Source organism: Glycomyces tenuis DSM 44171 (assembly GCF_000427885.1).
Lineage (GTDB): Bacteria > Actinomycetota > Actinomycetes > Mycobacteriales > Micromonosporaceae > Glycomyces > Glycomyces tenuis.
Genome location: NZ_ATYW01000023.1, coordinates 1 through 55,341, shown reverse-complemented (window position 1 = coordinate 55,341; position 55,341 = coordinate 1). Strand labels below are relative to the sequence as shown.

General features: G+C 71.2%; 55 protein-coding genes (1 of these 55 only partly in view). 26 read left to right on the top strand and 29 right to left on the bottom strand.

Translation table 11 applies throughout. The features are described 5' to 3' along the window. On the bottom strand, window positions 1-539 hold the 5' portion of the coding sequence (locus tag YWW_RS32190; RefSeq protein WP_035698918.1) for a LysR family transcriptional regulator. It extends 391 nt beyond the left edge of the window; the window shows 539 of its 930 coding nt (coding positions 1-539); its start codon is at window positions 537-539; its stop codon lies off the left edge, out of view. A gap of 138 nt (window positions 540-677) precedes the next feature. Between YWW_RS32190 and YWW_RS0121700 the strand changes: the two genes are divergently transcribed. Then, the gene (locus YWW_RS0121700) at window positions 678-1,451 is read left to right on the top strand and encodes an SDR family NAD(P)-dependent oxidoreductase (RefSeq protein ID WP_026931756.1); all 774 of its coding nucleotides are present in this window, start codon (window positions 678-680) and stop codon (window positions 1,449-1,451) included. 171 nt (window positions 1,452-1,622) lie between these two features. Here YWW_RS0121700 and YWW_RS0121695 read toward each other — a convergent pair whose 3' ends face one another. The 5 genes from YWW_RS0121695 to YWW_RS0121675 form a co-directional block, all read right to left on the bottom strand. Next, window positions 1,623-2,522, bottom strand: a complete 900-nt coding sequence (locus YWW_RS0121695) for an RNA polymerase sigma-70 factor (protein WP_026931755.1) — start codon at window positions 2,520-2,522, stop codon at window positions 1,623-1,625. A gap of 81 nt (window positions 2,523-2,603) precedes the next feature. Further along, window positions 2,604-3,788, bottom strand: coding sequence for an NAD(P)/FAD-dependent oxidoreductase (locus YWW_RS0121690; RefSeq protein ID WP_026931754.1), 1,185 nt, complete (start codon window positions 3,786-3,788; stop codon window positions 2,604-2,606). A 169-nt stretch (window positions 3,789-3,957) separates the two neighbouring features. Further along, window positions 3,958-5,145, bottom strand: coding sequence for an RtcB family protein (locus YWW_RS0121685; RefSeq protein ID WP_026931753.1), 1,188 nt, complete (start codon window positions 5,143-5,145; stop codon window positions 3,958-3,960). 216 nt (window positions 5,146-5,361) lie between these two features. After that, entirely contained in the window at window positions 5,362-5,775 is a 414-nt protein-coding gene (locus YWW_RS0121680; RefSeq protein WP_026931752.1) for a VOC family protein, read from the bottom strand. A gap of 55 nt (window positions 5,776-5,830) precedes the next feature. After that, a complete protein-coding gene (locus YWW_RS0121675) occupies window positions 5,831-7,042 on the bottom strand; it encodes a zinc-dependent alcohol dehydrogenase (RefSeq protein WP_026931751.1) in 1,212 nt (403 codons plus the stop codon). A 138-nt stretch (window positions 7,043-7,180) separates the two neighbouring features. Here YWW_RS0121675 and YWW_RS0121670 point away from each other — a divergent pair, with 138 nt between their 5' ends. After that, entirely contained in the window at window positions 7,181-8,296 is a 1,116-nt protein-coding gene (locus YWW_RS0121670) for a sensor histidine kinase (RefSeq protein WP_026931750.1), read from the top strand. Further along, window positions 8,284-8,937, top strand: coding sequence for a response regulator (locus YWW_RS0121665; RefSeq protein WP_026931749.1), 654 nt, complete (start codon window positions 8,284-8,286; stop codon window positions 8,935-8,937). Before YWW_RS0121670 ends, YWW_RS0121665 begins: the two co-directional genes overlap by 13 nt. 23 nt (window positions 8,938-8,960) lie before the next feature. Here the strand turns inward: YWW_RS0121665 and YWW_RS0121660 are convergent, their stop codons facing one another. Both YWW_RS0121660 and YWW_RS0121655 read right to left on the bottom strand, forming a co-directional pair. Continuing rightward, window positions 8,961-9,812, bottom strand: a complete 852-nt coding sequence (locus YWW_RS0121660; RefSeq protein ID WP_026931748.1) for an ABC-2 transporter permease — start codon at window positions 9,810-9,812, stop codon at window positions 8,961-8,963. Beyond that, window positions 9,809-10,717, bottom strand: a complete 909-nt coding sequence (locus YWW_RS0121655) for an ABC transporter ATP-binding protein (protein ID WP_026931747.1) — start codon at window positions 10,715-10,717, stop codon at window positions 9,809-9,811. The genes YWW_RS0121660 and YWW_RS0121655 overlap by 4 nt, the downstream gene beginning before the upstream one ends. 148 nt (window positions 10,718-10,865) lie before the next feature. On the opposite strand from YWW_RS0121655, the gene YWW_RS0121650 reads away from it, so the two are divergent. Genes YWW_RS0121650 through YWW_RS0121640 form a run of 3 tightly spaced genes read left to right on the top strand, consistent with a single transcriptional unit; the run spans window position 10,866 to window position 13,562 of the window. Next, window positions 10,866-12,128, top strand: a complete 1,263-nt coding sequence (locus YWW_RS0121650) for a sensor histidine kinase (RefSeq protein ID WP_026931746.1) — start codon at window positions 10,866-10,868, stop codon at window positions 12,126-12,128. After that, complete coding sequence (locus YWW_RS0121645; protein ID WP_026931745.1) at window positions 12,113-12,766, top strand: response regulator transcription factor; 654 nt, start codon at window positions 12,113-12,115, stop codon at window positions 12,764-12,766. The genes YWW_RS0121650 and YWW_RS0121645 overlap by 16 nt, the downstream gene beginning before the upstream one ends. 4 nt (window positions 12,767-12,770) lie before the next feature. After that, on the top strand, window positions 12,771-13,562 hold the full coding sequence (locus tag YWW_RS0121640; RefSeq protein ID WP_026931744.1) for a DUF4097 family beta strand repeat-containing protein: 792 nt from the start codon (window positions 12,771-12,773) through the stop codon (window positions 13,560-13,562). Window positions 13,563-13,596: 34 nt separating this feature from the next. Here YWW_RS0121640 and YWW_RS32185 read toward each other — a convergent pair whose 3' ends face one another. Next, the gene (locus YWW_RS32185; RefSeq protein ID WP_051326165.1) at window positions 13,597-14,544 is read right to left on the bottom strand and encodes a cation diffusion facilitator family transporter; all 948 of its coding nucleotides are present in this window, start codon (window positions 14,542-14,544) and stop codon (window positions 13,597-13,599) included. Between the two features lie 143 nt (window positions 14,545-14,687). Here YWW_RS32185 and YWW_RS0121630 point away from each other — a divergent pair, with 143 nt between their 5' ends. Continuing rightward, window positions 14,688-15,728, top strand: coding sequence for an NAD(P)-dependent alcohol dehydrogenase (locus YWW_RS0121630; protein ID WP_026931743.1), 1,041 nt, complete (start codon window positions 14,688-14,690; stop codon window positions 15,726-15,728). An 11-nt stretch (window positions 15,729-15,739) separates the two neighbouring features. On the opposite strand, the gene YWW_RS0121625 is transcribed toward YWW_RS0121630, so the two are convergent. The 4 genes from YWW_RS0121625 to YWW_RS0121610 form a co-directional block, all read right to left on the bottom strand. After that, window positions 15,740-16,798, bottom strand: coding sequence for an LCP family protein (locus YWW_RS0121625; protein WP_026931742.1), 1,059 nt, complete (start codon window positions 16,796-16,798; stop codon window positions 15,740-15,742). Between the two features lie 78 nt (window positions 16,799-16,876). Further along, window positions 16,877-18,028: an LCP family protein gene (locus YWW_RS0121620; protein WP_026931741.1), complete on the bottom strand. Its 1,152-nt coding sequence runs from the start codon at window positions 18,026-18,028 to the stop codon at window positions 16,877-16,879. Between the two features lie 148 nt (window positions 18,029-18,176). Then, a complete protein-coding gene (locus YWW_RS32180) occupies window positions 18,177-19,088 on the bottom strand; it encodes a hypothetical protein (RefSeq protein WP_051326164.1) in 912 nt (303 codons plus the stop codon). Between the two features lie 8 nt (window positions 19,089-19,096). After that, on the bottom strand, window positions 19,097-20,050 hold the full coding sequence (locus YWW_RS0121610) for an SPFH domain-containing protein (protein ID WP_155830320.1): 954 nt from the start codon (window positions 20,048-20,050) through the stop codon (window positions 19,097-19,099). Window positions 20,051-20,352: 302 nt separating this feature from the next. Here YWW_RS0121610 and YWW_RS0121605 point away from each other — a divergent pair, with 302 nt between their 5' ends. Further along, window positions 20,353-21,780, top strand: coding sequence for a GGDEF domain-containing protein (locus YWW_RS0121605; RefSeq protein WP_155830319.1), 1,428 nt, complete (start codon window positions 20,353-20,355; stop codon window positions 21,778-21,780). Here the strand turns inward: YWW_RS0121605 and putP are convergent. Beyond that, the gene (gene putP / locus YWW_RS0121600) at window positions 21,774-23,282 is read right to left on the bottom strand and encodes a sodium/proline symporter PutP (protein WP_026931738.1); all 1,509 of its coding nucleotides are present in this window, start codon (window positions 23,280-23,282) and stop codon (window positions 21,774-21,776) included. The genes YWW_RS0121605 and putP overlap by 7 nt on opposite strands. A gap of 164 nt (window positions 23,283-23,446) precedes the next feature. Further along, the gene (locus YWW_RS0121595; protein WP_026931737.1) at window positions 23,447-24,277 is read right to left on the bottom strand and encodes a P1 family peptidase; all 831 of its coding nucleotides are present in this window, start codon (window positions 24,275-24,277) and stop codon (window positions 23,447-23,449) included. Between the two features lie 315 nt (window positions 24,278-24,592). Here YWW_RS0121595 and YWW_RS0121590 point away from each other — a divergent pair, with 315 nt between their 5' ends. Together YWW_RS0121590 and YWW_RS0121585 are read left to right on the top strand one after the other, a co-directional pair. Beyond that, on the top strand, window positions 24,593-24,808 hold the full coding sequence (locus YWW_RS0121590) for a hypothetical protein (protein ID WP_026931736.1): 216 nt from the start codon (window positions 24,593-24,595) through the stop codon (window positions 24,806-24,808). Window positions 24,809-24,953: 145 nt separating this feature from the next. Beyond that, window positions 24,954-25,916, top strand: coding sequence for a nucleoside hydrolase (locus YWW_RS0121585; RefSeq protein WP_026931735.1), 963 nt, complete (start codon window positions 24,954-24,956; stop codon window positions 25,914-25,916). Between the two features lie 80 nt (window positions 25,917-25,996). On the opposite strand, the gene YWW_RS0121580 is transcribed toward YWW_RS0121585, so the two are convergent. Next, a complete protein-coding gene (locus tag YWW_RS0121580; protein WP_026931734.1) occupies window positions 25,997-27,271 on the bottom strand; it encodes a serine hydroxymethyltransferase in 1,275 nt (424 codons plus the stop codon). A gap of 180 nt (window positions 27,272-27,451) precedes the next feature. Here YWW_RS0121580 and YWW_RS0121575 point away from each other — a divergent pair, with 180 nt between their 5' ends. Continuing rightward, window positions 27,452-28,672, top strand: a complete 1,221-nt coding sequence (locus tag YWW_RS0121575; protein ID WP_026931733.1) for a hypothetical protein — start codon at window positions 27,452-27,454, stop codon at window positions 28,670-28,672. Here YWW_RS0121575 and YWW_RS0121570 read toward each other — a convergent pair. Continuing rightward, window positions 28,669-30,162: a glutamate-cysteine ligase family protein gene (locus YWW_RS0121570; RefSeq protein ID WP_026931732.1), complete on the bottom strand. Its 1,494-nt coding sequence runs from the start codon at window positions 30,160-30,162 to the stop codon at window positions 28,669-28,671. The two genes, YWW_RS0121575 and YWW_RS0121570, sit on opposite strands and share 4 nt — an antisense overlap. Window positions 30,163-30,366: 204 nt before the next feature. On the opposite strand from YWW_RS0121570, the gene YWW_RS0121565 reads away from it, so the two are divergent. Further along, window positions 30,367-31,071, top strand: coding sequence for a CDP-alcohol phosphatidyltransferase family protein (locus YWW_RS0121565; RefSeq protein ID WP_026931731.1), 705 nt, complete (start codon window positions 30,367-30,369; stop codon window positions 31,069-31,071). Window positions 31,072-31,145: 74 nt separating this feature from the next. Here YWW_RS0121565 and YWW_RS0121560 read toward each other — a convergent pair whose 3' ends face one another. Then, window positions 31,146-32,300 carry a glycosyltransferase family 4 protein gene (locus tag YWW_RS0121560; protein WP_026931730.1) on the bottom strand — a complete coding sequence of 385 codons (1,155 nt, stop codon included), beginning with the start codon at window positions 32,298-32,300 and terminating at the stop codon, window positions 31,146-31,148. Window positions 32,301-32,538: 238 nt separating this feature from the next. On the opposite strand from YWW_RS0121560, the gene YWW_RS0121555 reads away from it, so the two are divergent. From YWW_RS0121555 to YWW_RS0121540, 4 genes are all read left to right on the top strand, one after another. Continuing rightward, entirely contained in the window at window positions 32,539-34,029 is a 1,491-nt protein-coding gene (locus YWW_RS0121555) for a sugar transferase (RefSeq protein ID WP_026931729.1), read from the top strand. 51 nt (window positions 34,030-34,080) lie between these two features. Continuing rightward, the gene (locus YWW_RS32175; protein ID WP_051326163.1) at window positions 34,081-35,061 is read left to right on the top strand and encodes an NAD-dependent epimerase/dehydratase family protein; all 981 of its coding nucleotides are present in this window, start codon (window positions 34,081-34,083) and stop codon (window positions 35,059-35,061) included. A gap of 109 nt (window positions 35,062-35,170) precedes the next feature. Continuing rightward, a complete protein-coding gene (locus tag YWW_RS32170) occupies window positions 35,171-36,289 on the top strand; it encodes an LCP family protein (protein ID WP_051326162.1) in 1,119 nt (372 codons plus the stop codon). A gap of 202 nt (window positions 36,290-36,491) precedes the next feature. Next, window positions 36,492-37,334, top strand: a complete 843-nt coding sequence (locus YWW_RS0121540; RefSeq protein WP_026931728.1) for an SAM-dependent methyltransferase — start codon at window positions 36,492-36,494, stop codon at window positions 37,332-37,334. A 99-nt stretch (window positions 37,335-37,433) separates the two neighbouring features. Here YWW_RS0121540 and YWW_RS0121535 read toward each other — a convergent pair whose 3' ends face one another. Both YWW_RS0121535 and YWW_RS0121530 read right to left on the bottom strand, forming a co-directional pair. Beyond that, on the bottom strand, window positions 37,434-38,315 hold the full coding sequence (locus YWW_RS0121535; RefSeq protein WP_051326161.1) for a helix-turn-helix domain-containing protein: 882 nt from the start codon (window positions 38,313-38,315) through the stop codon (window positions 37,434-37,436). Between the two features lie 131 nt (window positions 38,316-38,446). Further along, on the bottom strand, window positions 38,447-38,692 hold the full coding sequence (locus tag YWW_RS0121530; protein ID WP_026931726.1) for a DUF397 domain-containing protein: 246 nt from the start codon (window positions 38,690-38,692) through the stop codon (window positions 38,447-38,449). Window positions 38,693-39,175: 483 nt separating this feature from the next. Between YWW_RS0121530 and YWW_RS0121525 the strand changes: the two genes are divergently transcribed. Next, on the top strand, window positions 39,176-39,490 hold the full coding sequence (locus YWW_RS0121525; RefSeq protein ID WP_026931725.1) for a hypothetical protein: 315 nt from the start codon (window positions 39,176-39,178) through the stop codon (window positions 39,488-39,490). A 327-nt stretch (window positions 39,491-39,817) separates the two neighbouring features. Here YWW_RS0121525 and YWW_RS0121520 read toward each other — a convergent pair whose 3' ends face one another. From YWW_RS0121520 to YWW_RS0121505, 4 genes are read right to left on the bottom strand one after another with little or no spacing between them, the layout of a single operon-like run. After that, the gene (locus YWW_RS0121520) at window positions 39,818-40,432 is read right to left on the bottom strand and encodes a response regulator (RefSeq protein ID WP_026931724.1); all 615 of its coding nucleotides are present in this window, start codon (window positions 40,430-40,432) and stop codon (window positions 39,818-39,820) included. Next, window positions 40,429-41,583, bottom strand: coding sequence for a sensor histidine kinase (locus YWW_RS0121515; RefSeq protein ID WP_026931723.1), 1,155 nt, complete (start codon window positions 41,581-41,583; stop codon window positions 40,429-40,431). Before YWW_RS0121515 ends, YWW_RS0121520 begins: the two co-directional genes overlap by 4 nt. Continuing rightward, on the bottom strand, window positions 41,580-42,383 hold the full coding sequence (locus YWW_RS0121510; protein ID WP_051326160.1) for an ABC transporter permease: 804 nt from the start codon (window positions 42,381-42,383) through the stop codon (window positions 41,580-41,582). Before YWW_RS0121510 ends, YWW_RS0121515 begins: the two co-directional genes overlap by 4 nt. Beyond that, window positions 42,380-43,213 carry an ABC transporter ATP-binding protein gene (locus YWW_RS0121505; RefSeq protein ID WP_026931721.1) on the bottom strand — a complete coding sequence of 278 codons (834 nt, stop codon included), beginning with the start codon at window positions 43,211-43,213 and terminating at the stop codon, window positions 42,380-42,382. The genes YWW_RS0121510 and YWW_RS0121505 overlap by 4 nt, the downstream gene beginning before the upstream one ends. 132 nt (window positions 43,214-43,345) lie before the next feature. Here YWW_RS0121505 and YWW_RS0121500 point away from each other — a divergent pair, with 132 nt between their 5' ends. Further along, entirely contained in the window at window positions 43,346-46,468 is a 3,123-nt protein-coding gene (locus YWW_RS0121500) for an AfsR/SARP family transcriptional regulator (protein ID WP_026931720.1), read from the top strand. On the opposite strand, the gene YWW_RS32165 is transcribed toward YWW_RS0121500, so the two are convergent. The 4 genes from YWW_RS32165 to YWW_RS0121480 all read right to left on the bottom strand — a co-directional run bounded on the left by YWW_RS32165 (window position 46,452) and on the right by YWW_RS0121480 (window position 50,202). Beyond that, the gene (locus YWW_RS32165; RefSeq protein ID WP_051326159.1) at window positions 46,452-46,994 is read right to left on the bottom strand and encodes a DUF4097 family beta strand repeat-containing protein; all 543 of its coding nucleotides are present in this window, start codon (window positions 46,992-46,994) and stop codon (window positions 46,452-46,454) included. The two genes, YWW_RS0121500 and YWW_RS32165, sit on opposite strands and share 17 nt — an antisense overlap. A gap of 39 nt (window positions 46,995-47,033) precedes the next feature. Further along, window positions 47,034-47,813 carry an alpha/beta fold hydrolase gene (locus YWW_RS0121490; protein WP_026931719.1) on the bottom strand — a complete coding sequence of 260 codons (780 nt, stop codon included), beginning with the start codon at window positions 47,811-47,813 and terminating at the stop codon, window positions 47,034-47,036. Window positions 47,814-48,489: 676 nt separating this feature from the next. After that, entirely contained in the window at window positions 48,490-48,759 is a 270-nt protein-coding gene (locus YWW_RS0121485) for a GntR family transcriptional regulator (RefSeq protein ID WP_026931718.1), read from the bottom strand. Window positions 48,760-49,362: 603 nt separating this feature from the next. Beyond that, window positions 49,363-50,202 carry a GntR family transcriptional regulator gene (locus YWW_RS0121480; protein ID WP_026931717.1) on the bottom strand — a complete coding sequence of 280 codons (840 nt, stop codon included), beginning with the start codon at window positions 50,200-50,202 and terminating at the stop codon, window positions 49,363-49,365. A gap of 233 nt (window positions 50,203-50,435) precedes the next feature. Here YWW_RS0121480 and YWW_RS37875 point away from each other — a divergent pair, with 233 nt between their 5' ends. The 8 genes from YWW_RS37875 to YWW_RS0121440 all read left to right on the top strand — a co-directional run bounded on the left by YWW_RS37875 (window position 50,436) and on the right by YWW_RS0121440 (window position 55,128). Next, window positions 50,436-51,062, top strand: coding sequence for an NUDIX domain-containing protein (locus tag YWW_RS37875; RefSeq protein WP_051326158.1), 627 nt, complete (start codon window positions 50,436-50,438; stop codon window positions 51,060-51,062). A gap of 100 nt (window positions 51,063-51,162) precedes the next feature. Next, window positions 51,163-51,369 (top strand): hypothetical protein, encoded by a 207-nt coding sequence (locus tag YWW_RS0121470; RefSeq protein ID WP_026931716.1) that lies wholly within the window; start codon window positions 51,163-51,165, stop codon window positions 51,367-51,369. An 88-nt stretch (window positions 51,370-51,457) separates the two neighbouring features. Then, on the top strand, window positions 51,458-51,919 hold the full coding sequence (locus YWW_RS0121465; protein ID WP_211228651.1) for a DUF3307 domain-containing protein: 462 nt from the start codon (window positions 51,458-51,460) through the stop codon (window positions 51,917-51,919). 101 nt (window positions 51,920-52,020) lie between these two features. Further along, window positions 52,021-52,209, top strand: a complete 189-nt coding sequence (locus tag YWW_RS32155; protein ID WP_035698901.1) for a DUF6284 family protein — start codon at window positions 52,021-52,023, stop codon at window positions 52,207-52,209. A gap of 9 nt (window positions 52,210-52,218) precedes the next feature. Continuing rightward, on the top strand, window positions 52,219-52,698 hold the full coding sequence (locus YWW_RS0121455; protein WP_026931714.1) for a hypothetical protein: 480 nt from the start codon (window positions 52,219-52,221) through the stop codon (window positions 52,696-52,698). Then, on the top strand, window positions 52,695-53,156 hold the full coding sequence (locus YWW_RS0121450) for an ASCH domain-containing protein (protein ID WP_026931713.1): 462 nt from the start codon (window positions 52,695-52,697) through the stop codon (window positions 53,154-53,156). Before YWW_RS0121455 ends, YWW_RS0121450 begins: the two co-directional genes overlap by 4 nt. Beyond that, window positions 53,153-54,373, top strand: a complete 1,221-nt coding sequence (locus tag YWW_RS32150) for a DUF2637 domain-containing protein (RefSeq protein WP_081687657.1) — start codon at window positions 53,153-53,155, stop codon at window positions 54,371-54,373. The genes YWW_RS0121450 and YWW_RS32150 overlap by 4 nt, the downstream gene beginning before the upstream one ends. 83 nt (window positions 54,374-54,456) lie before the next feature. Beyond that, window positions 54,457-55,128, top strand: coding sequence for a hypothetical protein (locus YWW_RS0121440; RefSeq protein ID WP_026931712.1), 672 nt, complete (start codon window positions 54,457-54,459; stop codon window positions 55,126-55,128). Here YWW_RS0121440 and YWW_RS35310 read toward each other — a convergent pair. Next, window positions 55,078-55,341, bottom strand: a 264-nt coding sequence (locus YWW_RS35310; RefSeq protein ID WP_035705106.1) for an integrase core domain-containing protein, incomplete at its 5' end; no start/stop codon positions are given. The genes YWW_RS0121440 and YWW_RS35310 overlap by 51 nt on opposite strands.

Sequence of the window (55,341 nt, the reverse complement as noted above, 5' to 3'; positions counted from 1 at the left end):
AACTCCTCGGCCGCAAGCGGTCCGGCCGCGGGCACCGCCAGGACCCGCGGCTCGGTCATCAGGACCGGGCCCAGCACCACCCCGGGGAACGGGCGAGCGGCCACGAGGACGTCGACCTCGCCCTCCCGCATCAACGTCCCGACGTCGGCGTTGCCGACCTCGACAAGCTGCGGAGCGCACTCGGGGTGGCGGGGGCCGAACACGTTGAGGGCCTTGCTGACCAGCTGCCCGGCGGCGGCGCCCATGAAGCCGACGCGCAGCACGCCCTCCACGCCGCGTCCGGCGGTGACGGCCCGCCGGAGCGCTTTCTCCATGTCGGACACGATGGGGCCCAAGTCGGCCGCCAGCTGCCGCCCGATGGGGGTCAGGTTCACGGTGCGGCTGGTGCGCTCGAACAGCGCCGCGCCGATGCGGCGCTCGATCTTCTTGACCGTCTGGCTCACTCGTCCGGTGGTCACTCGCAGCCTGGTCGCGGTGCGCCCGAAGTGCAGCTCCTCCGCCAGGATCAGAAAGGTCTCGATCTCGTGGCGCTCCAGCATGTGACCCCCATCGTTGAGAACGGCATTGTTGAGTCCGGCTAAACGACCGTAGCGCGATCGGTGCTTGATGCCAATTCGGTTCGGGCGCAAGGTTGGAGCACGCCAAGTAGTCACATTCACGCAGTAGAGGAAACACGCATGAGCACGCAGATCGACGACCGCTTCAACGGCAAAGTGGCCCTCGTGACCGGCGGCGGGGCAGGCATCGGACGCGCCGTCGCGCTCGCCTTCGCCAGGGCCGGGGCCGTCGTCGCAGTGGCGGGCCGCACTTTGGCGAGCCTGGAGGAGACCGTGAAGCTGATCGAGGCCGAGGGCGGCCGGGCCTCGGCGACCACGGCCGACGTCGCCGACCCGGCCCAGGTCGAGGCCCTGGTCGCGACCGTGGTCGAGCGCCACGGCGGCCTGCACATCGCCTTCAACAACGCGGGCGTCGTGGGCACCGTCGGCCCCTCCGCCGAGCAGACCTTTGAGGACTTCTCGCAGGTGCTGGACGTCAACGCCAAGGGGACCTGGCTGGCGATGAAGCACGAGATCGCGCACATGCGCGCCAACGGCGGCGGCGCCATCGTCAACAACGCCTCGGTGTTCGGCGTCCATGCCCGCCCGGTCGGATACGCCCCCTACACCGCGTCCAATGGCGCGATCAGCCTGCTGACCCGCACCGCGGGACGCGAATACATCCGCGAGGGCGTGCGCGTCAACGCCGTCAGCCCCGGCCCGATCGACACCCGCCTGTCGTTCGGCCCGGGTGAGACCAGCGCCGACCGCGACGCCCGCATGACCGAGACGATCCCGATCGGCCGCGTCGGCCGCACCGAGGAGGTCGCGGACGCGGTGCTGTGGCTGGCCAGTGACCAGTCCAGCTACGTGGTCGGCCACGATCTGGTCATCGACGGCGGCGCCTCGGCCTGATGGTCGTTCGCAAGGCGCGGGTCCTTCACGGAAGGTCCCGCGCCTTGCGATCTTGAAGGCGTCCCCTGACTGCCGATGCGTCCTCTCCGATTCCTGCCGCGCTCGCGAGCCCGGGCCCACTCGATCCATGTAGGGCATCGACTGAGCCGCGGTTCGAGGCAGGGCACAGACTCAGCGCAGGGTCAGCACCGTCTCGGCGCCGAGGCGAGCGAGCTTCTCGGGGTTGCGGACGTAGTAGAGGCCGGTGACGCGGGCGTCGTCGACGCGGAGCGCCAGGACGCCGTCGATCTCCCCGTTGAGGCGCAGGAGAATCCCCGGGCTGCCGTTGACCACGGTGGCCTCCACGGTGACGGCGGAGGACAGCTTGGCGAGGCGGCCCGCGGCCATCCGGGTCACCCGCTCGGCGCCGGTGATCGGCCGCAGCGTGGCCTGCTTGATGCCGCCGCCGTCGGTGATGAGGACGACCTCGGGGGCGAGCACTTCGAGGAGCCGGTGCGGCTCCCCTTCGTGGAGCGCGCGGACGATGAAGTCCACCGTCGCGCGGGTCTCGCTCGTGGGGGAGACCGCCTTGCGGGGGCGGCGCTCCTCGACGTGGGCGCGGGCGCGGTGGGCGATCTGCCGGACGGCCTCCGGTGTCTTGCCGAGGGTGGCCGCGATCTCGTCGTAGCCGACGTCGAAGGCCTCCCGCAGCACGAAGACGGCGCGCTCGGTCGGTGAGAGCGCTTCGAGGACGACCATGAGCGCCATCGACACGTTCTCGGCGAGCTCTACGTCCTCGGCCACGTCCGGCGAGGTGAGCAGCGGCTCGGGCAGCCACGGCCCGATGTAGGCCTCCTTGCGGCGCTGCATGGCGCGCAGCCGGTTCAGCGACTGCCGGGTGGTGATGCGGACCAGGTAGGCGCGCTGGTCGCGCACCTCCGCCAGGTCCACATTGACCCATCGCAGCCACGTCTCCTGGAGGACGTCCTCGGCGTCGGCGGCCGAGCCGAGGATCTCGTAGGCGACGGTGAACAGCAGATTGCGGTAGGCGACGAACGCCTCCGTCGCCGGATCGGTGGACTGGTCGCTCATGTCTCGGTTCCCTTCTTCGCCGTCGCCTCAATGATCGCCGTCGGCGGGGCCTCAGCCGCGCCGACGGCGCGCCCGCCCTCGTCAGGCGGCCTGTTTCCCCGCGTGCGAGGCGTCCCGCAGCCGCTGCTGGCGCTCGTCGTCCCTGCGCCAGGTCATCGAGCCGGGTTTGCGCCCCTCCTGCGCCATGTGCTCGACGGACTTCTGGCAGGTGGTCTCCTTGACCTTCGCCGCGAAGGAGCCGCGCAGGTGCCACCTGATCGCGTTGTCGTCCTTGGAGGCGAACTGGAAGACGCCGTCGCGCCGGCCCAGGCTGAGGCACTGGCCGAAGAAGCCGACGTCGAGCGGGCCGGGCCGCGCGCCGGCGAGCCGGTTGAGCACCGTGTCGGCGGCGTGCGCGCCGACCCTGGCCGCGGCCTGGCAGCTCATGCGCAGCGGCATGCCCGAAGGCGCGGCCGAGTCCCCGGCGGCGAGAATGCGGTCGTCGTCGACACTGGTCAGCGTCTCGTCAGTGAGCAGGCGCCCCAGGGCGTCGGTGCGCAGCCCGCTCTCCATGGCCAGCTTCGGCACGCCGAAGCCGGTGGTCCAGATGGTCAGCGCGCTCGGCAGCTCCCGGCCGCCCGCGAGCCGCACCGCGTCGCTCATGACCTCCGTGACCCTCGTGTCCCCGCCTTCGCGCACGGTCACGCCGAGCGCGGCGAGCTTCTTGGCGACGGTGCGGCGGCCCTGCGGGTGCAGGTACGGCCCGAGCACGCCGCCGCAAACCATGGTCACGGCGCGGCCCTGCTCGGCCAGTTCGGAGGCGACTTCGATGCCGGTCGGGCCGCCGCCGACCACGACCACGGCCGCGGCCCGGGGCAGCTCGTCCATGGCCGAGCGCAGCAGCTGCGCCTCCTCCAGGGAGGCGATCGGGTAGGAGAACTCGGCCGCCCCCGGCACGCTCGGGTCGGCGCTGCCGCTGCCCACCGCGTAGATCAGATAGTCGTAGCCGAGCGCGCCGCCCTCTTTCAGAGCGACCCGGCGTCCGGCGGCGTCGATCCGCTCCACGGTGTCGACCACCAGACGGACCTTCGGCGACAGGATCTCCTGGAAGTCGACGACCGCCTTGTGCGACCCGCCCACCAGCTGGTGCAGCCGGAGCCGCTCGACGAAGTGCGGGCGCGGGTTGACCAGCGTCACCGCGACGTCGTCGCGCTGGGTCAGGCGGTTGGCGGCCATGGCTCCGGCGTATCCGCCGCCGACCACCACCACCTTGCATGTCTCGCTCATCGTGTCTCCTTCGGTTTCTCGGGTTCGTCTCAAGACACCGCCCCGCCGATCCCCGTGACATGCTGTGTCGCAGGTCACGAGACCGTCGGGGTTCCGAGTGGGAGAGCGATGAAGCGGCCGGAGACGCGACCGCCCGCGGCCCGTGCGGGCCGCGGGCGGTGCACGCGGTTCAGCCCTTGACGCAGACGACCTGGCGGAGCCGGGCCACGACCTCGACCAGGTCGGCCTGGGCGGCCATGACCTCCTCGATGTCCTTGTAGGCGGCCGGGATCTCGTCGACGACCCCGGCGTCCTTGCGGCATTCGACGCCCTCGGTCTGGGCGGCGAGGTCCGCGGCGGTGAACCGTCGCTTGGCGGCGTTGCGGCTCATCTTCCGGCCGGCCCCGTGCGAGGCCGACTCGAAGGCCGCCCCGTTCCCCAGGCCGCGCACGATGAAGCTGGAGGCGCCCATCGAGCCGGGGATGATCCCCATGTCGCCCTTCCCGGCGCGGATCGCGCCCTTCCGGGTGACCAGCAGGTCCTGGCCGTCGTGGGTCTCCTCGGCCACGTAGTTGTGGTGCGCGGAGATCTCGGTGTCGAAGCGCGCCTTGGCGAACCGCTTCTTCACGACCTTGCGCAGCAGCGCCATCATGACCGCCCGGTTGCGGCGGGCGTAGTCCTGCGCCCAGTACAGGTCGCGCCGGTAGGCCTCCATCTGCGGCGTGTCGGCCACGAAGACCGCCAGGTCCGGGTCCGGCAGGTCCGCGTTGTGCGGCAGGGACTTGGCGCGTTCGATGTGGTGCTGCGCCAAGGCGTTGCCGACGAACCGCGAACCGGAGTGCAGCATGAGCCAGACCTGGTCGTCGTCGGACAGGCACACCTCGATGAAGTGGTTGCCGCCGCCGAGCGTGCCCAGCTGCTTCATGGCCTTGCCCTGGACGCGCCGGGCCACCGGCCCGGCGAGCTCGTCGAGGCCCGACCAGAACTCGTGCCAGCCGTGCAGGCCGGTCCCCAGGCTCTTGGTGTCGACCGAGTTCTTGTGCATCGACTGTCCGACCGGGACGGCCGCCTCGATGTCCGAGCGCAGACGGCCCAGGTCGTCGGGCAGGTCCGAGGCGGTCAGGGAGGTGCGCTGCGCGGTCATGCCGCAGCCGATGTCGACGCCGACGGCGGCGGGCGAGACCGCGCCGCGCATGGCGATGACCGAGCCGACGGTGGCGCCGATGCCGTAGTGGACGTCGGGCATGACCGCGACGCCGTGGACCCACGGCAGCTTCGCGATGTTGTACAGCTGCCCGCGCGCCTGCGGCTCGACCGCGTCGACATCGCCCCACAGGCGGATCGGAGCCGCCTTGGTCTCGAGGGTGGTGAATGGCACGGCAAGACTCCTCTCGCTTGAGTGACTGGGGGACAACGGGCCTCGTCGCGAGACACATCCTCCGGGATCGCGGGGCGAGAATCAACGCATTTAACGTCAGGAGGCGGCAGTATGCGGCAGGGAGACGGTGTCGGATCCGGGCGCCCCGGCAACGCGGCGAGCGGGCGCGGACGGGCCGGACGGCGCCCGGTCGGATCTGTCGACCAGGCCCCGGGCTCAGGCGACGCAGAACTCGTTGCCCTCCGGGTCGGCCATGACCACGTGATGGCCCGCCTCCTCCCACAGCACGCCCGCCCCGGCCGCCCGCAGCCGCTCGACCTCGGCGGTGATCCGCTCCCACCGGTCGTCGCCGCTGCCGCCGACGCGGACGTCGATGTGGAGCCGGTTCTTCGCCGTCTTCGGCTCGGGGACGCGCAGGATCGACAGCCGCGGGCCGAGCCCGTCAGGGTCGCAGAGCCAGGCGCCCTCGCGCGGGTCGACCTCGGTCACCCCGTGGTGCCGCAGCCACTCCTCGCGGGTGGCGAACGGCGCCGGAGGCGGCTCGTCCACATACCCCAGCGCCAGCTTCCAGAACTCGCCCAGCAGCACCGCGTCCGCGCAGTCGAGCGTCAGATCGATCCTCGTCGCCATGCGGGCCTCCTCTCGTAGGAGACCGGACACTACCGGCCGCCTGCGACACCGGCGCTCAGGCGACGTCCAGAACGGTCTTGAGCCAGCCGTCCTCGCGCCGGTCGAAGGTCTCGTAGGCCTCGACGGCGTTCGTGGGCCGCTCGTGCCGCGTGATGAACGCGGTCGGGTCGACCGTGCCGGAGACCACGAGGTCGAGCAGCGCGGGCAGATAGCGGCGGTGGTTGCAGTTGCCCATCTGGACGGTGAGGTTCTTGTTCATCGCCGTGCCGATGGGGAAGCTGTTGAAGCCGGGCGGGTAGACGCCGATGACGCCGATGCTGCCCGCCTTGGCCACGGCCTCCACGGCCCATTCGAAGGCGAGGCTCGGCGCGTCGCCCGGCACCCACTGGTCGCCGCTCGGGTTCGCCTCGGGGGCGGCCTGCCGCCGCTCGGCCTCGAAGCGCTCGGCCATCCTCCCGGCCCGCTCGGCGGCGGGCCCGGACTTCGGGCGCTGGGCGTCCACGCCCACGGCCTCGATGACGCGGTCGACGCCGATGCCGCCGGTGAGCTCCTTGACCGCGTCGACCGGGTCCTCGCGGTTGAAGTCGATCGGCTCGGCGTTCTGCTCGCGAGCCTTGTCCAACCGGGAGGCGATGCCGTCGACGACGAGCACCCGCCCGGCGCCCTGCCGCTTGGCCGAGGCGATCGCGAACTGGCCCACCACGCCCGCGCCCAGCACCAGCACGGTGTCCCCCCTGCCGACCTCGGCGAGCTTCGCGCCGAACCACGAGGTGGGGAAGATGTCCGAGAGCAGGATCGCCTGGTCGTCGCTCACCGAGTCCGGGACGCGCACCAGGCCCGTCATCGCGTACGGCACGCGCGCGTACTCGGCCTGGAGGCCGTCGACCGGCCCGGTCGACTTCGGCCCGCCGAAGAAGCACGTGCCCGCCGAGGGCCCGTTCGGATTGGCGGTGTCGCACTGCGCGTAGTAGCCGGCCCGGCAGTACGAGCACGTGCCGCACCCCACCGTGGAGGGCACCACCACCCGGTCGCCGGGGACGAAGCCGCGCACCGCCGGCCCGACCTCCTCGACCACGCCCACGGCCTCGTGGCCCAGGATCGTGCCCTCGACCATGCCCGGCAGCGTGCCGCGCACCATGTGCAGGTCCGTGCCGCAGATCGCGCTGCGCGTGATGCGCACGATCGCGTCGGTCGCCTCCTCGATCTTCGGATCGGGCACCTCGTCCAAGCGGATGTCCCCGGTCCCGTGCCACACCACGGCCTTCATCGCGTTCCCCCTCCTGCGGACGTCGCCGCCGGGTTCCCCGGACGCGGCCCGCGAAACGCCGCCGCTCCTCCTCGGGTGGCGGGCGCCCCCTACTTCCGTAGGTGTCCGGCCCTCCGCGCCCGGCGCTAGCCTGGCCCGATGCTGATGCGACTGAAGCCCGTGCTCGCGGCCGCGACCGTCATGTTCGTGGGCGTCGGAGGGCTGACCGCGCTCGCGCTGTGGGCGCGCGACCCCGTCACCGCCTGGGACGTCGCCGCCGCCGTCGCGAGCGTGGCCGCCGCGCTCGCGCAGCTGTGGCGGCCGATCGGCGGCACAATCGCCGCCACGGTCCTCGCCGCGTTCACGCCGATCGCGACCCCGGCCGCGACGGCCGGGGTGGTCCAGGTGGCGCAGCACCGGAGACTGCCGCCCGCGGCGGCCGTCGCGGCGCTCGGGGTCGCCGCGCACGCCGTGCAGGGACTGGTGGACCCGAACCCGGCCATCTCCTACGAATGGTGGCTGCTGCTGGACGTCGCCGTGTACGGCGCGCTGCTCGGCTGGGGAGCGCTGACCCGCTCCCGCCGCGAACTGCTCGCCTCGCTGCGCGAGCGCGCCCACCGCGCCGAGGCCGAGCAGGGCCGCCGCGTCGCCGAGGCCCGCGCCGCCGAGCGGCGCGAGCTCGCCCGGGAGATGCACGACGTGCTGGCCCACCGCCTGTCGCTGGTGTCGACCTACGCCGGGGCGCTGGAGTACCGCCCCGACGCCCCGCCCGAGCAGCTCGCCACCGCCGCGGGCATCGTCCGCCAGGGCATCCACGAGGCGCTCGACGAACTGCGGCAGGTCATCGGCCTGCTGCGGGAGAACGACACGGCCGACGACGACGGCTTCGTGCCGACCCTCGCCGACCTGCCGCGGCTGCTGGAGGAGGCCCGCCGCGTCGGCCAGTCGATCCGCCTCGTCGACGAGCGCGCCGAGGCCGCGCCCCCGGTCTCGATCGGCCGCACGGCCTTCCGCGTGCTCCAGGAGGGCCTGACCAACGCCCGCAAGCACGCCCCCGGCCTCCCGGTCGAGGCGGTGCTCCGCGGCGAGCCCGGCGGCCGCCTGCTCATCGAGCTGCGCAACCCGCTGCCGCCCGTCCCCGCCGGGAACGGCAGCGGCTCCGGCCTCGGCCTGGTCGGGCTCGCCGAGCGGGTCAAGCTCGCCGGAGGGGAACTGGACCACGGCGTCGCCGAGCGGCGCTTCCGCCTGCGGGCCCGGCTACCATGGCCCGCGTGATCCGCGTGCTCCTGGTCGACGACGACGCCCTCGTCCGCGCCGGACTGTCCATGATGCTCGATGGTGCCGCGGGGATCAGCGTGGTCGCCGAGGCGGCCGACGGCCGCGAGGCCCTCACCGCCGCCGACGCCCACTCGCCCGACGTGGTCCTCATGGACCTGCGCATGCCGCGAGTGGACGGCATCGACGCCACCCGGCGGCTGCGCGCCCTCGCCCGCCCGCCCGAGGTGATCGTGCTGACCACCTTCGACTCCGACGAGAACGTCCTGCGGGCGCTGCGCGTCGGCGCGAGCGGCTTCCTGCTCAAGGACACCCCGCCCGAGCAGATCGTCGCCGCGGTCACCCGCGTCGCCGCCGGGGAGCCGATCCTCTCCCCGAGCGTCACCCGGCGGCTGATGGAGCGCACCGTCGCCCAGTCCGGCGCCTACGACCGGGCGCGGGCCGCGCTCGACGCGCTCACCCCGCGCGAGCGGGAGGTGGCGCTCGCGATCGCGCGCGGCCGCTCCAACGCCGAGCTCGCCTCCGAGCTCGCCATGAGCGTCACCACCGCGAAGGCCCACGTCTCCAGCATCCTGGCCAAGCTCGGCCTCGACAACCGCACGCAGATCGCGCTCCTGGCGCACGACGCGGGGGCGGTCTGACCGACCGCCCCCGCGCCGCGTCCTCAGGCCACGTCCCGCCGTTCGACCAGGGCGAAGGCGAGCACCAGGAAGACCACCACGTAGCCGCCCAGCATGCCCGCCGCGACCGGGCCGGACAGGGCGTCGAGCACGCCCGGCGTGCCCTCCGCGTCGCCCGACGCCGAGCTGAGCGCCCCGGCCAGGGAGCCCGCGCTGGAGCCGGGCAGCCGGTCGACCACGGCCGGGAGGCCGTCGATCAGCTGCGCCACGCCCCGCAGCAGGTTCTCCACCACCAGCGTCCACAGCAGGCCCAGGCCGACGCTCAGCGCCGGGCCCCGCGTCAGCGCCCCGAGGAACGCGCCGCCGGACGCCCACATGCCGAGCACCAGCGCCGTCCCGCCCATCGAGGCCGCCGTCTCGCCCCAGTCGGGCCACACCAGGTCCTGCGACTCGACCGCGGCGACCAGGCTCGACATGCCGAGGACGAACACGGTGCTGAAGAGCACGAGCCCGAGCACGCACGCCCCGATCGCCGCGAGCGTGCCGCCGGTGGCGGCGAGGCGGCCGGGCCCCTGCGTCAGGACCGTCTTCCACGTCCCCCAGCCGTAGGCGTTGCCCACGACGAGCGCCGCGAAGATCATGGCCACGGCGCCGCCGAACATCGGCGTGCCCTGGATCAGCGACGCCGGGGCCGCCTGCGGCAGCATCGAGGCCAGGAGCTCGGACGTCGGCCCGCCCTGGAAGGCGTCCTGGTCGCCCGAGCGGTAGGCGATGTAGGGGAAGGCGAACACGAAGGCGAACAGGAGCGTGATCCAGATGCCTCCGAGCACCCACGTGGCCGGCCAGAGCATCAGCCTGCGCAGCTCGGCCCGGGTGCTGTCGATCCATGCGTTCATCGCTGCGCCTCCGTCATCGTCAGGAACACGTCTTCGAGCGAGCGTTCGCGCACCGCCACCGAGTGGACGTCCACGCCGTCGGCCACGAGCTCGCGGACCATGGCCGGGACGTCGACGCCCGAAGCCTCGGTGGTGAGGACCGTGCGCCCGTCCTCGTCGCGGGCCTGTTCGACCTCGGCCCTCGCCGCTCCCTTCACGATCGGCGCCGCCCGCTCGGCGGGCTCGGCGCCGACCTGGAGCACCCGGGCGCCGCGCAGGTCGGCCACGGTGCCCTCGAAGGACATTCGGCCGTCGACGATGACGCCGACGCGGTGGCAGCACTGCTGCACCTCCGCGAGCAGGTGGCTGGAGAGCAGGACGGTCTGCCCGTCGCCGCTCAGGTCCTGGATCAGGCGCCGCATCGAGGCCATGCCCGCCGGGTCGAGGCCGTTGGTGGGCTCGTCGAGCACGAGCAGGTCGGGGCGGCCCATGAGGGCCGCGGCGACGCCGAGCCGCTGCTTCATCCCCAGCGAGTAGGTCCGGAAGCGGTCCTTCCCGCGCTCGGCGAGGTCGACCCGCTCGAGGGCCTCCTCGGCCTCGCGCCGGCCCAGCCCGCGGTAGCGGGCGACGACCCGGAGGTTCTCCAGGCCGGACAGGTAGGGGTAGAAGCCGGGCCCCTCGATGAGGGAGCCGGTGCGGCGCAGCGCCCCGGGGCTGCCCGGAGGCAGGCCGTGCACGAGCGCCGAGCCGCCGCTGGGCTCGACCAGCCCCAGCAGCATCCGCAGGGTCGTGGTCTTGCCCGCCCCGTTGGGGCCGAGGAAGCCGTAGACCTCGCCGCGGCGAACGGTCAGGCTGACCCGGTCGGCGGCCGCGCGGTCGCCGTAGCGTTTCGTCAACCGGTCGGTCGACACGATGTCGTCGTCCATGACCCCATCGTCGGCGCGGCGGGCCGAAGGGGCATCAGCGCGCGAACGTATCCCGGCCTCAACGCCCGGGGGTACGGGAGAAAACTCCACCGCGAAGCCGGAGGCCAGCGGCAATGCGCCCCACGTCCTGCGAAAATAGGGTTCAGGCATGGACACCACCACCGACTCGGCCGCTCCGCGGCCGCCCGGAGCACTCGGCCTGATCGGGGCGCTGTGGGCGGCGCGGACGTGGCGCTCGCTCACCCACCTCGTCACCGGCCTGTTCATCGGCCTCTTCGGCGGCCTCGCGCTCCTGTGCCTGATGATCGTCGCGATCGCCGGCGCGCCCACGATCATCCTCGCGCTCGCGGCCTGCGGCGCGATCGTCGCCCTGAACCGGGGCCTGACCGCCCTCCAGCGCTCCCGCCACGCCGCCTACCTCGGTCTGAGCCTCCCCGGCGAACGGCCCGAGCGGGGCTTCACGCTCCGCCCCCGCGTCCTGCTCGACCTCCTGAGCACCGGCAAGGTCTGGGGACGCCTGGCCTACCACCTCCTGGCGTTCGTCTACGGGCCCCTCGCCGCGACGATCGCCATCGCGACCTGGTGCGTCGGCGCGGCGCTGCTGCCCGCCCCGCTCTACTGGGGCGGCCCCGACCCGGGGGCCGAGCCGTTCCTGTTCGCCCTCCTCGGCCTCGCCCTGCTGCTGGCGGCCCCCTGGCTCACCCGCGGGCTCGCGGCCCTCGACGCGCAGATGGCGCGCCTGATGCTCGGCGTCACCCGCAGCGAGGAGCTCGAACAGCGCATCGGCGACCTGGCCGCCAGCCGCGACTCCACCGTCGACGCGGCCGACGCCGAGCGCAGGCGCATCGAACGCGACCTCCACGACGGCGCCCAGCAGCGCATCACCTCCCTGGCGATGAACCTCGGCATCGCCCGCGCCACCCTCACCGACCTGCCCGAACCCGGCGCCCGCGCCCTGGAGCAGGCGCACGAGGAGGCCAAGCAGGCCCTCACCGAACTGCGCGACCTCGTCCGCGGCCTGCACCCGGCGGTGCTGGAGGACCGCGGGCTCGACGCGGCCCTCTCGGCCGTCGCCGCCCGCTCCCCGGTGCCGGTGCGCGTCCACGTCGACATGGACCGCCGCGCGGGCCGCGACGTCGAGGCGGTGGCCTACTTCGTGGTCTCCGAGGCGCTCGCCAACGTCGCCAGGCACTCCGGCGCCTCCCGCGCCGCCGTCGACGTCGCACTGCGGGACGACCGCCTCCGCCTCGTCGTCACCGACGACGGGACCGGCGGCGCCGACCCGGCGGACGGCACCGGCCTGCGCGGCCTGGCCGACCGGGTGCGCTCGGTCGACGGGACCTTCACCCTCGCCAGTCCCGCAGGGGGACCGACCGCCATCGAAGTGGAGCTGCCATGCGCGTCGTCATAGCCGAGGACTCGGTCCTGCTGCGGGAAGGGCTCGCCCGTCTCATGGAACTCGGCGGCATCGAGGTCCTCGACACCGTCGGGGACGCCGAGCAGCTGCTCCGCTCCGTCGAGGCCGACTGCCCCGACCTGGTCGTGGTCGACGTGCGGATGCCGCCCGACCAGAGCGACGAGGGCCTGAGGGCCGCGCTGGTGCTGCGCCGCCGCTACCCCGGGCTCGCCGTCCTCATGCTCTCCCAGTACGTCGAGGAGCGCTACGCCGTCGAGCTCCTCACCGGACGGACCCGCGGCGTCGGCTACCTCCTCAAGGACCGGGTCGCCGACGTCCCGGAGTTCCTCGACTCCGTCAAGCGGGTCGCCGAGGGCGGGACCGCGCTCGACCCCGAGGTCGTCTCCCAGCTCCTCGTCCGCCGCGAAGGCAGCGAGGTCGAGCGACTGACGCCCCGCGAACGGGAGGTCCTGTCCCACATGGCCGAGGGCCGCTCCAACGGCGGCATCGCCGAGGCCCTGTACCTGAGCGACGGCGCCGTCTCGAAGCACATCCACAGCATCTTCACCAAACTCGGGCTCCCGCCCACCGACAGCCACAACCGCAGGGTGCTCGCCATCTTGAAGTACCTGCGCGAGAACGAGAAGGACTGAACGAATGACCACCATCGAGAACGATGCCCCGACCGAGGCGCCCGCGAAGCAGCCCCGCCGCAAGGCCTGGCTGGTCGTCGGCGGCGCCCTCACCGCGGTGATCCTGCTGTTCGTCGTCGCCGTGGCCGGCGTGCTGATCTGGAGCGCCTCTTCGCCGCGCGAGACCGACTCCCGCGCCCAGACCTACGAGTCCGTCGCCGGCGTGGACCTGGACGTGGCGGTGGGGAGCGTGAGCCTGACCGGCGGCGACGGCGCGGAGCTGAGCGTCGAGAGCGACATGCACTGGAAGGGCCCCGAGCCGCAGGTCGAAGAGGAGCTGACCGCCGACGGCGTCTTCGAGGCCCGCGCCCAGTGCGGGGAGGACTACCTGTTCTGGCTGCTCGGCGCCCAGTGCGAGGTCGACTACTCGGCCGCCGTGCCCTCCGGCACCCCTGCGCTGGTGCGGACGAGCGTCGCCGACATCGACGTCGACGGCCTCGACGGCGAGCTCGACATCGAGACCACCACCGGCGAGGTCGACGCCCGGAACCTCCGCACGAGCGACACCTCGATCACCTCGACCACCGCCGACGTGACCGTCTCCTTCGCCGAGCTGACCGGCGGCGTCGACATCTCCACGACCACCGGCAACGTGACCGTCCTCGTGCCCGACGACGGCACCGCCTACGAGGTGCGGTACGACTCCACCACCGGTGCGGAGGAGATCGGCATCGCCACCGACCCCTCCGAAACGAACGGACAGGTCATCGACGTGACCACCACCACCGGCAACCTGGAGGTCCGCTACGTCTCCTGACGGCGCGCGGCCGGGATCGCCTCCCGGCCGCGCCTCAGCCGTCCCGGTCCCCGTCGGACGGCCCGTACGGGCTGAGGAAGACGTACCGGATCGAAGGGAAGCGCTCGCGCAGCCGCGCCTCAGCCGAGCGGCCCGTCCGCTCGATCGCCGCGCCGCCGGCGGCGTCGCGGAAGTCGACCCGGGCGGCCACGAGCACCTCGGTCGGTCCGAGGTAGAGGGTGAGCAGCTCCCCGACGCCCGTGATGTCGTCGTGCGCCTCCAGCTCGGCGCGGATCACCTCCCGCAGCCTCGGCGGCACCGAGCGCCCGACCAGCAGCGAGATGTTCGCCCGCCCCAGGCTCACCGCCACGATCAGCAGCAGGACGCCGATGAGGACCGACGCGGCCCCGTCGAAGAACGCGTTCCCGGTGATCTCGGTCAGCGCCAGGCCGAGCGCGGCCAGCAGCAGCCCGATCAGCGCCGCCGAGTCCTCCAGGAAGACCGCCTTGAGCGTCGTGTCGGGCGTGACGCGCAGCAGCCTGAGCGGCCGCGTGGACCACCGGCTCGACTCCGAGCGGAGCTGGCGGATCGTGCGCAGGAAGGAGACGCCTTCGAGCACGAAGGCGATCGCGAGCACGATGTACGAGACCAGGAAGCCGGTCTCGGCCTCCTCGCTCATCGAGTGCACGCCGTGGGTGATGGAGAACAGCCCGCCCGCCACGAAGGTGCACGCCGCCGCCAGCACCGCCCACAGGTACGCGGTGCGCCCGTACCCGAACGGATGCACCTCATCGGCCGGTCGGGCGCTGTTGCGCAGCGCCGCGTACAGCATGATCTGGGTGACGGTGTCGGCCGCCGAGTGCGCGGCCTCGGAGACCATCGCGGCCGAGCCGCTGAGCAGGCCCGCGACGAGCTTGGCGACGGCGATGGCGAGGTTCATCAGCGCGGCCACCACGACGGTGATCACGCTCTCCGACTTCACCGCCCCCGTCTCGTCGCCCACGCCTCCGAGCTTAAAGTCCGCCGCCGGGTCCGAACGCCGCTTTCAGGCAGGACGGTGCACCCCGACTTCGCGAACTTCCCTCATCAGGGCCACGCCCGTTGCTACCGTGACCGGATCGGAGACGCCACGAGGAGGCACCCGTCATGAAGGCGCTGCAATACCGCGAGATCGGCTCCGCCCCGGTCGTCGTCGACGTCCCCACGCCCGGCCCCGGGGCCGGCGAAGTGCTGCTCAAGGTCACCGCCGCGGGCGTGTGCCACTCCGACATCGCCGTCATGTCCTGGCCCGCCGAGCAGATGCCGTACGAGCTGCCGCTCACCCTCGGCCACGAGGGCGCCGGCACGGTCGCCGCGGTCGGCGCCGGCGTCAAGGGCGTGGAGGTCGGCGACTCGGTCGCCGTCTACGGCCCGTGGGGCTGCGGGCGCTGCATCAAATGCGCCGCGGGGGAGGAGAACTACTGCCTGCGCGCCGCCGAACTCGGCATCTGGCCGCCCGGCCTGGGCTCGCCCGGGGCGATCGCCGAGTACATGATCGTCGACGACGCCCGGCACCTGGTGCAGCTGATGGACCTCGACCCGGTGAGCACCGTCTCGCTCACCGACGCGGGCCTGACGCCCTACCACGCCGTCAAGGGCTCGCTGCCGAAGCTGACGCCCGGCAGCACCGCCGTGGTCATCGGCACCGGCGGCCTCGGGCACGTGGCCGTCCAGCTGCTGCGGGCGCTGACGGCCGCGCGCGTGATCGCCCTGGACGTGAACGAGGACAAGCTCGACCTCGCGCGGAAGGTCGGCGCGCACGACGCGGTCATGTCCGACGAGCACGCCGCCCAGCGCGTCAAGGAGCTGACCGGCGGGGTCGGCGCGCAGGCGGTGTTCGACTTCGTCGGCGCCGAGCCGACCGTCGCCATCGCGGGCGCCTGCGCCGGCGTGGAGTCCGACGTGGTGATCGTCGGCATCGGCGGCGGCATGCTGCCGGTCGGCTTCGGCGAGCTCCCCTACGAGGCGACGGTCAGAGCCCCCTACTGGGGCAGCCGGGACGAGCTCATCGAGGTCTTCGAGCTGGCCCGGAGCGGACTGGTCGACGTGCACGTGGAGACGTACTCACTGGACGAGGCGCCGCGCGCCTACGAGCGGCTGCACCACGGGCAGATCAACGGGCGGGCGGTCATCCTCCCGAACGGCTGACCGGACGGGCCTCATGAGCCGCCCTTGACCCACTCGGGATACTGGGCCATCCACTGGTCGATCGTGTCGTTGTCGACCGCCTCCCACAGCGCGTCGGCGGCGACCTGCTGCTCGCCCTCGTGGGTCCGCACGATCGACAGCGGCTCCCCGTTGTGGTCGATGGTCTCGGCGCTCGACGGCACCTGGATCGTGTTGATGGCGTTCGGGTCGATGTCGCGCAGGTTCACCACCAGGTCCGTCACCGTCACGTCCTGCGGCAGGTGGAGCGTGAGCGAGTCGCCGAAGCCGTCGAGCAGCTCGGTCAGGGCCGCCGGGTCCGTGTGGAGGCCCTGGGCCTTCGCCTCGACCAGGAGCGACTTGATGGCCTGCTGCTGCATCTCCTGGCGGCCGAAGTCGCCGCCGCGGCCCTCGTCCCAGTCCGATTCCCAGCTCCAGCCCTTGCGCTGCCGCACCAGGTCCAGCGCCTCCTCCTTGTCGTAGTAGGCGCAGCCTTCGGGAAAGACCGTGTCGGTGTGGATCGAGGTGATCTCGTGCCAGGGGCACAGCTCGATCTCGCCGACCAGGTCCACCATCTCGAGGAAGCCGTTGAAGTTGGCCGTCGCGGCCATGTGGAACTCGACGCCGGTGAGGTCGTCGATCGTCTCCACGACGTTCGCGCGGGTCACCTCCCAGTCGTCGCTGATGGAGGCGGCGTGGTTGAGCTTGAACTCGCAGGGGTTGTTGCCCCAGCCGGGCCCGCAGTCGGGGATCTCCACCCACAGGTCCCGCGGCAGCGAGATCATGGTGGCCTCGGTCAGCTCCCGGTTGACGTGCACCATGATCATGGTGTCCGATCTGGTCGAACCGCCCTGCTCGTCGACGCCGAGCACCAGGATGTCAAGCGGCCCTTCCATGTTGTCCGCGTCGATCTCGGCCTGGTTGTCGCCGAGGATGTTCTCCTGCTCGACCGCCGTGTTCGCCGTGTGCACCCCGTACTGGGTCACCGCCGCCGCGCCGCCGGCGACGACCATGGTCAGGCCGCCCCCGTACAGCATCACATGCGCCCACCAGGGTGCCCGCTTGATCGCCATCTGCCCTCCATCGGTCGACAGGCGCCGTCCGGTATGTATAACGCCCTGACGGCCGACTGGAGTTGCAGACGCGGCCGATCAATTCCCGGCGTCCTCGGCGGCGTCCTCCTCCGCGCCCGCCGATTCGGTGGCCCCGCCGCTCGGCGCGTCCGTGCCGCCGCAGTCGGGCTTCGTGTCGCCGCTGGTCCACTCGGGGTACTGGCAGATCCACTCGGCGATCGTGTCGTCGCGGACCGCCTGGTACAGCGCCTCGGCCGCGATCTGCTCCTCGCCCTCGTGTGTGACCACATAGGAGGTGCCGTTGATCTCCTCGGCCGTGGACGGCACGCCGATCGAGATCATCGAGTTCGGGTCGACGTCGGCCATCTGCGTGATCATGTCGGTGAGCTTGTAGCCGCCCAGGTCGATCGTGAGGGACTCGCCGAAGCTGTTGAGCAGGTCGACGGCCTTGGTGGGGTTCGTGTGGTAGCCCTGCGCCTTGGCCTCGACCAGGAGCTGCTTGATGGCGTGCTGCTGCATCTTCTGGCGGCCGAAGTCGCCCCAGGTGCCGTTCTCGTAGTCCTCGGGCCAGTCCCAGACGTAGCGCTGGCGGACGATGTCGAGCGCGGCGTCCTTGTCGTAGCGGTTGCAGCCCTCGTCGTAGGTGATGTCGGTGTGGATCGAGGTGATCTCGTGCCACAGGCACAGCTCGATCGTGCCCAGTTCGTCGACCAGGTCCAGGAAGCCCTCGAAGTTCGCGATCGCGCCGCCGTCGAATTGGATGTCGGTGAGGTGCGTGATCGTCTCGGCGGTGTTCTGGAACGACTCGCCCCAGTCCTCGGAGTAGGCGAACGCCTCAGTGAGCTTCGTCTCATCGGCGGGGACGCCGCTGGGGATCTCCACCAGCAGGTCGCGCGGCAGCGAGATGAGGCTGACCTCGGTGAGGTCCTCGTTGATGTGGACGATGATGTCGGCGTCGGTGCGGGCCACGCCCTCGTCGCCCACCCGCGCGTCCGTGCCCAGCACCAGGAAGTTGAGCGGCCCTTCGATGTCCGCGCCCTCCTCGCTGTCGACGCGCTGGTCGCCGAGGAGATCCTGGGTCTCCACGGAGTTGTTCACGAGGTTCAGGCTGATCTGCGTGGCGAGCGCGCCGCCGCCGGAGATGACCATCACTATCGCACCGGCGATCACCATCGCCTTCGCCCACCAGGGGGACGACGCCCGGGCCGCATGCTTGATCGGCTCGCTCACTACTACTCCCAGGGGTATCCGGTATCTGTGCGGGGTACACGCGCAGACCAATGGTGGGGTTGCATTGGTCCAGCACCTTAGAGCAAGTCGCCGCGCCGGGGGAGGCCGGCTCCGCTCGCGGTGGGGACCGATCGAGACTAATCCGAGACTAATCCGCAATCGCAAGGATAACCGACGCGACGGCCGTCACAATGAACGGCAGGGCGAGGACGAAGCCGAGCTTCCACGCGCTCCACGATCGCACCCCGCTCACCGCGCCCGTCCGGCCGTCCACCAGCACCTGCCGCGGCCGACCGCCCGCCGTGTACTCCACCGACCACACCGGCAGCAGCAGCAGACGGCAGTTGAGGTCCGCGTACTCCGTGTCGACGGCGCGGACCCGCTGCGCGTCCCCGCCGATGTCGCGCCGCACCTCGCGCCGCACCAGCTCGTCCATCTTCAGCTTCGCCTCCGCCAGGCCCGTCGCCGGGTCCACGTCGCAGTCCGCCACGCGGTGCCCGGCCAAGAGCTCCGGCCGCGACGGCACCGCGGGCCCGGCCGCCAGACCCCACAGCAGCCGCCCCGGCACGCTCCTCGTCGCAGGCACCGCCACCTCGGCGAACGAGCGCGACACCGTCCCCCGCACCGGATCCCAGCTCGTGCGCCGGAAGCGGTTCCCCCGGCCGTCCACCGACCAGTGGTGCCGCCCGCGGCCGCCGGTGTAGTGCGAACACGTCCGCGCCCCCCACATCCAATGCGGCAGATAGACGCTCGTGAGCGTCTCGGCCCGGTCGAGCCGCCGGAGCCGCCGCGGCGCGAAGCGCCGCCCCCGCGCCCACGCCCGCAGCGCCAGCCGCGCGCCCTCCCGGTCGACTGCGAACGGCACCACCAGCTCCTGCGGCCGCCGCGCCTCGGCCTCCAGCGCCGCCCAGTCGCGGTCGACGAGGCGCCGCCCCCGCCGCATGTGCTGCTCGGTGCCGCAATACGGGCAGGCGAGCAGCGTCTCTGCGGCCCTCGCCGCCAGCGCCGCGCTGCACGTGGTGCACCGGCAGGCGCCCGGCGCGGCGATCCGCTCGACCACGGCCCCTCCTACCGCGGCGCCGAGTCGACGACGTCGGCCAGCTCCGGGAGCTCGCCCGCCGCCGACCACTCCTCCCGCCCCGAGCGCCGCACCAGGGTCTGCGGCGTCAGCTCTCCCGAGGCGGCCCGCTCCCGCAGCTCCTCCTCGCCGAAGGGGCCCACCTGGTGCCCGTCCAGCCCGAGGTACCACTCGGCCGACGGCCGTCCGGCGCGGTGCCCGCCCGCCTCCCTGGACCCGGTCTCGGTGTACGCGTCGCCGATCGAGCCCTTGGCGGCGCGCTCCTCGAGCGCCGCCTCCACCTCGGGCGGCAGCGTCAGCTCCGCGACCGTGAACGAGACGACGTCGAGCCCGGCCGAGGCCAACTGCCTCGCCACCGTCCCGCGCAGCAGCTCCCCGAGCGCGCCGCACCCGGCCGCCATGTCCCGCGCCGACACGTCCGCCGACGCCGCCGCCGCGGCGAACGCCGCCCCGATCCGCCCGCGCAGCCACGCCCCGAGCGCCTCGGCCGGGTCGGCCTCCTCGGCGGCGGCGCTCTCGCGCAGCAGCCGCGCCGCGTTCGCCACCCGCGCCTCGCAGACCCCCGCCGCGTGCACGCCGAGCCGCCCGAACTCGGGGTCGTGCACCCGCACCGGCTCCGGCGCGGCCCACTCGAGGTCGGCGAAGGGCCCCGAGGCCACGAAGTACACCTCAGCCCGGAACGGCGCATTGCGGCCGCGCGGCCAGTCCTGGAGCGAGGAGAGCCGCGGCAGGCGATCGGGCTCGAGCGTGTGGGCGCCGGGGCCGAAGACGTCCGCGACCCGCCCCTCGGCCACGAGCACGGCCGCCTCGCATTCGCGCACGATCAGCCGCGCGCCCGTCTTGATCTCGTTGTCGTACCTGGGGAACCGCCAGACGCGGGCGCCGAGCGCCTCCTCGGGCCGCTCGACGATGTCCACGAAGTCGCCGCGGAGCCTCGAGAACAAGGCCCACACCTCCCCTCGCCACAGGTGCGTTCCGCCTCACTCTAACGCCGAAACGGTCCTCACATGGCCGGTCTGAGACGTGAAGGCCCAGCGCACGGCGCCCCGGTCGCACCCCGGCCGCGCGCGGATCGATTCGTGCCCATGCGCATCGGGCCGCGCCCTCCGCGAAAGCGAGCAGTGCACTAGCTATATCCGCCTCAGGGTGGCAGGATAGGGCTGTGACGCCATGGAGGGAGACCACACCTGCGCGTGATTATGTCGAGGAATACCGTCGCCTGCGCACGCTGATGGGATCGGGGCGGGTGTCCGAGGCCGTCGACAGCGCCACCACCATCGCCTACAACGCATCGACCGCGCAGCGCCGGGCCCAGGCCTGGCTGTTCATCCTCCAAGGCCAGATCGACCAGCGCGCCATCGCCAAGATCCCCACGACCCTCGACCAGTCGAACTCCGCCGTCCGCCGCTGCCGCGACTACCGGCTGACCGGCAAGTTCCACGCCCTCGCCGCCTGGTACCACCACCACCACGTCAAGTCGCTCCATTTCACCGCCCAGCACCTCGTGCTCGCCCGCCGCGCCCTGCGCTCGATGAACGAGGCCAGCCAGGCCGCCGTCGACGCCTGGTACGACCTCGCCGTCGTCATGAGCAACTGCGGCTACCAGCAGCAGTCCACCGAGGCCCTCGACCAGTGCCACATGCTCGCCGAGCGCATCGGCATCCCGCGCTCCTCGGTCGAGGGCGTCGAGATCCGCGTCCGCGAAGCCCTGCTGTGCTACTACAGCGGCGACCCGCACGCCTGCATCGGCCTGCTCGGCAAGGAGCTGCGCCGCGTCAAGCCCCACCTGCACGAGCTCGACAAGCGCGAACTCGAGTGGATCCACTACGCGCTCGCCCGCCTCAGCCTGCTCGGCTTCTCCGAGCGGTGGACCGTCGAGCAGATGCTGTCCCCCACGACCTCCTCGGCCGAGGCGCTCGACCTGCGCGCGCTGGCGCGGGCCTCGCGGCTCATCGCCCAGGGCCGCGGGCCCGAGGCCCTGTCGACGCTCGAGGAGCGCGAGATCGGCGACGAGACGGTCGGCGTCATGGAGCCCGAGCACCTGCGCTCCCTCGCGCTGGTCGCCAAGGGCGACCACGCCGAGTCGATCCTGGCCGCCCACGCCACCACGTACGCGCTGTACAAGCAGATCAACGAGTTCCACACCATCTACCTGGACTCGGCCGCGGCGCTGGTGGACCACGACCAGCTGCGCCAGGCCGCCGCCGGCTGGGCCGACCGGGCCAACACCGACGACCTGACCGGGCTGCCGAACCGGCGCCGGCTCGACTCCTTCCTCGCCGACGTCGAAGGCGACGGCATGATCGCGGTGCTGGACCTGGACGGCTTCAAGGCCGTCAACGACACGCACGGCCACCAGGCGGGCGACGCGATCCTCCAGCGGGTGGCGGCGCTGCTGTCGAGCGTCGTGCGCTCAGGAGACCTGTTGGCGCGCACCGGAGGCGACGAGTTCATCCTGGTGCTGCCCGGCGCGAACGAGGTCGACGCCGACGCGGTCTCGGAGCGCATCCGCGTGGCGGTGGCCGCCGAGAACTGGGAGTACTCGGTCCCCGGCACGCCGGTCGACGTCTCGATCGGCTGGGCCCGGCTGGTGCCCGGCGGCAACCCCGCGCAGACGCTGTGGGCCGCCGACCAGGCGATGTACCAGATGAAACGGGCCCGCAAGTCCTACTGAGCGGCCGTCTCGGCCTCGTCCTCCTCGTGGTAGGCGCCGATCCATTCGCGTTCGGGGCGGCGGCCCGCCATGCCGAACCCCCAGGCGGCGAGGAGACCGGCGGCGAAGCCCGGCAGCAGCGAGTACACCCCGCCCGGCGACGCGAGCGCCTCCCACACGATCACGGTCCCCGCGCCGGCGATCATCCCGGCGAGGGCGCCGAGCCAGGTCATGCGCGACCAGTACAGCGACAGCAGGATGATCGGCCCGAAGGCCGCGCCGAATCCGGCCCAGGCGTAGGCCACGATGTCGAGCACGGTGCCGCCCTGGAGCGCCAGCGCGTAGGCGATCACGGCCACCACGACGACGGCGCCGCGCCCGATCCACACCAGTTCCGCGTCGCGGGCCTCGCGCCGGAGGTACCGGCGGTAGAAGTCCTCGGTGACGGCGGTCGAGGCCACCAGCAACTGGGAGTCCGCGGTGGACATGATCGCGGCCAGCACGGCCGAGAGCAGGATGCCCGCGATCCACGGGTTGAACAGCTCCTGCGTGAGCGAGAGGAACACCGTCTCGGGGTTGTCGAGCGGCTCCTCGAAGTAGGCGATGCCCGCCAGGCCGATGACGACGGTCGCGGAGAGGGTGATCAGCACCCAGGTCGTGGCGATGCGGCGGGCGACGGGCACGTCCCGCGCCGAGCGGATGCCCATGAACCGCGCGAGGATGTGCGGCTGGCCGAAGTAGCCCAGGCCCCACGCGAGCAGCCCGGCGATGTAGACGAACGACAGCGCCGAGCCGTCGCCCCAGGCCCCGTTCTCGAACGTGGGCTCGGCGAACCAGTTGAGCAGGTCCGGATGGGTCTCCTCGACGCCGCCGAAGAGCGCGTCGAAGCCGCCGAGCGTCCCGATGACCATGAGCGGGACGACGACCAGGGCCAGGAATATGAGCAGGCCCTGGATGAAGTCGGTGAAGGACACGGCCAGGAAGCCGCCGAGGAAGGTGTAGGCGACGATGACGACGACGGCCACGGTGATGGCCAGCGTCGGGTCGACGCCGAAGATCTCTTCGAACAGCAGGCCGCCCGCCACGAGGCCGGAGGCGACGTAGATCGTGAAGAACACGCCGATGATGAGCGCCGAGACGACGCGCAGCAGGTGGGTGCGGTCCTCGAAGCGCGATTCGAGGTAGGCGGAGAGGCTGATGGCGTTGTGCGCGCGTTCGGTGTAGGTGCGCAGGCGCGGGGCGACGAACAGCCAGTTGAGGTAGGTGCCGACGGCGAGGCTGACGGCGATCCAGGCCTCGCCGAGGCCGAAGGCGTAGATGGCGCCGGGCAGGCCCATGAGCAGCCAGCCGGACATGTCGGAGGCCTGCGCGGAGAGCGCGGCGGTGGGCGCGTTGAGGCGGCGGCCGCCGAGGGCGAAGTCGGCGAGGGTCTTGGTGCGGTTGTAGACCCAGACGCCGATCAGGACCATGAGCAGCAGGTAGGCGACGAAGGTCGTGACGATCGGACCGGAGAGCTCGATCATGTGAGCACCTCACAATCGAAGGCGTTTCGGGCAGTGACCCCGATCATATTGCGGTTCGCACTGCGATGGAACCGTTGTTCGCCATCGTTCTCCGAGCGGCCCTCGCTACGGGCGGCCGCAGGTGGTCCGATCGCGTCGAGCTCGACCGAGGCGACGTGGCCGGTTCACGACCGCGAGGCCGGCCCCATCGTGCCGATCGCCTCGGCGACCGCCTCCACCACCAGCGCCCGGACGACGTCGGGCGAGGCCTCCACCTTCCCCGTCGCGGCCGCGACGAAGGCGTCGCCGTCCATCCGGGTGTGGACCGGGCTGATCGCCCTGGCCAGGCCGTCGTGCGCGCCCTGCGCGAGCAGGTGGCACTCGACCTTGCCCAGCCGCGCGTTCGTGGCGACGAGCCCGATCGTGGTGTTGCGGCCGAAACCGACGGGGAAGCCCTCGGGTTCGAGCAGCCCGCGGTCGAGCGGGCCCGGCTCGCCGAAGGCGTTGACCGCCGCCACGGCGCTCACGACCAGCTCCCCGAGCCGCAGCGTGGCCGACGCCAGGCCGGAAGGCAGCGCCGCCCCGCGCCACTGCCCGACCGTCGCCCCGCGCCCGGCGCCCACCGGCCCGGTGAGCGCCGCCTCGCCGTCCGCGGCCTCGCACGCGGCATAGCCTTGGGCCGCTTGCGGAACGACACCGGAGCCGTCGAGGTCGTACAGGCCCAGGGTCGGCACGATCGGCACCACCCCGCCGGGCGTGGCGACCCCGTGGCCGCGCTCGGCGAGCCACCGCACCACCCCGTCGGCGGCGGCGAGCCCGAACGCCGAACCGCCGGTGAGCAGGACCGCGTCGATCCCGGCGTTCGAGCGGACCGGGTCGAGCAGCTCGATCTCGCGGGAGGCCGGGGCCCCGCCCCGCACCTCGCCCGAGGCCAGGGTCGGCTCGGCGAACAGCAGCACCGTGCAACCGGTGCGCTCGCCCGTCCAATGGCCCACTCGGACGCCCAAGTCCCGCATGGCGCCAGATTACCGCCACCCGCGCGTGACGAGCCCGTCGAATTCGATAACCGAACGGTAACTCAGATCTTTGTAGACAGTGGTGCGCGATACATGTGACCCACGCGAAATCCCTGGATTTCTCGGTAAAGCACCTCATATGATGGGTATCGAAGCCGGGAGGCACAGCGAAGACGCGGCAATCCCGATCTGGCCTCAAGCCCCCCGGTCCCGATGCCGAAGCATCGGCCCGCCGCCGTCGACAATGGCGTCATCGACGAGCGGTCATCCCCCCAGAAATCACTATCCGGCACACCCTGCCGGGAAGGAAGAGCAATGAACGAGCTCGTAGGTGCTTACCTCGCAGTCGACGCCTCCAACACCGAAGCGCTCTCGGCGCTGCCGAACGCTCCGGTCGTCGACGACGGTCGCGCGAACAAGCCTTACGTCCCCGGCGTCACCGCCCAGGACAAGGTCCGCGTCTCCACCGCCGCCGCCCTCCGCCGGATGGCCAACCGCGTCGAGCGCGGTTCGCTGACCCGCGCCGCCTAGCGAGGCGAAGGCACGAGCGCACCCACAAGGTGCCGGCCTGACAGCACAATCCGAAGAACACACACGCGACGCGCTGAGCCCACCGAGGCCAGCGCGTTTCGCCATCCCCACCGCCGCACCGGCCCGTCGAGAAAAGGAGCCACCGTTGCCCACGAGATTCATACTCGACTGCGACACCGGCTCGGACGACGCGATCGCGATCTTCGCGGCCGCGGCGCACCCCGAGCTCGAAGCGATCGCCATCACCACCGTCAACGGCAACGTCGCGCTCGAACACGTCACCGACAACACGCTGCGCGCGCTCGACCACGTCGGCGCCGAGGTCCCCGTCTATCGGGGCGCCGCCCGGCCCTTCGCGCGGCCCGACCTCCCGATCCCGCGAGACGTCCTGAACGAGGGCAGCGACTTCCAGTCGGCCCGCCTCGACTTCCCCGACGCGGTGTCGACCGCCGAGACGGAGCGGTCCGCGGCCGCCTTCCTCGTCGACGCGTACATGGACGACGCCAACGCCGATGTGACACTCGTGGCCACCGGGCCGCTGACCAACGTCGCACTCGCGCTCGCGGCGGAACCGCGCCTCGCCGAGCGGATCCCCCGGCTCGTGATCATGGGAGGGGCGCACGCCAACGGCAACGTGACGGCGGCCGCCGAGTTCAACTTCTGGGTGGACCCGGAGGCGGCCGAAGCGGTCCTCGCCGCCGGTATCCGCGACGTCGTCATCGTCACCCTCGACGCCACGCACAGCGCGCCGCTGTCCCTCGCCGACTGCGACGAGTTCGACGAGATCGGCACCCCCGCCGCAGCGGGGGCCGCGAAGCTCATCCGCCACCGAATCCGGCACGACCAGGCCGCCGTCGAAGGCGAGGGCGAAGCGGCCTCACCCGTGCACGACCCCCTGTGCCTCGCCTACCTGGTGCGACCGGAGGCCATCACCGAGCAGGTCAAGGCCTTCGTGAGCGTCGAGACGACCGGCGGCCGGACACTCGGCGAGCTCGTGGTGGACACCCGGCCCTGGTGCCCGGAACCGCCGAACGCCACCGTCGCCCTCCGCGCCTCGGCAGCGGTCTACCGCGACTTCCTCAGGACCGCCTTCCTCGCGGGCCGCTGAGGTCCCTCGGCCTTCGGGGACACGGTGAGGGCGCCCGGTTCCGAAAGAACCGGGCGCCCTCGCTCATGCGCTTGTGCCGCCTAGGCGCGCCAGCCCGGAATCGGATAGGCCCTGCAGAACTCGCGGATCTCGCCCGCGATCACGTCCAGCTCGGCGTCCTTCTCCGCCTTCGCCGCGCCGATCGCCCGGTCGATCCAGTTCGCCACCAGTTCCATGTCGCCCTCGGTCATGCCGCGGGTGGTCACGGCGGCGGTGCCGATGCGCAGCCCCGACGGGTCGAACGGCTTGCGCTTGTCGAACGGCACCGTGTTGAAGTTCAGCTCGATCCCGGCCACGTCCAGGGCCTTCGCCGCGGGCTTCCCGCCGATCTCCTTGCCGCTCAGGTCGACCAGGATCAGGTGGTTGTCCGTGCCGCCCGAGACCAGGTCGTAGCCGCGGTCGTTCAGGGCCGAGGCCAGCGCCTTCGCGTTCGCCACGATCTGGTGCGCGTAGGCGCGGAACGACTCGCGGGCCGCCTCGCGCAGCGCCACCGCGATCGCCGCGGTCGTGTGGTTGTGCGGGCCGCCCTGGAGGCCGGGGAAGACCGCCTTGTCGATGGCCTTCGCGTGCTCGGCGTCGGTCATGATCATCGCCCCGCGCGGGCCGCGCAGCGTCTTGTGCGTCGTGGTCGTGATGACCGGCGCGTGGCCCACCGGGCTCGGGTGCGCGCCGCCGGCCACGAGCCCCGCGATGTGGGCGATGTCGGCCATGAGCACCGCGTCCACCTCGGCGGCGATCGCCGCGAAGCCCTCGAAGTCGATCGTGCGCGGGATCGCGGTCCCGCCGCAGATCATGAGCTTCGGGCGCTCTCGGCGGGCGATCTCGGCGACCTCGTCGAGGTCGATCCGGCCGGTGTCCTCGCGGACCCCGTAGTGCACGGCGTTGAACCACTTGCCCGTCGCCGAGACGCTCCAGCCGTGGGTCAGGTGCCCGCCCATCGGCAGGCCCATGCCCATCACGGTGTCGCCCGGCTTGAGGAACGCCAGGTAGACGGCGAGGTTCGCGGGGCTCCCGGAGTAGGGCTGCACGTTGGCGTGCTCGACGCCGAACAGCTCCTTGGCGCGGGCGATCGCCAGCTCCTCGACCTCGTCGACGAGCTGCTGGCCCTCGTAGTAGCGCTTGCGGGAGTAGCCCTCGGAGTACTTGTTCGTCAGGATGGACCCGGTGGCCTGCATGACCGCCTCGGAGACGTAGTTCTCGGAGGCGATGAGCCGGATCTTCTCCGACTCGCGGCGTCCCTCGGCCTCGATGAGCCGCTCGATCTCCGGGTCGGCGGCCGCGAGGTTCGCGGTGAGTGCCTCATAGGCGTCGGTCATTGATGCTCCTTGTCGATCGGCATGGTCTGAGCACGGCGACCGGGCAGGTGGCCTTGGCACCCCGAGCATAACCGGCGCCCGCGTCTTCGCTCACCTGCGTTTGCCGCCTGTGAGGCCGGTCCGAGGTGACGCGATCGGCCGTGCGAGACTCCATTGCGTACACGCAGTACCGTGCGATGTATGTCACCTAAATCAGCGAGCAGCGCGCTCGGCCTCGGCTTCGCCGTCGCCGCGGGCGCCGCGCTGGCCCAGCTCGGCCTCGCCTACGGCTTCGGCTTGCTGTCCTGGGCCGACGCCTCCCCCGGCTCCACCGATCCCGTCCTCGACTACCGCTGGAACGCCAACCTCGCCTGGGTCGCCTGGTTCGCGGCCGCCTCCTGCGTGGTCGGCGGCCTCGCCTCGGGCGTCATCGGCGGACGCGGCGCCGCGTCCGGCTCACCGGGCGTGCGCTTCGGCGCGGTCTTCGCCGCCGCGGTCGGCGCCTTCGCCGTCGGCCCGCTCGTGGCCCTGTCCGCCGAGCAGAACGCCGTGTCCTCCTCGTTCCCCACCGAGCCGCTGATCGCCTCCGGCGTCGGCGCCGCTGTCGGCTTCGTGCTGACCCTCATCGGCCTCAGCTCGCGCTCCGTCGCGGTCAACGTCGGCGCCTCGGTCGTCCTGATCTGGGTCTTCGCGATCCTGGCGCGGTTCACCGACATCGGCGAGCCCGCCACGTCCTCGGCGTCCGTCATCGACCTGGCCGTGTGGGGCTCGTGGGCGAGCCCCGACTCGATGCTGGGCCGCCGCGGCTTCTCGATCGCGGTCCCGTTCGTGGTCGGCTCGGCCCTCATCGGCGCCGTCGTCGCCGCCCTGGCCCGGCGCGGCCCCATCACCAACTCCGGCTACCGCATCGCCGCGGCCTCCGGGATCGCCGGGCCGCTCATCGTCACCGTCGCCCACCTCGTCGCCAACCCGTGGAGCGCCGACGACCCCGAGTCGATGGCGGTCATGCTCGTCGGCCCCTACGCGGCCATCGCCGGACTCCTCGGCTCGCTGATCGTCTCGGCCATCCCCCGTGCGGGCGGGCAGATCGACGACACCGCCGAGGAGCAGCGCGAGCGGACCGAGTCGCTCGTGCAGACCGCGCCGGGCTGGACCGTGCCCGAGGCGCCCGGCTCGGCCTACTCGGACACGAAGCGCGGCGACACGAAGGACCTGCCCGCCTCCGGCACCGAGGCCCCCTCGGACCCCGACGTCGACTGGGTCCAGGAGCTCAAGCCGGTCGGCGAGGGCGGCACCGTCACCGCCGAGGCGGAGACCAGGACCGAGACGAAGACCAAGCCGAAGCGGACCAGGAAGGCCGCGAAGCGGACCCGCCGCAAGCTCGCCGACGCCGAGCCCGACGCCGAGAAAGAGGAGTCCTAGACCTCCCACTCGTGGACGGGGCGGCCGTCGGCCGACTGGGCCGCGTAGTCGAGCACCATCGCCCGCAGGGCGTCGGCCCGCTCCAGGCGCTCGCGGTGCTCGGCCACCCGGACCCTCGCGACCTGCCAGGACGCGCCGTTGACCCCGCGGCGGCACCGCTGCTCGATCACCGCGAGGAAGCGCTCGGCGTCGCGGCGGACCACGCCCAGGGACGCGAGCCCCTCGGCGGCCAGCGGCAGCAGCTCCACGACGAGCTCGCGGGCCGGGACGCGGCCGCGTCCCGGCCAGACCTGGTCGGCGTGGATGCCGTGCCTGGCGGCGGTGCGGAAGTTCGCCGCGGCCTCGGCGAAGTCGAGCCGGTCGGCCAGCTGCTCGTCGCGGTCGGCGAAGTACACGGTGAGTCCGTAGAACAGCGCCATGTTCGCGCAGATGTCGATCGGGGTCGGCCCGGCCGGGAGCACCCGGTTCTCCACGCGCAGGTGCGGGCGGCCCGACCTGATGTCGTAGACCGGGCGGTTCCAGCGGTAGATGGTGCCGTTGTGGAAGCGCAGCTCCTGGAGGCTCGGCACACCGCCGCCGGTGACGACCGCGAGCGGGTCCTCGGCGTCGCACAGTGGTAAAAGAGGCGCGAAGTGACGGTAGTTCTCGTCGAACAGGTCCAGGACGCTGTCGATCCAGCGCTCGCCGAACCAGGCCCGCGGCATCGCCCCGGCCGCGCGCTCGGCGGCGTGGCGCGTGTCGGTGCCCTGCTCGAACAGGATGATGCGGGTCTCGGCCCACAGCTGCCGCCCGAACAGGTAGGGGGAGTTGGCCCCGAGCGCGATCTGGATCCCCGCCAGGGCCTGCGCGGTGTTCCAGTAGCGGTGGAAGTCCTCGGGGGTGACCTGGAGGTGGAACTGCACGGAGGTGTTGGCCGACTCGGGGGCGATGTTGGGGCACGAGAAGTCGACCGCCTCGGCTCCGGCGATGTCGATGTGGACGTCCTCGCCGCGCGCGGCCATGATCTCGTCGTTGAGGACCCGGTAGCGCTTGGCGCTGGAGAGCGTGTTGACTCCCATGTGGTCGGTGAACAGGGTCGGCATGGTGCCGATGGGGCAGCAGTAGACGCCGGCCTTGCCCGCGGCCTCGCGCACCTCGGAGAGGACGACGGCCAGGTCGCTCTCGTACCAGGAGATCCCGGCGCCGTCGAGCAGCCTGGGAGGGAGGTTCAGCTCGATGTTGAAGGCGCCCAGTTCGTGCTGCGCGCTGTAGAGGGCCTCTTCGTCGCCCTCGGTGTGCAGGTACTGCAGGACGGTCTCGTTCGCGAACGCCGGATCCCCGTTGCGCTCAAGGAGGTCGAGTTCCAGTTCGATGCCGGTGAGGGGCCGTCCTCGGTCGAGACGCCGATCGGCCAGGAGCTGCGCGAGGGCCTCTCGTCCTGCTTGGAGTTTCGCCTGGTATGCGGATTGATCCCAACGCGCCAAGGCAGGACCGCTCACCTCGTCGCCCATGTTTCCTCCCCAGGAATCGATGGTCCATCAACATTAAGCGGTAGGTCACTTCACGGCTACCAGAGGGAATACCGTTTCATCCCAAATGATCGGTTCACGCACATATTAGGGATCGGTTACTCCCAGTGGTGTCAGAAGACTGACACAATCGGGTCTCACTTGGCAACGGTGGGTGCGCTACCAGCGGACGAGTAGTATCAGCGCGTGACCGAAGAGCGCCCATCCCGGCCGGGGCCGGCCGACTTCCTCGCCGCCAACCGGGGCGGCGGCATGATCACCATGCTCGACCAGCGAGGCGGAGCCGTGTTCGCTTCCCTCGCATACCGCTTCGGCCTGAAGCCGACCCATCTGACGCTGCTCAACCTGCTCCTCGGCCTGGCCGCCTCGGCGGGCGTCATCGCGTACATCCCGGCCGCGCGGGACGGCGCTCCATGGTGGCCGGTGGCGCTCGCGGCGCTGGTGCTCTGGAAGATCGCCTACATGCTCGACTGCGCCGACGGCCAGCTCGCCCGCGTCACGAAGACCGGCTCCGAGGCGGGCGCGCGCGTCGACATCCTGTGCGACGTGGCGATCCAGACCTCGGTGGTCGCGGTCGTCGTGGCCGTGACCGACGCGTACGCGCCCGGCGTCCCGGCGTGGTGCGGCGCGGCCTTCGCGGCGCTGTGGATGACCAACCTCGTCACCTCGGTGATGGCCAAAGAGGACGACGGCGTCTCGCTCGTCAAGTCGACCGGCCTGGCGGTGCGCCTGGTCAAACTGGTGCGCGACTACGGCTTCGTCATCATCGTGATCGCCCTCGCCCTGCTGTGGCCGGAGGCGATGGCCGCGGTCATGCTGTGCTTCGGCGCGGTCAACGGCCTGTTCCTCCTGGCGAGCATCGCCGCCGCGAGCCGGACCACCCTGCGCTGAGGCGCCGGGCCGGGTCGCCCGCGCGGCGCTTCTCGCGGCGGGCGACGCCATCGGCCGGGCCCGCGGGCCCGCCTTCAGTGCAGCAGCTCCTCATATATGGCGATGAGCCGGTCCAGGACCACGCCGGGGGAGAAGGTCGACTCGTATCTTCCCCTCGCGTTCGCCGCATATGTCGGGTCCTTCGCCACCGTCTCCAGTGCGCTCGCCAACGCCTCCGGAGTCGGCTCCACCGCCACTCCCGCCGGGGCGTCGGTGTCGGCTCCGGCTATGAAAGGCGCCCCGCCCATGCGGGTGGCGACGATCGCCCTGCCGCTCGCGAGCGCCTCGAGGCCCGTGGTCGGGAGGATGTCCTGCCAGATCGAGGGGATCACCATCGCCGCCGAAGCGGCCACGGCCGCCCGCATGCCCTCCGCGTCGAGCCGGCCCAGGTATTCGACGCCGCTCTCGCCCGCGGCCTCCTCCACGAGCGGGCGCAGCGGCCCGTCGCCCGCGACGCGCAGCGTCCCGCCCGGCAGATCGGCCCGCCGCCAGGCGTCGAGGAGCAGCTCCACGCCCTTCTCCGGCACCAGTCGCGCCCCGAACAGGAAGCCCTCGCCCAGCGGCACCCGACCGGGGTCGGCTGTCGCGTTCGGCTTGACCCGGATCCGCTCGCCCCCGATGCCGATGCTTCGCAGGAAGTCCGCGATCGCGTCCGTCAGTGCTATATACCTGTCCACCGTCTTCCACGTCCCCTGGTGGACCCCGAGCGCCGCGGCCATGATCGCGCTCTGCGGCCGCGACCCCCGGTAGCAGGCGTGCAGCACACCCGGGCCGTTCCAGCGCTTCCCGTGGCAGTCGCGGCAGTCGTGCCCGTCGCGGAAGTACAGCCCGTTCACGCAGTCGTGCCGATAGTTGTGAATGGTCTGCACCACTTTCACCCCGGCGCGGTGCGCCGTCGTCACCACCGAGGGTGAGAGCAGCGGATACGGATTGTGGAGGTGGAGAATGTCCGGGCGCTCGCGCTCCAGCAGCGCCGCCAGCTCCCGCTGCGTTCCCGCCGCGTGCACTGGGGAAATCGCGAGCATCGCTTTCTTATGCGGCGCAAGACCGCCGATCTCGTCGGACGAGCGCAGGAACGGCACGACCTCCACGCCCGCCTCCCGGAGCGCCCCGATCTCGTAATCCACGATCACGTTCTCACCCGACGGCTGCGCCGACGAATACCGGTTGTGAGCGATGACGATCTTCACAGAGCCTCCGGGTGGCGTGCACGGCTTTCAGCTCGGCCGAAGATACCTCAGACCGCGAATAGGTGTAGGTTGTCGGGTACCGTGTCGGCGGGCCCCCGGTAGAGGTCGGTGGATTCGATCTCCCCCGCGGACACTCACCTCCACCGTAAGCTGACGACCGCAGGGATGTGCAGTGGCGACTAGCCTGGAACGCCCGAAGCAATACCCAGCCGGGAAGTACGAACGGACGGGGACCTACGTGGCTGGCAAGCAGAAGGACGGTGATCCGCAGCTTGTCACCAACGGCGTCACCCGTTCGGCATGGCGCAGGCTCGTCCGCGCCTCCAACTGGCACCGCTCCTACCAGGCCGCACTCGTGGGCGTCGACTTCGCCGCCGCCCTCGTCGGCTCCGCCATCGCCGTCAACCTCACCCCCCACGCCGACGCCGGCTTCGAAGACGGCCAGATGGGCTTCTTCTACTTCCTGGTATGGCTGCTGCTGCCGCTGGCGTGGCTGCTGTCACTGTGGGGCACCGGCGCCTACGACCGCCGCTACCTCGGCCTGGGCAACGACGAGTTCAAGCGCGTCGTGCGCGCCTCGATGTTCATGCTCGCCCTGGTCTCGTTCCTGGCCCTGACCTTCAAGGCCGACGTCTCGCGTGTCGCCGTCGCCGTCATCCTGCTCTCGGCCTCGCTGCTCATCGCCGCCTGCCGCTACGCCGCCCGCATCGGCCTGCACAAGATGCGCGACGCGGGCCGCGCCGTCCAGCGCGTCCTGCTCATCGGCTCCTACCCCGAGGCCCTCGAGGTCTACCGCACCGTGCGCCGCGCCCCCGCCGCCGGGCTCGTCCCCGTCGGGATCTACGTCACCGAGGGCGCCTCCTCGGTGCGCAACCTCGACACGCCCGTCCCCGTCTTCGCGGGCACCGACGTCGTCACCTGCGCCGAGCAGCTCGAGGCCGACACCCTCGCCGTCTGCGGCACCGCCTCCGCCGACGCCGGCGACCTGCGCCGCCTCGCCTGGCAGCTCGAGGGCACCGGCCGCGACCTCGTCGTCGCCCCCCAGCTCACCGACATCGCCGGGCCCCGCGTCCACATCCGCCCCGTCGAGGGCCTCCCGCTCCTCCACGTCGAGGAGCCCAAGATCTCCGGCGTCGGCTGGCTCATCAAGAACATCCTCGACATCTCCTCCTCGGTGATCGGCCTGGTCGTCCTGTCCCCGCTGTTCCTGGCCGTGGCCATCGCCATCAAGGTCGACAGCCCCGGCCCGGTCTTCTTCCGCCAGGCGCGCGTCGGCCGCGACGGCGAGACCTTCCGCTGCTGGAAGTTCCGCACGATGTACATCGACGCGGAGGAACGCCAGGCCGCGCTCATGATGCACAACGAGACCGACGGCCTGCTGTTCAAGATGAAGGACGACCCGCGCATCACCCGCGTCGGCCGCTTCCTGCGCCGCACCTCCATCGACGAGTTCGCCCAGCTCATCAATGTCGTCCGCGGCGAGATGAGCCTCGTCGGCCCCCGCCCGCTGCCCGCCGAGAACGGCGACTTCCTCGGGGACGTCCGCCGCCGCCTGCTCGTGCGGCCCGGCATCACCGGCCTGTGGCAGGTCTCGGGACGCTCGGACCTGTCCTGGGACGACGCCGTCCGCCTGGACCTCTACTACGTCGACAACTGGTCCCTCACGACCGACCTGCAGATTCTCTTCCGCACCGTGGCGGTAGTGTTGCGCCGGCAAGGCGCCTACTGACCGGTTACGAGCAGGTGAACAATCAGGGAACCCTGATAATCTGGGGAATTGATGACTTCTTACGGAACAGGCAGCCGGATACTCGTCACCGGCGGTGCGGGCCTCGTCGGCTCCCACCTCGTCGACGCGTTCCTCATGCGCGGCTGCGACGTGACGGCCGTCGACAACTTCTCGACCGGCTCCCGCGACAACCTCGCCGACCACCCGAAGCTCACGGTGGTCGAGGCCGACGTCACCGAGGGCCTCCCCGTCGGGGACGAGCCGTTCGACGCCGTCCTGCACTTCGCGTGCCCCGCCAGCCCCGTGGACTTCGCCACCCTCCCGGTCGAGATCCTCCGCGTCGACTCCGTGGGCACCCTCCACGCGCTCGACCGCGCCCTGGCCGACGGCGCCCGCTTCCTGCTCGCCTCCACCTCCGAGGTCTACGGCGACCCGCTCGTCCACCCGCAGGCGGAGACCTACTGGGGCAACGTCAACCCCATCGGCGTGCGCTCCTGCTACGACGAGGCCAAGCGCTTCAGCGAGGCCGCCGTCGCCGCCTACCAGCGCCACAAGGGCCTGGACGGGGCCATCGTGCGGATCTTCAACACCTACGGCCCGCGGATGCGCCCCGACGACGGCCGCTTCGTGCCGACCTTCATCACACAGGCCCTCGCCGGTGAGCCCCTGACCGTCCACGGCGACGGCTCCCAGACCCGCTCCCTGTGCTACATCGACGACCTCGTCCGCGGCCTGGTCATGCTCCTGGAGTCCGGCGAGTACGGCCCGGTCAACCTGGGCACCGAGTACGAGCTGACGGTCCGCGAGACCGCCGAGCTCATCATCCGCCTCACCGGCTCGGCCTCGACCATCGAGTACACCGACCGCCCCTCGGACGACCCCGAGCGCCGCCGCCCCGACCTGACCGCGGCCCGCGAACTGCTCGGCTACGAGCCGCAGGTCCACTACGAGGCCGGCCTGAAGACCACCATCGACTACTTCGCCGCCGCCTCGAAAGGGGAGGACGCGGCCGCGCTCACCGGCGGCAGGTGAGCCGTCCCCGCGAGGACGAGAAGCCGTGCGTCAGCGCCCGCGGCGACGCGCGCGAGCCGTGAACAAGCGTGGTCAGCGCCATGATGTCGCCATTGCGTAAGCTGGGGCCATGACCTATTCCGGTTCCAACTACCGGGGCAGCGCCTCGGTGCCGGGCGGCGGCAGCGCCCGTGGCGGCGCGCGCGTCGCCCCGCCGGCGCCGACCGGCGGCGGCCCGACGCGGCGCGGCCTGATCGGCTCGGCCGTCGGACTGGTGGCCTCCGTCGCCGCCGCGGGCGGCGGTGCCGCCGTGTGGGCGACCGCCAACGGCGCCAACGACGACCTCGACCGGGCCTTCGACCTGGGCGGCCTCGACGACCGCCCCGAGAAGACCACCGGCGCGATGAACGTCGTCGTCCTCGGTTCGGACGCCCGCGAAGAGGGCGACGACGCCCGCAGCGACACCTGCATCATCATGCACGTCAACGAGGCGGGCGACGAGGCCTACGGCATCTCGATCCCCCGCGACACGTGGGTCTACATCCCCGAGGACCCCGACGCGGAGTACGCCGACTACACCGGCGCCGAGGACAAGTTCAACTCCGCCTACGGCTGGGGCGGGGCCAGCCTGACGGTCCAGACCATCGAGGAGCTCACCGGCGTTCGCATGGACCACATCGTGGAGATCGACTTCGCGGGCCTGGTCCAGGTCGTCGACGCCCTCGGCGGCGTCCAGATGAACGTCGAGCACGCCGACGCCCCGGACTACTACGACGAGGGCGGCGTGGAGTCGATCCACCCGCCCTACCGCTATTTCGAGGCGGGCATGAACACCCTGAACGGCGAAGAGGCGCTCGACTACGTCCGCCAGCGCTACCAGTACGCCGAGGGCGACTTCGCCCGCATGCGGCACCAGCAGGAGCTCATCAAGGCCATCATGGACGCGGCGGTCACCGCCGAGGTCCTCACCTCGCAGTCGAAGCTGACCTCGTTCATCGACTCGGTCTCGGACGCGATCAAGGTCGACACCGAGTTCAACGTCGTCGAGACCGGCATCGAGTTCATGCACCTGCGCAGCGACGACATCGTCTTCATGACCATGCCGACGGTCGGCGGCGGGCCCTCCGGGGTCGCCCCCGACGAGGAGCACGCCCCGGGCCTGTGGGAGGCGCTGAAGGACGACACCGTGGGCCAGTGGGTCGCGGAGAACCCCGAGGCCGCCGGACAGGGCGAAGAGGAAGAGGAGTGACGCCCGGCCCGGCCGCCCTCGGCGGCCGGGCCGCCAGGCGCCGTCCACATCGTCACCAGAGCGACCGATGTTGCCACTGTGGTGATTGACCTCTTTGTGTCCCAACGGATCCGTACGTGCGTGCGGAAGTATCCCGCTCTTGGCCTGCGGCTTCATCGGTCGTACGATGATCGCAACGTTCCTTCGAGGAAGAGGTGTGCCGATGAGCGAAGAAGCCGTCACCGTCCCCGGCGAAGACCCGCCGTACACTCCCGATTTCGACATCAGCAAGCCCACCATCGCGCGTGTCTACGACGCGGTCCTCGGTGGCAAGGACAACTTCGCGGTCGACCGCGAAGGCGCGGCCATCATGCTGAAGTACCTCCCCGGGGCGCGCGAGGCCGGCCTCGACAACCGCGCCGGCCTCGAAAGGGGCGTCGCCTACATGGCCAAGCAGGGCATCGACCAGTTCCTCGACATCGGCGCCGGGCTGCCGACCGTGCGGAACACTCACGAAGTGGCGCAGGAGATCAACCCCGACGCGAAGGTGATGTACGTCGACAACGACCCGATCGTGCTCGCGCACGGCCGGGCGCTGCTGGCCAAGAACGAGTCGACCTCCATCGCCACGGCCGACCTGCGGGACCCGCCGAGCATCCTGAACCACCCGGACGTGCTGAAGATGCTCGACTTCGACCGCCCGATCGGCTTGATGATCATCGGCCTGATCATGCACTTCCACGTCGACGAGCAGCCCGGCAACTGGATCCGCGAACTGGTCGACGCCCTGCCGAGCGGCTCGTACCTGCACATCACCGACTTCGTCGACACCGGCCGCCCGGAGCAGGACGCGTTCCAGCGCTCCTGCCTCCAGGCCCTCGGCAACGGGTGGAGCCGCACCCCGGAGGAGATCGAGGCGCACTTCCAGGGGCTGCCGCTCCAGCCGCCCGGACTGGACTTCATCTCGCGCTGGTTCCCCGAGGACCCGGACCGGGAGGTTCCCGCCGTCGAGGACCTCGAAGACCATCAGCGGATCATGATGGCCGGCGTCGCCTACAAGGCCTGACGTCCCCATAGGCAAGGCGCGTGGCTCGGCCACGCGCCTTTTTCATGTCCGCCGAAAGAGTGAAACTCATTCGTCGCACAGATCTGTGCGACGTCATGCTCAGTAGTGATCGTTGAGGATCTCGCGCAGGATGTCGGGAGTCTGCGCGGGCTGGGCGGCCTGCACGCACAGGTGCTCCATGGCCGCCTGGTAGGCGTCGACCTCGTCGTCGCGGTCGAGGTACAGGCCGCTGGTGAGGTGTTCGATGTAGATGACGTCCTTGAGGTCCTCGGAGCCGAACCGCAGCCAGGTGAACGGGGCGCCGGCGCCGGAGTGCGCGCCGGAGGAGAAGCGGACGATCTGGATGCGCACGTTCGGCTTGTCGCACGCCTCGATGAGCGACTGGAGCTGCTGGCGCATGACCTCTCTGCCGCCGAACGGCCGGTGTAGCGCCGCCTCGTCGATCACCGTCCACAGCGTGGGCGGGTCGTCCTTGGTGAGGATGTCCTGGCGCGACAGGCGCACGTTGACGCGGTCGTCGATCTCTTGCAGCGGCGTGTGCCCGAAGCCGAGCATGAGCAGCGCCCGCGCGTACTCGCGGGTCTGGAGCAGGCCGGGGATGAGCTGCACCTCGTAGGTGCGGATCATCGAGGCGGCGCCCTCCAGGTCCAGATAGGCGCTGAACCAGTTCGGCAGGGCGTCGCCGTAGCGGTGCCACCAGCCGGGCTGGTTGGCCTGCTTGATCAGCGCGATGAGGCGCTCGACCTCGGCCTCGTCGGTGATGCCGTACATGCGCAGCAGGTCCTCGACGTCGCGGACCTTGAAGCCCACGCGGCCGAGTTCCATGCGGCTGATCTTCGACTCCGAGGAGCGGATCTCGTAGCCCGCGTCCTCGCGTGTGATGCCCTTCGCCTCTCGCAGTCGGCGGAGGTAGCCGCCCATGATCATGCGCAGGGCGGTGGGGCCGCCCGGACTTCCTCCGGTCGGAGGGGTCATGCTCATATGCCTCTCACCTCCTGGGGTCTCGATGGAGAGGCGGCCAAGGACGAATAGCTCACCCTGACAGGGTAACCGGAGAGTATCCCCTTGTCAGGGTGAGAGTGGAGCGCGGGTGACGCGCGTCCGACCGGTCGTCAGGCGATCAGGTTGTCGAACTCGCCGTCCTTGGCGCCCTCGATGAGCGCCTTGATCTCCGCGACCGTGTAGACGAGGGCCGGGCCCTCCGGGTCGCGGGAGTTGCGGACGGCGACGCCCTGGTCGCCGGGCAGGGCGGCCAGTTCGACGCAGTTGCCGCCGTTGGGGCCGCTGCGGCTGCTCTTCTGCCACGTGATCGACGCGGGAAGCTCTCCCGCGGGGATTCCGTTGCGTGCCTTGTCCATCGAAATTCCTTCCACCAGTGGCCGGCGAACCGGCCGGTATCTCGATCTTTCAAATGACATGCGCAGCGAGCACCGGCGGTGGCCGTCCGCGGCCGAAAGGCCGCTTACCGGGTGTTTCCGTCGTTCCCTGTGCTGTCATGCACAGTGTCGCACACTACGCACGGTAGTCTGCACGATCCTATTCGCGGGCATCTGCACGTGCATCTGCCCCGTGTGAATGCATGCTAGGATGAATGTGATACTGCACATAGACATTTTCGTCTGGGGCATGCGATCGTGATCGCAGACTCAGGCAACAACCGGCTTCGGCGCGATGCTCGGTGGGGACCCGTCCAAGGGGCCGTGTGATGCGACTCCTTGGACGGCAACCGCCATCGCAACGCGGCGACCCACATCGCACAACCGGATCGAGTCGTTTGGCAGTACCTCGTCGGGCCGCACCCCGGCAGGTCTTGATCGTCGCCCGGAGAGGGGTTGGGTGCCATGGTGGAGCGTCTACAGACCCAGACGTTGCTACAGGCGGCCGCGGCAGGCAAGCTGCGGAGCTCTATGTGCCAGCAGGTCATGGCGATCGAGTACGACAGGAACGGCCAGGCGATATACCGCTGCGCCATGTCGTGCGGCAAGCACTTCGCCGACGCGCGACAAGTGCAGGCGGGGCTGCTGTGGCACTACCGCGGCCGCAGCGTCGGCAAGCTCTACGGGCTGCCGGACGAGGAGATCGTGGAGGAGATGTTCGACGCGCTCCAACTGGCATGGGTGCGCGACGGCGACATTTACACCGCCCGCTTCCGCTAGGCGCGGAAGCCCGGCGCGGACGCAGACTTTGCTCTGTTTGGTGGGAAGAGACTCGGGGAGGCCGGTGGGGGCCTCCCCGAGCTCCACAGGGGCAAGGCAAATGTGCGCTTCCGCAAGCGTCAGCGCGACGGCAAATGTGCGCTTCCGCAAGCGTCAGCGCGACGGCAAGCGGACGCGTCCGCGGAAGCGTCACCGCGGCCGCCCCGGCATCGCCATGGCGGCTTGACCGGCCATTTTACCAGGAATGCCTTGAAGTCGAAACACTCCCGTCTGCCAGGCGATACATCCGAGAACCCCTGAGCCTCAAGGGGCTTCCGTCCCGTCCGCTCACAGCTCGAGCAGCCCGCGCCTGATCGCGGACGTCACCGCCGCCGTGCGGTCGCCCACGCCCAGCTTCTGGTAACTGCGCAGCAGATGCGTCTTGACCGTGGCCTCGCTGATGTGCAGCCGCCTGCCGATCTCGGCGTTCGAGGCGCCGTCGGCCACCAGGCGCAGCACCTCGAGCTCGCGTTCGGACAGCTCGTGGCCGCGCGGGGACCGCACCGTGCCGACCAGCCGCGCCGCCACCGACGGGGCCAGGACCGTCTCGCCGCGCGCCGCGGCCCGGATCGCCCGCACCAGTTCGGCGATCGGCGTGTCCTTGAGCAGATAGCCGACCGCCCCGGCCGCCACGGCGCGGACGATGTCGGCGTCGGTCTCGTAGGTGGTCAGCACCACCACGTTCGCGGTCTTCGCGAGGTGCCCGGTGGCGGTGACGCCGTCGCCGCCGGGCATGCGCAGGTCCATGAGGACGACGTCCGGCGCCAGAGCGGCCGCCGTCGTCCGCGCCTCGGCGCCCGAGGCGGCCTCGCCGACGACCTCGATGTCCGGCTCGCCGGACAGCATGCCGCGCAGGCCCGCCCGCACCACCGGATGGTCGTCCACCAGCATCACCCTGATCACGCGGGCACCTCCAGTCGCACCGTCGCTCCTCGGCCCGGAGCCGAGTCCACTTCGAATCTCCCGCCGAGGCCGAGCACCCGGTTGCGGGTGCCGAGCAGCCCGAAGCCGGAAGCGGGGGCCTCGGGGTCGAAACCGGGGCCGTCGTCGGCGACCGACACTGCCACATCGGACTCGCGATAGGCGAGCCGCACCCGCACGCTCGCGCCCGCGGCGTGCTTGTCGACGTTGCGCAGCGCCTCCTGCACGGCCCGCACCAGCGCCACCGCCGTCGCGGGCGCCAGGTGCCGCGGCTCGCCGTCCACGACGAACGCCGCGCCCGCCGTCTCGGCCAGCTCGGCGAGCGAGGCCTCGGCCTGGACCGGCCCGGCGTCGTCGGTCGCCAGCGCCTCCACCATCGCCCTGGCCTCGGCCAGATTCGCGCGGGCGGTCCGCTCGATCAGGTCCAGATGCTCCTCGCGCCGCCGTTCGTCGACGGCCGCGCGCGAGGCCTGGGCCAGCATGACGATGCTGCTCAGCCCCTGCGTGACGGTGTCGTGGAGTTCGGCGGCCAGGCGCCGCCGCTCGGCGGCGACCCCGGCCTCGTGGGACAGCCGCTCCACTTCGGCGCGGCTGTCCTTGAGCTCCTCGATCAGCTCGAAGCGGTCGACGCTCTGGTCGATGACGCGGTGGATGAACACGCCGAAGGCGACCGACAGGGCCGCACCGGCGGCGCAGAACGGCACCGCCTCCAGTACGGTGCCGAGGGGCTCGCCGTCGACGGCGAGCACCAGCACCTGGACGAAGTTGAGCGCCACCACCACCGGGACGGTCGGCCGCCATGGGACGAGCCAGAACAGATGCGAGATGAGCGGCACCAGCAGCAGCAGGGCCTCGCGCTCGGTCAGCGCCAAGGGGATGAACAGCGCCGTCACCCCGAGGCGGTAGAGGTGCGCGAGCCGGGTGTCGGGCTCGGCGACGCTGAGGTCGACGGTGATGAGCCGCCGCCCCAGCACCAGGTACCACAGCACCAGCGCGGCGATCCACGCCGAGGCGGCCAGGCCGCCGCCGACCGAGTCGGCGGCGTTCCACACCAGCGCCGTCACGGCCGCGGTGGACAGCGCGAAGAACCACTCCCAGTAGCGGAAGCTCCGGCTCCACGCGTGCTGCCTCATCGGGTGAGACTGCTCCGCCAGCGAAAGGTCGTCAGGCACAGCACCAATCCTCCAACACACCACAGCGCCAGGACAACGGCGACCTTCCCCAGCTCCCACTGCCCGGCCGGCTCTTGGGCGGCCATGTGCTCGGGCAGGAGCGCGGCCCGGAAGCCCTGGGCGAGCCATTTGACGGGGAAGACCGAGCCGATGCCGGCCATCCAGTCCGGGAGCGTCTGGATCGGGGTGTAGACCCCGGAGATGAACAGCAGCACCGTGTACGGCAGCGTCGTCATCACCCCGGCGCTGCGGGCGCTGCGCGCCAGGCTGGAGGCGGCGATGCCCAGCAGGGAGCAGGCGGTGATCCCGAGGGCGAACAGCCACGCCACCGTCAGCCAGGCGCTCGCCTCGCTCGGCAGGGCGACGTCGAACATCAGCACGCCGATGGCCAGCAGCAGCACCAGTTCGGCGACGCTGGCCACGACGACCAGCACGATCTTGCCCAGGAAGAACGAGACCGGCGGCATGGGCAGGGAGCGCAGCCGCTTCAGGGTGCCGTCGTCGCGCTCGACGGCCAGAGCGGTGCCGAGGTTGACGAACGAGGTGGAGACGATCCCGGCGGCGGCGAAGCTGGCGGTGAGGACCTGGCCGCCGCCGACGGCCCCGGTGAGGGCGTCGCTGTCGAAGATGGAGCCCACCAGGGCCAGCAGCACGGCCGGGAAGGTGAAGGTGAAGACCACGGAGCTGCGCTCGCGGAAGAACTGCTTGAGCTCGACGGCGCCGCGGGCGGCCCCGATGCTCAGGGCGTTCGGCATGGTCATGCGATCGCCTCCTGACCGGTCAGGCGCAGATACGCGTCTTCGAGGGACGGGCGGGTGACGGTGAGTCCGGGGACCTCGCCGGCGTAGCCCGCGCTCAGTTCGGCGATCAGCGCGGCCGGCGTGTCGGTGGTCTTGCCGCCGTCCCGCCAGGAGACGGTGACCTCGCGGTCGTCGACCAGCTCGGCGACGGTGCCGCAGGCGCGGATGCGGCCCGACGCGATGACGGCGATCCGGTCGGCCAGCGCCTCGGCCTCGTCGAGGTAATGGGTGGTGAGCAGGATGGTGGTGCCGTCGGCGGCCAGGGAGCGGACGAGGTCCCAGAACCGGCGGCGCGCTTCGGGGTCGAAGCCGGTGGTGGGCTCGTCGAGGAACAGCAGCTCGGGGTTGCCGACGACGCCGAGCGCGACGTCGACGCGGCGGCGCTGGCCGCCGGAGAGCTGACGGATCTTCCGCTTCGCCTGCTCGGCGAGGCCGACCTCGGCGATCACGCGGCCCGGGTCGCGGGGGCGCGGGTAGTAGCCGGCGAAGTGCCTGACGACCTCCGCGACGGTGAGTTCGAGCAGGTCGCCCGCAGTCTGGGAGACGATGCCCAGGCGGGAGCGGAAGCGCCGGTCGGCCTGCGCGGGGTCGGTGCCGAGCACGGCGACCTCGCCGCCGTCCCGAGGCAGCTGGGCGGAGAGGATCTGCACGGTGGTGGACTTGCCGGCGCCGTTGGGGCCGAGGACGGCGAGGGTCTCGCCTCTGGTGACGTCGAGGTCGAGGCCGTCGACCGCGGGGGTTCCCCCGTAGCGCTTGCGCAGGCCGCGCACTCGGATCGCTGTGTCGTTCATGTGGTCCAGCGTGGCCCGCCGCGCTCGCCGCCGCGACGACCGCGCGGCCGAATCCGGCTGTCCACCGAGTGGTCGACACAGCCGGGCACGCGGCCTGGATGCCACGGCCGCCGATGCGGCAAGATTGCCGACGTGCGAATCGGAATACTCGGCCCGTTCGAAGTCCAGACCGGCGACGGGGCCGCGGTGGAGGTCCCCGGCGCCCGCCTGCGCGCGCTGCTGGCGGCGCTCGCGCTCGAACCCGGCCGGATCGTCCAGCGGGCGAGACTGGTCGACTGGATCTGGGGCGAGGAGCCGCCCGCCGACGAGGTGAACGCCCTGCAGGTCCTGGTCTCCAGGCTGCGCAAGGTCCTGCCGGACGGCTCGGTCGAGGCGAAGTCCGGCGGGTACCGGCTCGTCGTCGACTCCGACGAAGTGGACGTGAGCCGCTTCGAGTCGCTGCTCGCCCGCTCCCGCTCCGCCGAGGACCCCGAGCGGGTGGAGCTGCTGCGCTCGGCCCTGGACCTGTGGCGCGGAAGCCCCATGGAAGGCATCGCGCTGCTCGGCAGCAGGGCCTTCGACGCCGAGGTCGCCGGGCTGGGCGAGCGCCGCCTCGCCGTGCTCGGGGACCGGGTGGACGCGGAGATCCGCCTCGGCCGAGGCGCGGACCTGGTCCCCGAACTGACCGATCTGGTGGCGAGGTACCCGCTGCGGGAAGGCTTCGTCGCGGCCCTGATGCGCGCCCTCGCCGACTCCGGCCGGGGCGCCGAGGCCCTGACGGTCTACCGGGAGCTGTCCGAGCGGCTGGCCGACGAACTGGGAGCGGACCCCTCCGCCGAACTGTCGGCGCTGCACACCGCGCTGCTGCGCGGCGAGATCGGCGGGCGGGCGGAGAACCGCAGGACGAACCTGCGCGCCGAGCTGACCGCCTTCGTCGGCAAGGAGGACGGCGTCGCCGCCGTCGCCGCGCTCGCCGCCGGGCACCGCCTGGTCACCTTGACCGGCGCCGGCGGCTCCGGCAAGACCAGAACGGCCACCGAGACCGCGCGGAGGATGCTCGGCGAGCTGCCGGACGGGGCGTGGCTGGTGGAACTGGCCCCGCTGCGGGCGGGCGGCGAGCTCGCGCAGGCCGCGCTGACCGCGATCGGCCTGCGCGACCAGGCCCCGTCCGGCGGGGCCGCGGCCGGGGACGCGACGGACCGGCTCGTCGCCGCCGTCCGCGAGCGCGTGATGCTGCTGGTCCTGGACAACTGCGAGCACATGATCGAGGAGGTCTCGGTCTTCGCCGACCGGCTCCTCGGGGAATGCCGGAACCTGCGGATCATCGCCACGAGCCGGGAACCGCTCGGCATCACCGGAGAGGCGCTGTGGCAGGTCGAGCCGCTCGCCGTGCCCGCCGAGGACGCGGACCCGGCGGAGGCCGGCTCCTCGCCCGCGGTGCGGCTGCTGCGGGACCGGGCCGAGGCGGTGCGCAGGAACATCGGCTCCGACGAGCGGACCGTGGCCACGATGGCGCGGATCTGCCGGGCGCTCGACGGGATGCCGCTGGCGATCGAACTGGCCGCGGCCCGCCTGCGCACCATGTCCGTCGAGCAGCTGGCCGACCGGCTCGACGACCGCTTCCAGCTCCTGACCGGCGGCAGCCGCACGGCGCTGCCCCACCACAGGACGCTGCGCGCCGTCGTGGACTGGAGCTGGGACCTGCTGAGCGAGGCCGAACGCCGGTTGCTGCGGCGGCTGTCGGTGTTCACCGGCGGAGTGAGCCTGGAAGCGGCCGAACGGGTGTGCCCCGAAGGGGAGTACGCGCTCGACCTGCTGACCTCCTTGACCGAGAAGTCGCTGCTGCGCTCCTACGGCGAAGGCGCGCCGCGGTACCGGATGCTGGGCACCATCAGGGAGTACGCGGCGCAGCGGCTCGCCGAGGCCGGAGAGGCCGAGTCGGCGCGCCAGGCGCGCCTGGCCCACGTCACCGAGCTGGCCGAGACCGCCGACCCGCACCTGCGCCGCGCCGAGCAGCTGGAATGGCTGGCCGCGCTCGAAGCCGAGCACGACGACATCGGCGCAGCCCTGCGCGGCGCCGTCGCCGAAGGGCGGGCCGAGGAGGCGATGCGGCTGGCCGGGGCCGCGGGCTGGTACTGGTACCTCGGCGGGCACCGGGCCGAGGGCACCGAGCTGGCCGTCGCCGCCGCCTCCCTCGAAGGCGAGGTGCCCGACGAGGTGCGGGCGCTGGTGTACAACCTCGTGGCGCTGTTCCTGTCCTCCGGGTACGGCGGCGACCAGTACCGGGCGCGGGAGTGGATCGAGAAGGCGCACCGGTCCGCCGAGCGCAGCGGGTACCACCACCCGATGCTCGGCTTCGTCCGGCCGCTGGAGCGGATGCTGCGGGAACCGGAGAACTTCCTGCCCGCGTTCGACCCGCTCGTCGCCGACGCCGACCCGTGGGTGCGCGCGCAGGCCAGGCTCGCCCGCGGCCGGCTGCGGCTCTCGCTCGGCCGCGACGAGACCGATGTGGACGACGACATCGAGACCGCCCTCGCCGAGTTCCGCGCGCTGGGCGACCGGTGGGGCGTCTCCTCGGCGCTGACCTTCCTCGCCGACCGGCTCGCCGCGCGCGGCGAGTTCGCGTCCGCGTGCGAGCACTACGAGGAGGCGATCGCGGCGCTGACCGCGCTGGGCTCCACCGAAGAGGTGGTCGGGCTGCGGACGCGGCAGGCCCGGCTGTACTGGATGCTCGGCGACGAGCGGTCCTGCGACGCCGCCATGGCGCGGGCGCGGCGGTTCGCCGAGGGGATCACCTGGCCGGACACGCTCGCCGAGCTGGCGTTCGCGAGGGCGCAGCTGGCGCTGTGGCGCGGCGAGCCCGAAGCGGCGCGCGAGCAGCTGGCGACGGTCGAGAACTCCGGCGGCGAACGCAGCGGCATCCACGTCATGGCCGAGCACCTGCGCGGCTACCTCGCCGAGGACCTCGACCGGTCCGGCGCCCACCGGGCCGAGGCGCTCCGCGCCGCCGTCGAGTTGGGCTATCCGCCGATGATCGCGCAGGCGCTGGTGGGGATCGCGGACCTCGCGATGCGCCGAGGAGACGAGGAGCAGGCCGTGCGGTTGCTCGCGGCGAGCGACGGCGTGCGCGGCACGCCGGACCGCTCCCAGCCCGACGCCGACCGGATCGCCGAGGACGCGCGAAGCCGCCTCGGCGAAACGGCGTTCGCCGAGGCGGTCCGCGACGGGCAGGGCTCGGACTGGCGCGAGCTGGCCGAGGTCACGCTCGCCCGGTGAGCTCGGGCCGGGCGCGGTGGACGACGATGTCGCCGCCCGCGTTCTCGACCGTCGCGCCGCCGTCGGCCCGGCGGATCCGGACGTCCCCGTTGCCGCGGACCTCGGCCCGGCCGGTCACGTGGTCCACGATCACCTTGCCGTCGCCGACCCGCAATCGCGCCTCGGCGGCCCGACCGACCCGGATGTCCCCGATGGCGGTCGTCAGCCGGCACGAGCCGACCGCGCCTCGGACGAGGTGCTCGCCCTGCTCGGTCTGGCCGCGCACGTCCGAGCCGGTCGGCAGCTCGACCAGCACCCTGACCGAGCCGTGCTTGCCGGCGGACGCCGCGCGCGGCGCGACCGTCAGCCTCCCGTCGGCGAACTCGACGCCGAGCCGTTCGGCGGCCTCGACGTCCAGCCGCCGGGACGGGTCGAGCGGGTGGACCTCGACGACGGTGTCGGCGCGGTCCGAGGCGATGAAGCGGACGTCCCCGAGGACGATGTCGACGACGGCGGAGATCGGAGCGGGAGTGTCGAAAGCAGGCATGATGGCGCCCTCCTGAGTCGTTGTCGATGGACGGTGCGGTCAGCGCTGCCCGACAACGGCCGCCTCGGTCTCGCGCACGGCCCGGGCGACGGCCCGGAAGTCCTTGCGCAGGATCTGGGAGTGGTTGCTGTCGACCTTCGCGCTGATCTGGAGGTTCGGGTTCCGGGCGAGCACCGGGTCGAGCGAGGCCCGCACCGCTTCCATTTCCTCGTCGCCCGCGCCGAGGTTGCCGCTGGTGGCCAGGACGTACCGCACCGGGCAGGCGATGCGCTCGAGGACCGGGGCCATCGCGGCCGTGATCTCGTTGACCTCGATGTTGTTCTCGGCGTGCTCGGCGGCGGTCATCTTCGCGGACAGGCCCAGCGGGCGCACCAGCGGCAGCAGCCACCGCATCCTGTGGAACAGCCTGCGGATCCGCTCGCGGCCCTCCTCGCCGGTCAGACCGTACGGCATGGCGCCGTCCACGGACACCACTCCGGCGACGCGGTCCGGGTTCCGCTCGGCCCAGTGGGCTCCGAGCGTCGCGCCGTAGGACCAGCCGACGAGCAGCGGGCGTTCCACGCCGGTGGCTTCGAGGACGGCGTCGATGTCGCTGAGGCACGCCTCGAAGGAGTTGTCCGCCGAGCGCCCCGACTTGCCTCGGGCCCGCGGGTCGAAGGTGATGTGCCGGTAGTCGGCGCCGAGCTCGGCGAGCACGGGCCGCCAGGGCCGCTGTCCGGCGTAGCCGCCGTTCAGGTAGACGACGGGGCGGCCGGGGCCGCCGGTGTCGTTGGCGTCCAGGACGGTGTCGGCGACGGGGATCCTGAGGTGGCGGGTCATGGTCTTCCTCCAGGTCGTTGCTGTGTTGAAGCAACGATCGCCCGCCGTCCTGTCAGAGGCCCGTCCCCGCGCTGTCACGGCCGTGCCGAGGCATGAAATCCGCCGGGGCCCCCGGCCCGCCGTCCTCGCGGCCGTGCTCTTGAGGCCGCCGCCGTCGAGGACGTCCAGGCGCCCGACCTCTGCCCTCGCCATCACCCGCGGCGGCGCCGAAGCCTCGCCGCGCGTCCGCGCTCGCGTCGACCGGCCGGCCGATCCCATCCGTTCCGGATCCGTTCCAGGGGTGCGGGAAAGGCTGAGGGCCGGGTGCATACCCGGCCCTGACCTGTGTCCATGGGTGCCCCAGGCAGGATTCGAACCTGCGACGCACGGTTTAGGAAACCGACGAACGAACCCGCCGTGACCTGCTGCCTAGGCAAGATCCCCCCGAAAATCTGACCACATTCTGACTTGCGGCCCCAGATTCGACCCTGAACCCGGCCCTTGGGGTCGGTAGTTGACACCCGATGCTCAGCGAGAGTGCTCGCGCCCAAGCCAAGCGCCAGAAATGCTTAGTATAGGCTCTGACCTGCGGAAATGCAACCCTCTGAGGGGCATTCTAAGCGACTTTTAGACGCTGTCCCTGCTTAGATATAGGGCCGGATCGCCTGAAGCGCGCTGAGCGGACCGTTTTTCGAGGTCAATCGGCTTGTTCGCCTTGGATATCGGGATGGGACACGAACGTGCCTCGGCCGTGAACGACGAACACGACGCCGTCGTCGACGAGAACGCGGATGGCCTTGCGGACGGTCTCACGGGCGATGCCGTAGGTCTGCACGAGTTGGGCCTCGGAGGGGATCGGGCGGTTGGGTTGCCAGTCGCCACGGTCGATGCGGGCGCGAAGGATTTCGACGAGTTGCCGGAAGACCGGCACCGGGCCCTCGTGGTCGATCTCGGCGTCTGGGTCCATGAGCCTGACGCTAGACGTGAAGGCGCGCCCACCTAGCAGGATCAACGTATCTAGACGACTATAGACGTCTTATCGTAGACTGAGGTCCTTCCAGGCTCGACGCTCTACGACTGCGAGGAGGCGCACGGCCCGATGTCCGCCGACCGTGACCACGAGCAGCCCTCCGCGCCGACCAACGCGCCGCAAGCGGCCCGCAACTCAGCCGCCTTCCACATACCGACCCGCCATATGTGCATCTGCCAGTGCTGCCGCCGAACCTGGCCATGCCCGGACGCCGACCCCAAGCGATGGCCACGGCTCTATCCGCTACCCCAGACGTAAGACCCCTGGCCAAAATGGCCAATATGGCCAGAATTCCAGCTTGTGCGGGTTGACCTGCGGAAATACCCGATGCGTCGGCATGGCCAGAATTCGGACAGAAATCAACCGGACATGGCCAGAATTCAGTCCGGCGCGGCCTGCCCGTGGAATTCTGGCCATGCCTCCTCCATTTCTGTCCGAATTCTGGCCATGCCGGAGTTCAGGACATTTCCCCAGCTCAGAAGCGACGTTTTGAAATTCTGGCCATATTGGCCATATTGGCCAAGGACTCAGAGCTTCAGCTCACTGGCGGAGCTTGGCCACCAGTTCCTTGGCTTGATCGAGCAGCGGCGAACCGCTCAGAGAGTTGTCGACCACGAAATGGTCTATGGCGGGGCGGTAGTCAAGGTCGATGTTGGCCAGGTACTGACTCCAGTTTGCGAGCTTGGTCGCATCCCGCGCGGCACCTCGACCGCGTAGGTATGTGTGCATCGACTCGGCGTCGCAGTAAACCCAGATGACCATCAGCCGGGCTCCGGTTGCGTCACAGAGAGACTGGAGGCGCTGAATCCAGGCTTCGTCCTTCAACTCCCTGATGAAGGGAGCTGTGGCAATGACGTTGCTTCCAGAGGTGAGGTTTTCAGTGATGGTGGCCATTACCGCTTCGTACTCGCGCGGTCGGACCTGGTTGAGGTAGATGTCCGACTCGCGGTCGTTGGGCGAAGTGCCCATCACCTCAAGGGCCGTCTCGACGACGGGGCGCGTGGTCGTGTCCTTGTCGACCATCGCCCAGCTTGTCAGACGTGCCAGCGTTCTGCCAAGTTCTGACTTTCCGCTGCCTGCGTAACCACCGATGAGGATGAGATGGGGCATTGAGGTCTCCACCTCTCGGGTTTCCGCCTGGTCGGGAGCGTGGACGACCCGTCCCGCGCGCGGCTTCGATATGACGAGACCTTCATCGGTCAGCTTGCTCATTGCCTTGGCGACGACGGGGGAGCTGACGCCGAACTGCACCGCCTGCTCTCGGTCGGATGGGAGCTTCTGGCCGTGGCGGAGCTTGCCCGACTCAATGTCGTTCCTGATGATCCTGGCGATCTGCTCGTGTTTGGAGCCTCCGGTAACCAGCATTCGTTCGTCGGTCATCCCACATCCTCTCAGTTGAGAGCAAGCCTATCAGCTGCGTTCTGTAGGTGAACAGCATCTACCAGCGGCATTAATCCAACATTCCCAACATTCGGGAACTTTCTAGGTATCAGTTGACTCTGAAACTTATCAACTGATAACTTCTATGTATCGCCGGTCACGGCAAGTGGCCAGCGACACGAGGCCACCGTCCGGTGTCCTTCCCGTCCGCCAAGACACGACAGGAGCAATGCATGTCTTTCAACATCACCGTTTCGGGTGGCCCGGATGCCACCGACCCGCGCGTCATCGACTGGCCGGTGCGGCAGGAGCGCGCGGTGGTCCCGTTCAACGTGGACGTCGATGGCCTGCCGATCAACCCGGTCGAGCCGTCCCTGCCCGCCGGTCGGGGCGGCCTGTGGCACTGGGGTGAGGCCGTCGCGGCCGACGCGATCGTGTTCGCCTTCGACGCCGTCGGCGCCCGGCACCTGCTGATGGTCGAGCGAGGCGACGACCACGGCTGGGCACTGCCGGGCGGGATGCTCGACTCCGGCGAGACGCCCCAGACCGCTGCCGCGCGTGAGCTGGCCGAAGAGACCGGGCTCGTCCTCGACGCCGAGGCGTTCGCCATGCTCCCGGGCCGGTACGTCCCGGACCCGCGTGCGGGCCGGGCCGCGTGGATGGTCACCGTTCCCGGCGTCGCCGTGCTCCACACGCCCGCTCTGCCCGAGGTGGACGGCCGCGACGACGCGCGCCGGGCGGCCTGGCTGCCTGCCGCCTCCTACGCCCAGTTGGCCGTCGCGGTCGCCGATCGGGGCGGGGAGCTCTTCGCCGCCCATGTCGGCCTGTTGCGTGACCAGTTCGCCCAGCTCACCGTTTGACCGGCGAAACGCCCGGCCCCGCATAGGGGTCGAGCGTCCGGGCCCGGGTGGCTCCCGGCCCGCTGATGAGCCAAGCCGAACCTGCATAAGGAGCAACGCCATGTGGAGCCGACACACCAACCACTACCGCAACGAGTACAACCGCCTGCTCGATGGCGCGATGGCCGCTGACGAGCGAGGCGACCGCAAGGAAACCAACCGCATCATGCGTGAGGTCCGCAAGGCCGAGACCGCCTTGGAGCAGTCGCGCCAGGAAGACGAGCGCGGCTGGAGCGAGTCTCGCTGGCCTTCTCGCAGGAGCCGCTAGGCGAAACCAGGCCCGTGCTACGGGGGCGGGTCTGGTCCATTCCGGGTGGCTTCCGGGGTGCTGATGAGCCAAGCCGATTTCGTCCGTCATGAAAGACCTGGAGTTGCTGATGAACACCCTTGCTATCGCGTCGTTCGGAGCCGTGTATGGCGCGCTGTGGGCCGCGCACCAGGTGGGGGACCACTGGGTGCAGAGCCACCACCAGAGCCAGGCCAAGGCTGAGTCCGGATGGTCTGGCCGCCTGCACTGCATCGCTCACGTCGTCACTTATACGGCCACGGCGCTTGCGGCGCTGCTGGCCTTGGTGTTCGTGGTCGGCCTGCCGCTGTCGGTGCCGTTCACCGTCGCTGGGTTGGTGTTCTCCGCTGTCACGCACTACTTCGCTGATCGTCGGGCTCCGCTGCTGTGGCTGGCCCGCGCCACTGGTCATGGCGAGTTCACCGAGGTCAAGGGCGGCGGCATCAACGGCCCGTACCTGCTCGACCAGTCATTTCACGCCGGATGCCTGTTCGTCGCGTCCGTGCTGATCGCCGCTGGCGCCAACGTCTAGGGCGAAACCAGGCGGCACGCCTGGTCCGGTGTCGGGTGGCTCCCGGCCCGCTGATGAGCCAAGCCAATCCCGTCCGCCAAGACACTGCCTGGGAGGCACCTGTGACCACCACTAAGACCGCGCTCGACTGGTTCGATTCCGAGCCGACCGCATCTGAGCTGGCCGCGATCGAGGCCGAGTGGCCTGTCATCGCCGCTGAGATCTCTGTCCTTGACCGCTTGGTCGAGTTCGACGCCATCGGCGCGCTCGACGACCTCGACGCCTCCGGCGTCGACTTCTCACTGTCGTAGGAGGCTGCCGTGACCGAAGCGATCACCACCGCCGACCTCGCTGCCGAGATGTTCGCCGCCGATATGAGCGTCGAGGATGAAATCGCGCAGCTCCGCAACCGTGCGCGCTCGGCTGCGCTGGCCGACCTGTTCGGCCCGCACCTGCCCGCGCACCTGCCGCCGCTGCGGCTGAACTGCCTCACCGACTGCGCAGGCAACCCCCGGCTCAGTGCCTCCCCGGTGAAATCCCGTACGCCGAGGGGTACCGAGGCCCAAGCCGAAGCGTTCGCGGCCTGGCTGGTCGACCAAGGCGTTGAGGACTACACCGTCAAGGTCGCCGAGAGCGAGCCCGGCCCAACCATGTTCGCCGTGCGGGTGCACCTGGCGGGCTTGGCGGTGACCCTGCGCCTGTTCTTCTGGCCCTGGGAAGTCAATGCCGAGGCCGCCGAGGCCCTGGTCGCCAAGGCGATCGAGGCCGCCCGTGCGGACGCTGTGGAGGTGGCGGCATGACCGTCACCGTCATCCGGGCGCTGACCGTTCGCCAGCCCTGGGCGCATCTGATCGCCCGTGGCGGCAAGACCGTCGAGAACCGCACTCGCCGCACGCACTGGCGCGGCCCGGTTCTGATCCACGCCGCCAAGACCCTCCCGGTCGCCCAGTGGGCCCGGGCCCGGGGGCGGTTCGGGCAATCGGCGGTTCCCGAGCGTGAGGCGCTGCCGCTCGGGGCCGTGGTCGCCGTCGCCGACCTGACCGAGTGCCACGGTTCGGGCTGGCCCTGGCGCTGCAACAGCGGCGCATGTGCCCGCTGGGGCGACCACGGCCCCGAGACCTGGCACTGGGTCCTGGCCAATGTCCGCCCGCTCCTCGACCCGATCCCGGCCCGAGGCCAACTGGGCCTGTGGACCCCCGCCAACGAGCTTGCCGCCGCTGTCGCGACGGCCCTGCCCGCAAAGGAGGACCAGCGATGACCGCTCCAGTGACCACGTACGCCGAGGCGGACGCTCGGGCCAAGGCACACCGGATCGCCGCGACCACCGACGCGAAGATCGCCGCGGCTGACGCTGAGACCGAGCGCAAGATCCGCGCCAAGGAGGCTGAAGCCGAGCTGGCGCGCAAGCGCGCCGAAGCCGCCCTGGCTGAGCGTGAGGCCAAGGCCGCCGCTCGGGACGCCGAGGCGGCTCGGAAGGCGCAGCGGCGCGCCCAGCGGCGCGAGGCCCGCGCGGCCCGCCACTCCGAGGCGTTCGCCTCGGTCATCGGCTACGCGCGCGGCAACGCCCCAGCCGTGTACTCCGCTGGGATCTACGGCATGGCCCTGTACGTGGCCGTCTCGGGCCAGATCTCGGTCGCCACCGAGCGCGGCTGGCCGGTCGCGATCGGGATCGGCATGGCCGCGTTCCTGGAAGGCACCGCCCTGTCGATGGCGCTGACGGCCCACCAGCAGCGCCTCAAGGGCGAACGCGCGCTCACCCCGCGCATCATGACCTGGGTCGCCGCGTCTTTCGCGGCCGCGATCAACTTCGGCGCGCACGCCGACGACCTGGTCATGGCCGCCGTCCTCGGCGCCTCATCCCTGGCCGCGATCGTGGTGTGGGAGGTCCGCTCCGGCGCCAAGCATCGTGACGCGCTGCGCCGCCTCGGGCTCATCCCCGACCCGCCCGAGCGGTTCGGGTGGCGCCGCTGGGTCCGCTACCCGCGCTCGACCTTCGCCGCCTGGAGCCTGGATGTGCGCTCGCGTGTCGGCACCGGCGCCGCCGAGCTGCTCGCCCGGGTCGACGCCGACCGGACCGAGCGGGCCGCCGCTAAGGCCGATGCCGCCCGCACTGCCGAGCGTGACGCGAAGACCGCTGAGAAGGCCGCACGCCGCGACGCCGCGAAACTGACCCGCGCCGAGCGCAAGGCCACCAAGCAGACCGACCGCGCCGCCAAGGACACAACCACTAACCGGACCAACGCCGAGGTTCCCGCTAAGCCGCATCGCAAGGCCCGTACCGGTACCGCCAAGCGCGGCAAGGGCAAGGGCCCGACCGATGCCGCCTTGGTCGACCGCATCCGCGCTATCGAGGCCGACACCGGCCGACCGGTGTCGATCAACCGGGCCCGCACCGATCTGGGCATCGGCACCGACCGGGCCCGCCGCGTCCTCGCGCTCGCCGCCGAGCCCACCACCGTCCCGTCCGCCAACTGACGTACCGCCACGGGTGTGGCGCGGCATCGCTGCTCGACCGCGCCACACCCACCACCCCCTGAGAGGGAAGGGAGCCAACCACTATGACGATTGAAAACTTCGACTGGCAGGCCGCCGAGGACGACGTCAACGGCCGCAAGCCCGAAATCGAGACCATCACCCCCGACGACGACTACGCCGACGCTGGCGCGGTCCTGGTCGACGATGCGGTCGCGCACGCGGCATGGGACGCGCCGACCACCGACAAGCGCGCGCCGATCCTTCCGGCGTGGGCCACGTCCCGTACCGGTCTGCTCGACCAGGCCGCCCGGTACGGGCGTCTCGCGGCGTACCGGTGCGCCTACCACGCGGTGCGGTTCCCGCTCTACAGCGCCCGACTGCTCGCGTGGGCGCCGGTCGGTACGGCCCGCCTCACTGGTGCGGTCTGGCACTGGGCGTCGGATGCCGAGGGCCGCCCCGCCCGCGCCGACGCCGTTGCCGGTCACGACTGGCAGGCGTACCAGAGCTTGGCCCGGCTGCGGGATCGGCGAGTCCGCTGGCGCGGCATCGTATGCGCCGCCACCGGCCTGGGCCTGGCCGCTACCGGTACGGCCCTCGCACTGGCCGCCCCGCCGGTCGCGGTCTGGGGTACCGGTACGGCCGTCGTTGCTGGGCTCGGTCTGCTCGGCAAGCCCGGGGCTTACCCCTTTGGTGTTGACACCGTCCTATGCGGCGATGGCGAGGCTAGCTTGCCGTTGTTCGTAGTCGATCGGTGAGATCTGGCCCAGAGACGAGTGTCTCCGGGTCGTGTTGTAATCGGTGATCCAGGACTCGACCTGGAAGCGAGCCTCCAATGCGTTCGCGAAGGTCCGGCGTCCTTGCAGGACTTCTCGTTTGAGCGTGGCGTTGAACGATTCGGCGAGGGCGTTGTCAGCCGAGGATCCGACCCGGGCCCGCGATTGCATGACGCCAAGTTCGTTGCAGCACTT

What these genes read in the sequence shown, in the direction of transcription:
- YWW_RS0121580 (WP_026931734.1), bottom strand. Translation starts at nt 27,271, where the DNA reads ATGACCGACGCCTATGAGGCACTCACCGCGAACCTCGCGGCCGCCGAC.
- YWW_RS0121625 (WP_026931742.1), bottom strand. Translation starts at nt 16,798, where the DNA reads ATGGCGATCAAGCGGGCACCCTGGTGGGCGCATGTGATGCTGTACGGG.
- YWW_RS0121440 (WP_026931712.1), top strand. Translation starts at nt 54,457, where the DNA reads ATGACGATTGAAAACTTCGACTGGCAGGCCGCCGAGGACGACGTCAAC.
- YWW_RS32150 (WP_081687657.1), top strand. Translation starts at nt 53,153, where the DNA reads ATGACCGCTCCAGTGACCACGTACGCCGAGGCGGACGCTCGGGCCAAG.
- YWW_RS0121575 (WP_026931733.1), top strand. Translation starts at nt 27,452, where the DNA reads ATGTCACCTAAATCAGCGAGCAGCGCGCTCGGCCTCGGCTTCGCCGTC.
- YWW_RS0121490 (WP_026931719.1), bottom strand. Translation starts at nt 47,813, where the DNA reads ATGACCCGCCACCTCAGGATCCCCGTCGCCGACACCGTCCTGGACGCC.
- YWW_RS0121530 (WP_026931726.1), bottom strand. Translation starts at nt 38,692, where the DNA reads ATGGACAAGGCACGCAACGGAATCCCCGCGGGAGAGCTTCCCGCGTCG.
- YWW_RS32170 (WP_051326162.1), top strand. Translation starts at nt 35,171, where the DNA reads ATGACCTATTCCGGTTCCAACTACCGGGGCAGCGCCTCGGTGCCGGGC.
- YWW_RS0121660 (WP_026931748.1), bottom strand. Translation starts at nt 9,812, where the DNA reads ATGAACGCATGGATCGACAGCACCCGGGCCGAGCTGCGCAGGCTGATG.
- YWW_RS0121540 (WP_026931728.1), top strand. Translation starts at nt 36,492, where the DNA reads ATGAGCGAAGAAGCCGTCACCGTCCCCGGCGAAGACCCGCCGTACACT.
- YWW_RS0121680 (WP_026931752.1), bottom strand. Translation starts at nt 5,775, where the DNA reads ATGGCGACGAGGATCGATCTGACGCTCGACTGCGCGGACGCGGTGCTG.
- YWW_RS0121650 (WP_026931746.1), top strand. Translation starts at nt 10,866, where the DNA reads ATGGACACCACCACCGACTCGGCCGCTCCGCGGCCGCCCGGAGCACTC.
- YWW_RS37875 (WP_051326158.1), top strand. Translation starts at nt 50,436, where the DNA reads ATGTCTTTCAACATCACCGTTTCGGGTGGCCCGGATGCCACCGACCCG.
- YWW_RS0121675 (WP_026931751.1), bottom strand. Translation starts at nt 7,042, where the DNA reads ATGAAGGCCGTGGTGTGGCACGGGACCGGGGACATCCGCTTGGACGAG.
- YWW_RS0121535 (WP_051326161.1), bottom strand. Translation starts at nt 38,315, where the DNA reads ATGAGCATGACCCCTCCGACCGGAGGAAGTCCGGGCGGCCCCACCGCC.
- YWW_RS0121690 (WP_026931754.1), bottom strand. Translation starts at nt 3,788, where the DNA reads ATGAGCGAGACATGCAAGGTGGTGGTGGTCGGCGGCGGATACGCCGGA.
- YWW_RS0121670 (WP_026931750.1), top strand. Translation starts at nt 7,181, where the DNA reads ATGCTGATGCGACTGAAGCCCGTGCTCGCGGCCGCGACCGTCATGTTC.
- YWW_RS0121515 (WP_026931723.1), bottom strand. Translation starts at nt 41,583, where the DNA reads ATGAGGCAGCACGCGTGGAGCCGGAGCTTCCGCTACTGGGAGTGGTTC.
- YWW_RS0121595 (WP_026931737.1), bottom strand. Translation starts at nt 24,277, where the DNA reads ATGCGGGACTTGGGCGTCCGAGTGGGCCATTGGACGGGCGAGCGCACC.
- YWW_RS0121665 (WP_026931749.1), top strand. Translation starts at nt 8,284, where the DNA reads ATGGCCCGCGTGATCCGCGTGCTCCTGGTCGACGACGACGCCCTCGTC.
- YWW_RS0121695 (WP_026931755.1), bottom strand. Translation starts at nt 2,522, where the DNA reads ATGAGCGACCAGTCCACCGATCCGGCGACGGAGGCGTTCGTCGCCTAC.
- YWW_RS0121485 (WP_026931718.1), bottom strand. Translation starts at nt 48,759, where the DNA reads ATGGACCCAGACGCCGAGATCGACCACGAGGGCCCGGTGCCGGTCTTC.
- YWW_RS0121505 (WP_026931721.1), bottom strand. Translation starts at nt 43,213, where the DNA reads ATGAACGACACAGCGATCCGAGTGCGCGGCCTGCGCAAGCGCTACGGG.
- YWW_RS0121655 (WP_026931747.1), bottom strand. Translation starts at nt 10,717, where the DNA reads ATGGACGACGACATCGTGTCGACCGACCGGTTGACGAAACGCTACGGC.
- YWW_RS0121450 (WP_026931713.1), top strand. Translation starts at nt 52,695, where the DNA reads ATGACCGTCACCGTCATCCGGGCGCTGACCGTTCGCCAGCCCTGGGCG.
- YWW_RS0121510 (WP_051326160.1), bottom strand. Translation starts at nt 42,383, where the DNA reads ATGACCATGCCGAACGCCCTGAGCATCGGGGCCGCCCGCGGCGCCGTC.
- YWW_RS32175 (WP_051326163.1), top strand. Translation starts at nt 34,081, where the DNA reads ATGACTTCTTACGGAACAGGCAGCCGGATACTCGTCACCGGCGGTGCG.
- YWW_RS0121640 (WP_026931744.1), top strand. Translation starts at nt 12,771, where the DNA reads ATGACCACCATCGAGAACGATGCCCCGACCGAGGCGCCCGCGAAGCAG.
- YWW_RS0121570 (WP_026931732.1), bottom strand. Translation starts at nt 30,162, where the DNA reads ATGGGCGACGAGGTGAGCGGTCCTGCCTTGGCGCGTTGGGATCAATCC.
- YWW_RS0121465 (WP_211228651.1), top strand. Translation starts at nt 51,458, where the DNA reads ATGAAAGACCTGGAGTTGCTGATGAACACCCTTGCTATCGCGTCGTTC.
- YWW_RS32165 (WP_051326159.1), bottom strand. Translation starts at nt 46,994, where the DNA reads ATGCCTGCTTTCGACACTCCCGCTCCGATCTCCGCCGTCGTCGACATC.
- YWW_RS0121645 (WP_026931745.1), top strand. Translation starts at nt 12,113, where the DNA reads ATGCGCGTCGTCATAGCCGAGGACTCGGTCCTGCTGCGGGAAGGGCTC.
- YWW_RS0121630 (WP_026931743.1), top strand. Translation starts at nt 14,688, where the DNA reads ATGAAGGCGCTGCAATACCGCGAGATCGGCTCCGCCCCGGTCGTCGTC.
- YWW_RS0121590 (WP_026931736.1), top strand. Translation starts at nt 24,593, where the DNA reads ATGAACGAGCTCGTAGGTGCTTACCTCGCAGTCGACGCCTCCAACACC.
- YWW_RS0121700 (WP_026931756.1), top strand. Translation starts at nt 678, where the DNA reads ATGAGCACGCAGATCGACGACCGCTTCAACGGCAAAGTGGCCCTCGTG.
- YWW_RS0121480 (WP_026931717.1), bottom strand. Translation starts at nt 50,202, where the DNA reads ATGACCGACGAACGAATGCTGGTTACCGGAGGCTCCAAACACGAGCAG.
- YWW_RS0121525 (WP_026931725.1), top strand. Translation starts at nt 39,176, where the DNA reads ATGGTGGAGCGTCTACAGACCCAGACGTTGCTACAGGCGGCCGCGGCA.
- putP (WP_026931738.1), bottom strand. Translation starts at nt 23,282, where the DNA reads ATGATCGAGCTCTCCGGTCCGATCGTCACGACCTTCGTCGCCTACCTG.
- YWW_RS0121470 (WP_026931716.1), top strand. Translation starts at nt 51,163, where the DNA reads ATGTGGAGCCGACACACCAACCACTACCGCAACGAGTACAACCGCCTG.